This is a genomic window from Streptomyces liliiviolaceus, from assembly GCF_018070025.1.
Classification (GTDB): Bacteria; Actinomycetota; Actinomycetes; order Streptomycetales; family Streptomycetaceae; genus Streptomyces; species Streptomyces liliiviolaceus.
On sequence record NZ_JAGPYQ010000001.1, the window covers coordinates 1,031,850 to 1,085,680 of the forward strand.

At 70.3% G+C, this 53,831-nt stretch carries 60 protein-coding genes (2 of these 60 cut by a window edge); 19 read left to right on the forward strand and 41 right to left on the reverse strand.

What is annotated here, in order from left to right:
- Positions 1-45, forward strand: the 3' portion of a protein-coding gene (locus J8N05_RS04435) for a nucleotidyltransferase family protein (protein ID WP_210881167.1). The gene continues 687 nt to the left of window position 1, outside the view; 45 of the gene's 732 nt are visible here — the last part of the coding sequence; its start codon lies off the left edge, out of view; it ends in the stop codon at positions 43-45.
- A 233-nt stretch (positions 46-278) separates the two neighbouring features.
- Here the strand turns inward: J8N05_RS04435 and J8N05_RS04440 are convergent, their stop codons facing one another.
- The 6 genes from J8N05_RS04440 to J8N05_RS04465 all read right to left on the reverse strand — a co-directional run bounded on the left by J8N05_RS04440 (position 279) and on the right by J8N05_RS04465 (position 6,990).
- On the reverse strand, positions 279-1,946 hold the full coding sequence (locus J8N05_RS04440; protein ID WP_247706143.1) for a DoxX family protein: 1,668 nt from the start codon (positions 1,944-1,946) through the stop codon (positions 279-281).
- A 183-nt stretch (positions 1,947-2,129) separates the two neighbouring features.
- Positions 2,130-3,074 carry a 23S rRNA (guanosine(2251)-2'-O)-methyltransferase RlmB gene (rlmB, locus tag J8N05_RS04445; RefSeq protein WP_210881168.1) on the reverse strand — a complete coding sequence of 315 codons (945 nt, stop codon included), beginning with the start codon at positions 3,072-3,074 and terminating at the stop codon, positions 2,130-2,132.
- Between the two features lie 121 nt (positions 3,075-3,195).
- Entirely contained in the window at positions 3,196-4,596 is a 1,401-nt protein-coding gene (cysS, locus tag J8N05_RS04450; RefSeq protein ID WP_210881169.1) for a cysteine--tRNA ligase, read from the reverse strand.
- 292 nt (positions 4,597-4,888) lie between these two features.
- Positions 4,889-5,395 carry a 2-C-methyl-D-erythritol 2,4-cyclodiphosphate synthase gene (gene ispF / locus J8N05_RS04455; protein WP_210881170.1) on the reverse strand — a complete coding sequence of 169 codons (507 nt, stop codon included), beginning with the start codon at positions 5,393-5,395 and terminating at the stop codon, positions 4,889-4,891.
- The gene (gene ispD, locus J8N05_RS04460; protein ID WP_210881171.1) at positions 5,385-6,137 is read right to left on the reverse strand and encodes a 2-C-methyl-D-erythritol 4-phosphate cytidylyltransferase; all 753 of its coding nucleotides are present in this window, start codon (positions 6,135-6,137) and stop codon (positions 5,385-5,387) included. The genes ispF and ispD overlap by 11 nt, the downstream gene beginning before the upstream one ends.
- Before the next feature lie 370 nt (positions 6,138-6,507).
- On the reverse strand, positions 6,508-6,990 hold the full coding sequence (locus J8N05_RS04465; protein ID WP_003953493.1) for a CarD family transcriptional regulator: 483 nt from the start codon (positions 6,988-6,990) through the stop codon (positions 6,508-6,510).
- 722 nt (positions 6,991-7,712) lie between these two features.
- Here J8N05_RS04465 and J8N05_RS04470 point away from each other — a divergent pair.
- Positions 7,713-8,414, forward strand: a complete 702-nt coding sequence (locus tag J8N05_RS04470; RefSeq protein ID WP_210881172.1) for a copper chaperone PCu(A)C — start codon at positions 7,713-7,715, stop codon at positions 8,412-8,414.
- A 176-nt stretch (positions 8,415-8,590) separates the two neighbouring features.
- Here J8N05_RS04470 and J8N05_RS04475 read toward each other — a convergent pair whose 3' ends face one another.
- The gene (locus tag J8N05_RS04475; RefSeq protein ID WP_107015301.1) at positions 8,591-9,271 is read right to left on the reverse strand and encodes a response regulator transcription factor; all 681 of its coding nucleotides are present in this window, start codon (positions 9,269-9,271) and stop codon (positions 8,591-8,593) included.
- Entirely contained in the window at positions 9,268-10,545 is a 1,278-nt protein-coding gene (locus J8N05_RS04480) for a sensor histidine kinase (protein WP_210881173.1), read from the reverse strand. The genes J8N05_RS04475 and J8N05_RS04480 overlap by 4 nt, the downstream gene beginning before the upstream one ends.
- A 288-nt stretch (positions 10,546-10,833) precedes the next feature.
- Here J8N05_RS04480 and phoU point away from each other — a divergent pair, with 288 nt between their 5' ends.
- Positions 10,834-11,511: a phosphate signaling complex protein PhoU gene (phoU, locus tag J8N05_RS04485; RefSeq protein WP_210881174.1), complete on the forward strand. Its 678-nt coding sequence runs from the start codon at positions 10,834-10,836 to the stop codon at positions 11,509-11,511.
- A gap of 278 nt (positions 11,512-11,789) precedes the next feature.
- Positions 11,790-11,942, forward strand: a complete 153-nt coding sequence (locus tag J8N05_RS04490) for a hypothetical protein (protein WP_188113919.1) — start codon at positions 11,790-11,792, stop codon at positions 11,940-11,942.
- Between the two features lie 95 nt (positions 11,943-12,037).
- On the opposite strand, the gene J8N05_RS04495 is transcribed toward J8N05_RS04490, so the two are convergent.
- Positions 12,038-14,062 (reverse strand): cell wall-binding repeat-containing protein, encoded by a 2,025-nt coding sequence (locus J8N05_RS04495; RefSeq protein WP_210881175.1) that lies wholly within the window; start codon positions 14,060-14,062, stop codon positions 12,038-12,040.
- 170 nt (positions 14,063-14,232) lie between these two features.
- Between J8N05_RS04495 and J8N05_RS04500 the strand changes: the two genes are divergently transcribed.
- Together J8N05_RS04500 and J8N05_RS04505 are read left to right on the forward strand one after the other, a co-directional pair.
- Complete coding sequence (locus J8N05_RS04500) at positions 14,233-14,748, forward strand: HAD domain-containing protein (RefSeq protein WP_247706144.1); 516 nt, start codon at positions 14,233-14,235, stop codon at positions 14,746-14,748.
- Positions 14,749-14,758: 10 nt separating this feature from the next.
- A complete protein-coding gene (locus J8N05_RS04505; RefSeq protein WP_210881177.1) occupies positions 14,759-15,289 on the forward strand; it encodes a P-loop NTPase family protein in 531 nt (176 codons plus the stop codon).
- A 181-nt stretch (positions 15,290-15,470) separates the two neighbouring features.
- Here J8N05_RS04505 and J8N05_RS04510 read toward each other — a convergent pair whose 3' ends face one another.
- The 4 genes from J8N05_RS04510 to J8N05_RS04525 all read right to left on the reverse strand — a co-directional run bounded on the left by J8N05_RS04510 (position 15,471) and on the right by J8N05_RS04525 (position 18,285).
- A complete protein-coding gene (locus tag J8N05_RS04510; protein WP_210881178.1) occupies positions 15,471-15,887 on the reverse strand; it encodes a hypothetical protein in 417 nt (138 codons plus the stop codon).
- A 73-nt stretch (positions 15,888-15,960) separates the two neighbouring features.
- Positions 15,961-16,593 carry a hypothetical protein gene (locus tag J8N05_RS04515; protein ID WP_210881179.1) on the reverse strand — a complete coding sequence of 211 codons (633 nt, stop codon included), beginning with the start codon at positions 16,591-16,593 and terminating at the stop codon, positions 15,961-15,963.
- A 128-nt stretch (positions 16,594-16,721) separates the two neighbouring features.
- Positions 16,722-17,258 (reverse strand): hypothetical protein, encoded by a 537-nt coding sequence (locus J8N05_RS04520; RefSeq protein WP_210881180.1) that lies wholly within the window; start codon positions 17,256-17,258, stop codon positions 16,722-16,724.
- A gap of 265 nt (positions 17,259-17,523) precedes the next feature.
- Positions 17,524-18,285, reverse strand: coding sequence for a phosphoglyceromutase (locus J8N05_RS04525; protein WP_210881181.1), 762 nt, complete (start codon positions 18,283-18,285; stop codon positions 17,524-17,526).
- A 213-nt stretch (positions 18,286-18,498) separates the two neighbouring features.
- Here J8N05_RS04525 and J8N05_RS04530 point away from each other — a divergent pair, with 213 nt between their 5' ends.
- Positions 18,499-19,905, forward strand: coding sequence for an MDR family MFS transporter (locus J8N05_RS04530; protein ID WP_210881182.1), 1,407 nt, complete (start codon positions 18,499-18,501; stop codon positions 19,903-19,905).
- Between the two features lie 32 nt (positions 19,906-19,937).
- Here the strand turns inward: J8N05_RS04530 and J8N05_RS04535 are convergent, their stop codons facing one another.
- A complete protein-coding gene (locus J8N05_RS04535) occupies positions 19,938-20,441 on the reverse strand; it encodes a DUF2000 domain-containing protein (protein WP_247706145.1) in 504 nt (167 codons plus the stop codon).
- Positions 20,442-20,490: 49 nt separating this feature from the next.
- On the opposite strand from J8N05_RS04535, the gene J8N05_RS04540 reads away from it, so the two are divergent.
- On the forward strand, positions 20,491-21,288 hold the full coding sequence (locus J8N05_RS04540; protein ID WP_210881184.1) for a helix-turn-helix transcriptional regulator: 798 nt from the start codon (positions 20,491-20,493) through the stop codon (positions 21,286-21,288).
- A gap of 3 nt (positions 21,289-21,291) precedes the next feature.
- Here J8N05_RS04540 and J8N05_RS04545 read toward each other — a convergent pair whose 3' ends face one another.
- From J8N05_RS04545 to mshA, 3 genes are all read right to left on the reverse strand, one after another.
- Positions 21,292-23,049, reverse strand: coding sequence for a glycosyl hydrolase family 28-related protein (locus tag J8N05_RS04545; protein WP_210881185.1), 1,758 nt, complete (start codon positions 23,047-23,049; stop codon positions 21,292-21,294).
- 134 nt (positions 23,050-23,183) lie between these two features.
- On the reverse strand, positions 23,184-23,693 hold the full coding sequence (locus J8N05_RS04550; protein ID WP_210881186.1) for a type III secretion system chaperone family protein: 510 nt from the start codon (positions 23,691-23,693) through the stop codon (positions 23,184-23,186).
- A complete protein-coding gene (mshA, locus tag J8N05_RS04555) occupies positions 23,686-25,023 on the reverse strand; it encodes a D-inositol-3-phosphate glycosyltransferase (RefSeq protein ID WP_210881187.1) in 1,338 nt (445 codons plus the stop codon). Before mshA ends, J8N05_RS04550 begins: the two co-directional genes overlap by 8 nt.
- A gap of 367 nt (positions 25,024-25,390) precedes the next feature.
- On the opposite strand from mshA, the gene J8N05_RS04560 reads away from it, so the two are divergent.
- The 3 genes from J8N05_RS04560 (at position 25,391) to J8N05_RS04570 (ending at position 29,539) form a co-directional block, all read left to right on the forward strand.
- On the forward strand, positions 25,391-26,200 hold the full coding sequence (locus J8N05_RS04560) for a class I SAM-dependent methyltransferase (RefSeq protein ID WP_210881188.1): 810 nt from the start codon (positions 25,391-25,393) through the stop codon (positions 26,198-26,200).
- Between the two features lie 234 nt (positions 26,201-26,434).
- Complete coding sequence (locus J8N05_RS04565) at positions 26,435-27,532, forward strand: C40 family peptidase (RefSeq protein WP_210881189.1); 1,098 nt, start codon at positions 26,435-26,437, stop codon at positions 27,530-27,532.
- Between the two features lie 516 nt (positions 27,533-28,048).
- Positions 28,049-29,539: a PP2C family protein-serine/threonine phosphatase gene (locus tag J8N05_RS04570; protein ID WP_210881190.1), complete on the forward strand. Its 1,491-nt coding sequence runs from the start codon at positions 28,049-28,051 to the stop codon at positions 29,537-29,539.
- Positions 29,540-29,732: 193 nt separating this feature from the next.
- On the opposite strand, the gene J8N05_RS04575 is transcribed toward J8N05_RS04570, so the two are convergent.
- The 3 genes from J8N05_RS04575 to J8N05_RS04585 all read right to left on the reverse strand — a co-directional run bounded on the left by J8N05_RS04575 (position 29,733) and on the right by J8N05_RS04585 (position 31,554).
- Positions 29,733-30,071 (reverse strand): DUF2516 family protein, encoded by a 339-nt coding sequence (locus J8N05_RS04575; RefSeq protein ID WP_210890017.1) that lies wholly within the window; start codon positions 30,069-30,071, stop codon positions 29,733-29,735.
- 171 nt (positions 30,072-30,242) lie between these two features.
- Positions 30,243-30,836, reverse strand: a complete 594-nt coding sequence (locus tag J8N05_RS04580; protein WP_210881191.1) for a hypothetical protein — start codon at positions 30,834-30,836, stop codon at positions 30,243-30,245.
- Positions 30,837-30,975: 139 nt separating this feature from the next.
- Positions 30,976-31,554: a helix-turn-helix domain-containing protein gene (locus J8N05_RS04585; RefSeq protein ID WP_210881192.1), complete on the reverse strand. Its 579-nt coding sequence runs from the start codon at positions 31,552-31,554 to the stop codon at positions 30,976-30,978.
- A 142-nt stretch (positions 31,555-31,696) separates the two neighbouring features.
- On the opposite strand from J8N05_RS04585, the gene J8N05_RS04590 reads away from it, so the two are divergent.
- Positions 31,697-32,575 (forward strand): GNAT family N-acetyltransferase, encoded by an 879-nt coding sequence (locus tag J8N05_RS04590; protein ID WP_210881193.1) that lies wholly within the window; start codon positions 31,697-31,699, stop codon positions 32,573-32,575.
- 73 nt (positions 32,576-32,648) lie between these two features.
- Here the strand turns inward: J8N05_RS04590 and J8N05_RS04595 are convergent, their stop codons facing one another.
- The 3 genes from J8N05_RS04595 to J8N05_RS04605 form a co-directional block, all read right to left on the reverse strand.
- A complete protein-coding gene (locus tag J8N05_RS04595; protein WP_210881194.1) occupies positions 32,649-33,521 on the reverse strand; it encodes an RNA polymerase sigma-70 factor in 873 nt (290 codons plus the stop codon).
- On the reverse strand, positions 33,518-34,144 hold the full coding sequence (locus J8N05_RS04600; RefSeq protein WP_247706146.1) for a carboxymuconolactone decarboxylase family protein: 627 nt from the start codon (positions 34,142-34,144) through the stop codon (positions 33,518-33,520). The genes J8N05_RS04595 and J8N05_RS04600 overlap by 4 nt, the downstream gene beginning before the upstream one ends.
- A 132-nt stretch (positions 34,145-34,276) precedes the next feature.
- Positions 34,277-34,660, reverse strand: a complete 384-nt coding sequence (locus tag J8N05_RS04605; protein WP_210881195.1) for a hypothetical protein — start codon at positions 34,658-34,660, stop codon at positions 34,277-34,279.
- Positions 34,661-35,226: 566 nt separating this feature from the next.
- On the opposite strand from J8N05_RS04605, the gene J8N05_RS04610 reads away from it, so the two are divergent.
- Positions 35,227-36,117 carry a nitroreductase/quinone reductase family protein gene (locus J8N05_RS04610; RefSeq protein ID WP_210881196.1) on the forward strand — a complete coding sequence of 297 codons (891 nt, stop codon included), beginning with the start codon at positions 35,227-35,229 and terminating at the stop codon, positions 36,115-36,117.
- A gap of 36 nt (positions 36,118-36,153) precedes the next feature.
- Here J8N05_RS04610 and J8N05_RS04615 read toward each other — a convergent pair whose 3' ends face one another.
- The 3 genes from J8N05_RS04615 to J8N05_RS04625 form a co-directional block, all read right to left on the reverse strand.
- On the reverse strand, positions 36,154-38,235 hold the full coding sequence (locus tag J8N05_RS04615; protein WP_210881197.1) for a HelD family protein: 2,082 nt from the start codon (positions 38,233-38,235) through the stop codon (positions 36,154-36,156).
- Between the two features lie 40 nt (positions 38,236-38,275).
- The gene (locus tag J8N05_RS04620) at positions 38,276-38,896 is read right to left on the reverse strand and encodes a TetR/AcrR family transcriptional regulator (RefSeq protein WP_210890018.1); all 621 of its coding nucleotides are present in this window, start codon (positions 38,894-38,896) and stop codon (positions 38,276-38,278) included.
- A gap of 117 nt (positions 38,897-39,013) precedes the next feature.
- A complete protein-coding gene (locus J8N05_RS04625; protein WP_308286792.1) occupies positions 39,014-40,072 on the reverse strand; it encodes a phosphotransferase in 1,059 nt (352 codons plus the stop codon).
- A gap of 224 nt (positions 40,073-40,296) precedes the next feature.
- On the opposite strand from J8N05_RS04625, the gene J8N05_RS04630 reads away from it, so the two are divergent.
- On the forward strand, positions 40,297-40,590 hold the full coding sequence (locus J8N05_RS04630) for a hypothetical protein (RefSeq protein WP_210881199.1): 294 nt from the start codon (positions 40,297-40,299) through the stop codon (positions 40,588-40,590).
- A gap of 29 nt (positions 40,591-40,619) precedes the next feature.
- On the opposite strand, the gene J8N05_RS04635 is transcribed toward J8N05_RS04630, so the two are convergent.
- A complete protein-coding gene (locus tag J8N05_RS04635; RefSeq protein ID WP_247706147.1) occupies positions 40,620-41,537 on the reverse strand; it encodes a winged helix-turn-helix domain-containing protein in 918 nt (305 codons plus the stop codon).
- Between the two features lie 169 nt (positions 41,538-41,706).
- On the opposite strand from J8N05_RS04635, the gene J8N05_RS04640 reads away from it, so the two are divergent.
- Positions 41,707-41,895 carry a hypothetical protein gene (locus J8N05_RS04640; RefSeq protein WP_210881201.1) on the forward strand — a complete coding sequence of 63 codons (189 nt, stop codon included), beginning with the start codon at positions 41,707-41,709 and terminating at the stop codon, positions 41,893-41,895.
- On the opposite strand, the gene J8N05_RS04645 is transcribed toward J8N05_RS04640, so the two are convergent.
- Positions 41,886-42,623 (reverse strand): HAD family hydrolase, encoded by a 738-nt coding sequence (locus J8N05_RS04645; RefSeq protein ID WP_247706148.1) that lies wholly within the window; start codon positions 42,621-42,623, stop codon positions 41,886-41,888. The two genes, J8N05_RS04640 and J8N05_RS04645, sit on opposite strands and share 10 nt — an antisense overlap.
- Positions 42,623-43,501 (reverse strand): winged helix-turn-helix domain-containing protein, encoded by an 879-nt coding sequence (locus tag J8N05_RS04650; protein WP_210881203.1) that lies wholly within the window; start codon positions 43,499-43,501, stop codon positions 42,623-42,625. The genes J8N05_RS04645 and J8N05_RS04650 overlap by 1 nt, the downstream gene beginning before the upstream one ends.
- 265 nt (positions 43,502-43,766) lie before the next feature.
- Between J8N05_RS04650 and J8N05_RS04655 the strand changes: the two genes are divergently transcribed.
- A complete protein-coding gene (locus tag J8N05_RS04655) occupies positions 43,767-43,955 on the forward strand; it encodes a hypothetical protein (protein WP_210881204.1) in 189 nt (62 codons plus the stop codon).
- 55 nt (positions 43,956-44,010) lie between these two features.
- Here the strand turns inward: J8N05_RS04655 and J8N05_RS04660 are convergent, their stop codons facing one another.
- The gene (locus tag J8N05_RS04660; protein WP_383935402.1) at positions 44,011-44,862 is read right to left on the reverse strand and encodes a winged helix-turn-helix domain-containing protein; all 852 of its coding nucleotides are present in this window, start codon (positions 44,860-44,862) and stop codon (positions 44,011-44,013) included.
- 265 nt (positions 44,863-45,127) lie between these two features.
- Between J8N05_RS04660 and J8N05_RS04665 the strand changes: the two genes are divergently transcribed.
- The gene (locus J8N05_RS04665) at positions 45,128-45,313 is read left to right on the forward strand and encodes a hypothetical protein (protein ID WP_210881206.1); all 186 of its coding nucleotides are present in this window, start codon (positions 45,128-45,130) and stop codon (positions 45,311-45,313) included.
- A 191-nt stretch (positions 45,314-45,504) separates the two neighbouring features.
- Here J8N05_RS04665 and J8N05_RS04670 read toward each other — a convergent pair whose 3' ends face one another.
- Positions 45,505-46,770, reverse strand: a complete 1,266-nt coding sequence (locus tag J8N05_RS04670; protein WP_210881207.1) for a GNAT family N-acetyltransferase — start codon at positions 46,768-46,770, stop codon at positions 45,505-45,507.
- 168 nt (positions 46,771-46,938) lie between these two features.
- Positions 46,939-47,601 carry an RsiG family protein gene (locus J8N05_RS04675; RefSeq protein WP_210881208.1) on the reverse strand — a complete coding sequence of 221 codons (663 nt, stop codon included), beginning with the start codon at positions 47,599-47,601 and terminating at the stop codon, positions 46,939-46,941.
- A 204-nt stretch (positions 47,602-47,805) separates the two neighbouring features.
- Here J8N05_RS04675 and dtd point away from each other — a divergent pair, with 204 nt between their 5' ends.
- The gene (gene dtd / locus J8N05_RS04680; RefSeq protein WP_210881209.1) at positions 47,806-48,231 is read left to right on the forward strand and encodes a D-aminoacyl-tRNA deacylase; all 426 of its coding nucleotides are present in this window, start codon (positions 47,806-47,808) and stop codon (positions 48,229-48,231) included.
- A gap of 35 nt (positions 48,232-48,266) precedes the next feature.
- Here the strand turns inward: dtd and ygfZ are convergent, their stop codons facing one another.
- The 4 genes from ygfZ to J8N05_RS04700 are packed head-to-tail and all read right to left on the reverse strand — an operon-like array spanning position 48,267 to position 50,671.
- Complete coding sequence (ygfZ, locus tag J8N05_RS04685; RefSeq protein ID WP_210881210.1) at positions 48,267-49,253, reverse strand: CAF17-like 4Fe-4S cluster assembly/insertion protein YgfZ; 987 nt, start codon at positions 49,251-49,253, stop codon at positions 48,267-48,269.
- A 34-nt stretch (positions 49,254-49,287) separates the two neighbouring features.
- Complete coding sequence (locus J8N05_RS04690; protein ID WP_247706149.1) at positions 49,288-49,809, reverse strand: Fur family transcriptional regulator; 522 nt, start codon at positions 49,807-49,809, stop codon at positions 49,288-49,290.
- Between the two features lie 15 nt (positions 49,810-49,824).
- Entirely contained in the window at positions 49,825-50,400 is a 576-nt protein-coding gene (locus J8N05_RS04695; RefSeq protein ID WP_210881211.1) for an FABP family protein, read from the reverse strand.
- Between the two features lie 25 nt (positions 50,401-50,425).
- Positions 50,426-50,671 (reverse strand): hypothetical protein, encoded by a 246-nt coding sequence (locus tag J8N05_RS04700; RefSeq protein ID WP_210890600.1) that lies wholly within the window; start codon positions 50,669-50,671, stop codon positions 50,426-50,428.
- Between J8N05_RS04700 and J8N05_RS04705 the strand changes: the two genes are divergently transcribed.
- Entirely contained in the window at positions 50,670-51,032 is a 363-nt protein-coding gene (locus tag J8N05_RS04705; RefSeq protein ID WP_210881212.1) for a DsrE family protein, read from the forward strand. The genes J8N05_RS04700 and J8N05_RS04705 overlap by 2 nt on opposite strands.
- 21 nt (positions 51,033-51,053) lie before the next feature.
- Here J8N05_RS04705 and J8N05_RS04710 read toward each other — a convergent pair whose 3' ends face one another.
- The 5 genes from J8N05_RS04710 to J8N05_RS04725 form a co-directional block, all read right to left on the reverse strand.
- Positions 51,054-51,314 carry a DUF3099 domain-containing protein gene (locus J8N05_RS04710; RefSeq protein ID WP_210881213.1) on the reverse strand — a complete coding sequence of 87 codons (261 nt, stop codon included), beginning with the start codon at positions 51,312-51,314 and terminating at the stop codon, positions 51,054-51,056.
- 165 nt (positions 51,315-51,479) lie between these two features.
- Complete coding sequence (locus J8N05_RS04715; protein ID WP_055513194.1) at positions 51,480-51,767, reverse strand: DUF1416 domain-containing protein; 288 nt, start codon at positions 51,765-51,767, stop codon at positions 51,480-51,482.
- Positions 51,768-51,810: 43 nt separating this feature from the next.
- Complete coding sequence (locus J8N05_RS04720) at positions 51,811-52,656, reverse strand: sulfurtransferase (protein ID WP_210881214.1); 846 nt, start codon at positions 52,654-52,656, stop codon at positions 51,811-51,813.
- A gap of 168 nt (positions 52,657-52,824) precedes the next feature.
- Positions 52,825-52,905, reverse strand: a complete 81-nt coding sequence (locus J8N05_RS48105) for an Ms5788A family Cys-rich leader peptide (protein WP_356537092.1) — start codon at positions 52,903-52,905, stop codon at positions 52,825-52,827.
- A 242-nt stretch (positions 52,906-53,147) separates the two neighbouring features.
- Positions 53,148-53,831, reverse strand: the 3' portion of a protein-coding gene (locus tag J8N05_RS04725; RefSeq protein ID WP_210881215.1) for an LmeA family phospholipid-binding protein. Its footprint extends 75 nt past the window's final position; only the last 684 of its 759 coding nucleotides appear in the window; its start codon lies beyond the right edge, outside the window — the gene reads right to left on this strand; the stop codon is at positions 53,148-53,150.

The window sequence follows — 53,831 nt, forward strand, 5'->3', positions numbered from 1 at the left end:
GACCTCACGGAGGCGGCCAAGGAGCTGGCGGCGCTGGGCCGTTGAGCGCGTTCTGATACCTCAGGGGCAGCGATCTGTCTGCGGGCCGGTGGGGGTGGGCCGCGCAGTTCCCCGCGCCCCTCACAAGCGGGGCTGCGCCCCGGCTTTTGCCCCTTCAGGGGCGCGGGGAACTGCGCGACCAGCCCCCACCGGCCCGCAGACACAAGCGAAACACCCGGCCGGTACGCCGATGGGGCCCGCACCAGACTGGTGCGGGCCCCATCGGCGTCCTACGGGCCTCAGCCGAGCAGGCCGCCCACGAGCCCGGACTTGCCGCCGGAGTCTCCGGAGCCACCCGTACCGCCGCCCGTGCCGCCTCCGGAGCCGGTGCCGCCGCCCGTGCCCGTGGCGCCGCCCGTGCCGCCGCCGCCCGAGGAGGACGGTCCGGCGGTGGTGGCGGGCGCCTGCGGGGGCGCCGACTGCTGCGGCGGGGCCTGGTTCGAGCCCTGCGTCTGGCTGGGCTGGCCCGCGGTGGCGCCGGCCGTCTCACGGGCCGTCGCGCCGGGCGAGGTGGCCGCGCCCGACGGGCTCGCCGAGGTCGCGCCCCGGGTGGGCGAGTCGGCCGACGCCGAGGGACTCTGCTGGTCGCGGCGCGCGCCGGGCTCCTTCGGAAGGGCGGAGCCGGGCAGTTCGTTGCGCGGGGCCTCGCCCGGACCGGGGACGACCACGCGGTCGGAGTCGCGGACGGCACCGCCGAGCATCGACCCGATGAGCAGCGTGAGGCCGACGACGATGGCCGCGACGAGCGCCCCGCGCCGCAGGACGCGACGGCGCAGCTCCCAGATCTCGGCACGCGGCCCGAGAGTGCGCCAGGCCTCGCCCGCGAGGCGGCCGTCGATGGAGTAGACGGGGGCGCCCGCGATGATCAGCGGCGACCAGGCGGCCAGGAAGATGATGTCGGGTGCGTCGTAGACGGGAACGGACTTCCAGCTGACGGTGAGCAGCAGCGCCGCCGACAGCAGCGCGCCGACGACCGCCGCGACCCGCTGCCACAGTCCGAGGACGGTGAGGACGCCGACGATCACCTGGAAGAAGGCGATGAGGAGTCCGGCGCCGACGGGGTGCTGGAGCGCGAACTCGCGCAGGGGCTCGGCGAGTTCCCAGGGGTGCAGCGAGTTGAGCCACTTGACCATGGAGCCGCGCTTGCCGCCGTCGAAGTAGACGGGGTCGCACAGCTTGCCCATGCCGGCGTAGATGGAGATGAAGCCGAGGAAGACGCGCATCGGGAGCAGGACGACGCCGAGGTTCATCCGGCGGCCGGGGTAGTAGCCGTGCCGGACGGGGGCGGCTCCGTGCCGCTTGAGCGCCCCGTCGTCCTCGTCCCGGTAGTCGTCGTCCTCGTAGGAGTCGTCCTCGAAGTCGCCCTCCGCGTACGGGGGTTCGTCGAGCTCCTCGTAGGCGCTGCCCGCGCTGCGCAGCTGCTGCGGCAGGAGACGGGTCTCGGGGCCGCGGACGGTCGGGGTCTCGACGGTGGCGTCGATGTCGAACCCGGTGGGTGCGGCGCCGTCGACGCGCGGGATGACCTGGGTCGCGCCGCCCTCGCCGCCGGCCTGTTCCTCGGCGCCGTGCCGGAGGCTCGTGCTCCGCACGGCCTGCAACAACCGGGTGGCGCCCGTGTCGTCGGGGGCGGACTTCCCGCTCCAGACGACGGGCGCGCGGCGGCGGGTGCCTGCGGCGGTTCCGACGACGGGGGTGCGCGCGGTGTCGCCGCCCGAGCTCAAGTTCCGCGCGGCACGCGGGGACTGGGCCCGCGGCGCGGTGTTCAGCTGCACGCGGAAGCTCGCATGATTGACGATGACCTGCGCCGGATCGCTCGGCACCTTCACCATGCTCAGCGCGGGAGCGTCGTCGAATCCCAACGAGCGGTCCCCCGTGGGTGTGCGGGGTGTTCTGGTGTCCACACTCATCTAACCGAGTGACATGTGTTTAGGACACTGCTTTGACCGGCCGGATCTGTCCGGACCCCGTCAAGATCAACCGGGGCCCCGTCAGGCCGCGGACCTGTGCCCCGTAAGGGGCGCGGGGAACTGCGCGACCAGCCCCCACGCACCTTCAGCCGAACGACGACCCGGCGTCAGCCGATCCCCGAATCAGGCCCGCTTGCGCGAGGCCTCGTACAGCACAACTCCCGCAGCCACACCCGCGTTGAGCGACTCCGTCCCGCCCGGCATGGGAATCCGGACGCGGAAGTCACAGGTCTCCCCCACCAGCCGGGACAAGCCCTTCCCCTCGCTGCCGACGACGATGACGACGGGCCCGCCGAGGGCCTCCAGGTCACCGACCTCGGCCTCACCGTCGGCGGCGAGCCCGACCACGACGAGCCCGGCCTTCTTGTACGCCTCCAGCGCCCGCGTCAGATTGGCCGCGCGGGCGACCGGCGTGCGGGCGGCCGCACCGGCGGACGTCTTCCACGCACCGGCGGTCATACCCGCCGCGCGCCGCTCGGGCACGACCACGCCGTGGCCGCCGAACGCGGAGACGGACCGGACGACGGCACCGAGGTTGCGCGGGTCCGTCACCCCGTCGAGGGCGACGATCAGCGGGTCCCTGCCCTCGTCGTACGCGGCGGCCGCGAGGTCCTCCGGGTGCGCGTACTCGTACGGCGGGACCTGGAGGACGAGCCCCTGGTGGTTGAGTCCGTTGGTCATGCGGTCCAGCTCGGGACGCGGGGCCTCCATGAGGTGGATGCCGCCACGGTCCGCGGCGAGCTGCAGCGCTTCGCGCACCCGCTCGTCGTTGTCGATGAACTGCTGGACGTACAGCATCGTCGCGGGTACGCCCTCGCGCAGCGCCTCGACGACGGAGTTGCGGCCGACGACCATCTCGGACGTGCCCTTGCCGCCCCGGCCGCCGCGCGGCGAGGGCTTGCGGACGAGCTGCTTGGCCCTGGCGCCGGCGATGCGGTTCTTCTTGTGGCCCTTGCGCGCCTCGGCGGGCGGGGTGGGGCCCTTGCCTTCGAGGCCCTTGCGCCGCTGGCCGCCACTGCCGACCTGCGCGCCCTTCTTGCCGGACATGCGGCGGTTGTTAGCGGCCATGACCTACCTGTCTGTGTGAAGACGTACGGATGAAGTGAAGACGTACGGACGGACGTACGGGTGTACGTCCATGCAAGTGTGCCGCCCGGAGACCCGGACGGCACAATCGATCAAGAAATGGTCAGCGCGGGCCGAGGGTCCAGCGCGGGCCCTGGGGGCCGTCCTCGATGACGAGCCCGGACTGGTTGAGCTGGTCGCGGATGGCGTCGGCGGTGGCCCAGTCCTTGCGGACGCGGGCGGACTCGCGCTGCTGGAGCACCAGGCGTACGAGCGTGTCGACGACTCCGTGGAGGTCCTCGCTGCGGTCGCTCTCGCCCGCCCAGTGCGGGTCGAGGGGGTCGAGACCGAGGACCGCGAGCATGGCCCTGACCTCGGCGAGCCGGGCGACGGCCGCTTCCTTGTCGTCGGCGGCCAGTGCGGAGTTCCCCTGGCGGACCGTGGTGTGCACGACGGCGAGGGCCTGCGGGACCCCCAGGTCGTCGTCCATCGCCTCGGCGAACGCCGGCGGCACCTCGGCGGCGGGCTCGACCGGCCCCCCGGCCTTCTCCACCACGCGCTGTACGAAGCCCTCGATCCGGGCGAACGCCGACTCGGCCTCGCGCAGTGCCTCTTCGCTGTACTCGATGGTGGAGCGGTAGTGCGGGGTGCCCAGGTAGTAGCGGAGCACGATGGGCCGCCACGCCTTGGTCATCTCGCTGACCAGCACGCTGTTGCCGAGCGACTTCGACATCTTCTCGCCGCTCATGGTCACCCATGAGTTGTGCACCCAGTAGTGCGCGAACTCGTCGCCGAAGCCGACGGCCTGGGCGATCTCGTTCTCGTGGTGCGGGAAGATCAGGTCGATGCCGCCGCCGTGGATGTCGAAGGCGGAGCCCAGGTACTTGTGGGCCATCGCGCTGCACTCCAGGTGCCAGCCGGGCCGGCCGCGACCCCAGGGCGTCTCCCAGGACGGCTCGCCGGGCTTGACGGCCTTCCACATGGCGAAGTCCCGCGGGTCCCGCTTGCCGGTCTCGCCGTCCTCGGCGGGCTGGCGCAGCTCGTCGAGGTCCTGGTTGGAGAGGGAGAGGTAGCCGGGCAGGGACCGTACGTCGAAGTAGACGTTCCCGTCGGCCTCGTACGCGTGACCGCGCTCGATGAGCGTGCGCATCATCTCGACCATCTCGGTGACGTGACCGGTGGCGCGCGGCTCGTAAGTCGGCGGAAGGCAGCCGAGTGCCGTGTAGCCGTCGTTGAAGGCGCGCTCGTTCTCGTAGCCGATCGCCCACCAGGGCCTGTCCTGCTCCGCGGACTTCCTGATGATCTTGTCGTCGATGTCCGTCACGTTGCGGACGAACGTCACGTCGTAGCCGCGGTACTCGAACCAGCGGCGCATGATGTCGAAGTTGAGGCCCGACCGGATGTGGCCGATGTGCGGGGCCGCCTGCACCGTGGCGCCACACAGGTAGATCGAGACACAACCCGGCGTGATCGGGGTGAAATCGCGAATCTGCCGGGCGCTGGTGTCGTACAGGCGAATAGTCACCACACCAGGGTAGTGGGCGGTGACCAGTGCCCCGCGACCCTTATCCCACATGGGACACGTATTCGTGACATCCGTGCCGTGTCGATGACGTTGCAGGGGGTTTCCTCGCCCCGCCGCCCCTACCCGTTCCCGTCAACGACTCGGGGGCCGGCCCCCGAACCCCCGGTCCTCAAACGCCGGACGGGCTGGAAAACCAGCCCGTCCGGCGTTTGAGGACAAAGGGGGGCGAGGGGGCGCAGCCCCCATGCAGTGACGGGACGGGTAGGGGCGGCGGGGGCGAAGAAAAGGCCCGTCACCCCACCCGCGCCACCACCGCCGTCGCCACCGCCATCAGCCCCTCGTCCCGCCCGGCGAACCCGAGCCCGTCCGTCGTGGCCCCGGACACCGACACCGGCGCCCCCACAGCCGCGGAGAGCACCGCCTGCGCCTCGTCCCGACGCTTCCCGATCTTCGGCCGGGGACCGACGACCTGCACGGCGACATTGCCGATGGTGAACCCCGCCGCCCGCACGATCCGCGCCGCCTCCGTCAGCAGCGTCACCCCGGACGCGCCGGACCACTCGGGCCGCCCCGTACCGAAGTGCTGTCCCAGATCGCCCAGCCCGGCCGCGGAGAACAGCGCGTTGCACGCGGCGTGCGCGACGACGTCCGCGTCGGAGTGGCCCGCGAGGCCGGGCCCCTGGCCCTCCCAGAGCAGGCCGGCGCACCACAGCTCACGGCCTTCCTCGAAGGCGTGGATGTCGGTACCGATCCCGACCTGCGGCAGCAAAGGCGCCACCGGGGGCATGTCAGAAGCCATCGTTCAGCCTCCGCCGCGTCAGGACCGCCTCCGCGAGGATCAGATCCAGCGGACGCGTCACCTTGAACGCCTCCTCGTGGCCGGGCACGACCACGACCCGCAGTCCGAGCTGCTCGACCATGCTCGCGTCGTCGGTGACGTTGTCCGTGACCGTCTCGTGGGCCCGTACGAGGGTGTCGCGGTCGAAGCCCTGCGGGGTCTGGACGGCGCGCAGCCGCGCCCGGTCCGGGGTGGCGACGACGGGCTCGGGCTCGCCGACGGTCTCCGTGGGCTCGACCTGCTTGACGGTGTCCGCGAGCGGCAGCGCGGGTACGACGGCCGGCGCCCCGTCGCGTACCGCCTCGATGACGCCGTCGACCGTGTCGACGGGGACGAGGGGGCGGGCCGCGTCGTGCACGAGCACGATGTCGATGCCGGACGGCAGCGCTTCGAGCCCGAGCCGCACGGAGTCCTGGCGGCTTTCGCCCCCGGGCACGACGTGGAACTCGGTCCGCTCGGGCAGTGCGTGCGAGTCGAGCAGCGTCTTGACCTCCGCGGCCCCGTCGGGCGGCGCCACGACGACGACGAGGGAGACGGCACGCGACGCGGCCATGGCCCGGACCGCGTGGATCAGCATGGGGGTGCCGTTCAGCGCGCGAAGCGCTTTGGGAGCGCCCGGGCCGAGGCGTACGCCTCGGCCTGCGGCCGGAATCACGGCCGCGGTACGGGCCCCGGGAGGCGTGGGGCGCGAATCGTCAGACATCGGTTCCTGTCAGGTTTGTATGCTCGGCCGACGTGGGTATGGCCTGGGCGTACCCCGGCCGACGGGCTGGGGGAGTGCCGGGCGCGACGCCTTGACCGGACCCTTCCGTGAAGATGGTCGAGCCAGCTGTCCGGGCCCGGCACTCCAAGTATCGGATCCCTGAATTGTCGAGGGACGTCCGAGTGCTCGGTGTGCGGAGGGTGTGCGCACGGTTTCCCGGTATGGATGTGCCCGGGGTGGAAACAGGCCCGGGTACGAACATGCCGCAGCGCCCGGCGACAGTGAATACGTCATCGGGCACCGCGGCATTTCATTGCGCCGAACCGCTCGTTTCGCTTCTGGTCGAAAAGCGATCAGAGCGTGACGGGCGTCAGGACGCGAGGACCTCGTCGAGCAGGGCCTCGGCCTTGTCCTCGTTCGTGTTCTCCGCGAGGGCGAGCTCGCTCACCAGGATCTGGCGGGCCTTGGCGAGCATGCGCTTCTCGCCGGCGGAGAGTCCACGCTCGCGCTCACGACGCCACAGGTCACGGACTACCTCCGCCACCTTGATGACATCGCCGGAGGCGAGCTTCTCAAGATTTGCCTTGTAACGACGCGACCAGTTAGTGGGCTCCTCGGCGTACGGCGCGCGCAGTACCTCGAAGACCCGGTCCAGCCCGTCCTGACCGACCACATCACGTACGCCGACGAACTCCGCATTGTCCGCTGGCACACGCACTGTCAGGTCGCCCTGGGCGACCTTCAGCACCAAGTAGGTCTTGTCCACGCCTTTGATCTGGCGAGTTTCGATAGCCTCGATCAGCGCGGCCCCGTGATGGGGATAGACCACGGTGTCGCCAACCTTGAACGTCATGTGACAGGTACCCCTTCCGTGGCTATCCAGGGTAACACGGAAACCGCGTGTTCTGAATGGCGTTTTCGCAGGTCAGGGCATATCTCGGGGCTTGACAATCCCAACAGGAACGTGCTGCGGAGGGGTCGCGGACGACGGTATTCGCAGGTCGGAGCGGCTCTTCCGGCGGGGAGAAACGCGCACGTTACAACACCCCCGATCCCCGTCCACGTGCCTGATCGTCCAGATTTGTCGGGTTCCGGGGGCCCATCTTCCGCTACTCCGTTCGGCCGTCGGGGTCACGTACGAGACGAATCCGGAATTGATCACGCGGGCCGGAGATCGGCATCGGATCGGCCGGAGATCGGCGCGGAGATCGACGGAAGATCAACGGAAGATCGACCGAAGATCAATTTCCCGGGCCGCCACGCATTCCTTACGGGAAATCCGCAAGACCGCACCGGAGGCTTGTCGGTGGCTTACCGAGGGTTCTTATGTGAAAGACGGACGAAAGGCGGACGGGTGCGTGGCGGATGAGTCCATGCGGCATGCACGTACACCGGGTGAACGGGAGAGCCGGGGAACGCAGAAGCGGCGTACGGTCGCGGTCGGGGCGCCGTAGGGGCGGGTCGGGTGCGGCGGCGCGGGAACGGCTCGGTAACCTGAGGCCGCTGACTGACCCTTAGGGCGGCTTTACAGAGGAGTCGCCCTGTTCCGCCCACGTTCTAGGAGTTGCCGCCGCCGTGAGCAGCAGCCTTCGACGCGGCAGCCTCGCCGCCGCCGCCATCGCGTTCTCGATCGCCTCGCTCGCCGCGTGCGGTGCCGGCAACAAGGCCCAGACGCTGGAGATCAAGCCGGACAACGCGGCCGTCACCGTCGGCCAGATCAAGATCCAGAACGCCGTCGTCATCACCCAGGCCGAACTGGAGTCGACCGGCCCGGCCGCGGTCTCCGCGACCCTGTTCAACAGCGGCGACAAGCCCCAGACCCTGGAGTCGATCAAGGTCGAGGGCATCGGGCAGCCCGCGGAGCTCAAGCCCGCCAAGGGCTCGGGCAAGCTGACCGTCCCGGCCCACGGCTCCCTGGTCCTCGGCGGCAAGGGCAACGCCTCCGCCGCGCTGGAGAGCAGCCGCGAGGCGTTCGCGGACGGCGACGCGCAGCCGGTCACCTTCACCTTCAGCAAGACCGGCGACGTGAAGCTGGAAGCGTTCGTCGTGCCCGGCCACGGCTACTACGCCGAGTGGGGCCCGAGCGCGGCCCCGGCGGCGCCGAGCACCGAGCCCTCCGCCTCGGAGTCGGAGTCCGGCACGGCCACCGGGTCGCCGACGCCCTCCGGGTCCGCCACCGCGTCCGGCGGGACCGAGGAGACGGGCGAGGCGGGCACGCAGGCCACCGACGCAGCCTCGGCCAGCGCGGACGCCTCGGAGTCGGCAGCGGGCCACTGAGCGGCCCACGGCCACCGTTCTCCCGTACGGGCAGGTCCCGTACGTACGCGTGAGGCATGAGCTGCGCATGACGAAGGGCGGGACCCTCTTCCGGGGGTCCCGCCCTTCGCGGTACCGCAGTACCTACTGCCCTGTGCGGACGTACTGTGCTGTGCGGACGTACTGTCCTGTGCGGTTTACGGCTCGAACTTGTAGCCGAGGCCGCGGACCGTCACCAGGTAGCGCGGCGCGCCGGGGTCCGGCTCGATCTTCGCCCGCAGGCGCTTCACGTGGACGTCCAGCGTCTTGGTGTCGCCCACGTAGTCGGCGCCCCACACCCGGTCGATGAGCTGCATACGCGTCAGGACGCGGCCCGCGTTGCGCAGCAGCATCTCCAGGAGGTCGAACTCCTTGAGCGGGAGGTCGACCTTGGAGCCGGAGACGGTGACCACGTGGCGGTCGACGTCCATCCGCACCGGGCCCGCCTCCAGGGCGGCCACGCTGACCTCCTCCGGCTCGCCGCGGCGGCGCAGGACGGCCCGGATGCGGGCGACCAGCTCACGCGACGAGAAGGGCTTGGTCACATAGTCGTCGGCTCCTATTTCGAGCCCCACGACCTTGTCGATCTCGCTGTCCTTGGCGGTGACCATGATCACCGGAACGTTCGAACGGCTGCGCAGCTGACGGCACACCTCGGTACCCGGCAGACCGGGCAGCATCAGGTCGAGGAGGACGAGGTCGGCGCCGTTGCGCTCGAACTCGTCGAGTCCGTCGGGCCCGGTGGCCGCGATGGCGACCTCGAAACCCTCTTTGCGAAGCATGTAGGACAGAGCGTCGCTGAAGGACTCCTCGTCCTCGACGACGAGCACTCGGGTCACGGGTGGACCTCCGGGGCAGAAAAGGGTTCGTACGGGGATGAGACGGTGGTCGTCCCGTCGGTCTGACCGGTCTCGTCGTCTTCGTCGAGGCCGGGCATCTGATGGCCGCTCGCGCGGTCGCGGGCGGCGCCCGCCTCCGGCAGCCGCAGGGTGAAGGTGGAGCCCTGACCCTCGGAGCTCCACACCGTGACCTCCCCGCTGTGCGAGGCGGCCACGTGCTTGACGATCGCGAGCCCGAGCCCCGTACCGCCGGTTGCGCGGGAACGGGCCGGGTCGACGCGGTAGAAGCGCTCGAAGACGCGCTCCTTGTCCTTCTCGGAGATGCCGATGCCCTGGTCGGTCACGGCGATCTCGATGAGGTCTCCGCCGGGCGCGGTCACCCTGCGCGCGGCTATGCCGACCCGGGTGCGGGCGGGCGAGTAGTTGACGGCGTTCTCCACGAGGTTGCCGAGGGCCGCCGCCAGCTGGCCGCGGTTGCCCCACAGGCGCAGGTCGGCGGTGCCGCCGGCGGCCATGGTGATCTGCTTGGTGCCGGCCTGGTGGCGGCAGCGGTCGATCGCCTCGGCGACCAGCTCGTCGACGCGGACGGGCTCGGCGTCCTCCAGCGGGTCGTCGTTCTGGACCCGGGAGAGGTCGATGAGCTCCTGGACGAGGTTGGTGAGGCGGGTCGCCTCTATCTGCATGCGCCCGGCGAAGCGTTCCACGGCCTCCGGTTCCTCCGAGGCGCCCATGACGGCCTCGGAGAGGAGGGAGAGCGCGCCGACCGGGGTCTTGAGCTCGTGGCTGACATTGGCCACGAAGTCGCGTCGTACGGCTTCGATCCGGCGGGCCTCGGTGAGGTCCTCGACCAGGAGGAGGACGAGCCGGGAGCCGAGCGGGGCCACGCGGGCGGACACGGCGAGTGCCTCGCCCCGGCCGGTGCCGCGCCGGGGAAGGTCCAGCTCGACCTGTCGTATCTCGCCGTCCCTGCGGGTGTCGCGGGCCATCAGGATCATCGGTTCGACGGCCAGTTTCCCGCCGCGCACGAGACCGAGGGCGTACGCGGCCGAGCTGGCCTTGACCACGGCGTCGGACTCGTCGAGCACGACGGCGGAGGAGCGGAGCACGGACAGAACCGTGTCGACGCCCGGCGGCAGGACCGGGTCGGTGTGCAGAGAGGTGCGGGTGGGGCGTTTCTGTTCCCGCTCACTCCAGCGGAACGCCAGCACGGCGATGACACCGGTGAGTACACCGGCGATCGCTGCCGCTGCGGCGACAGCCGCGTTCACGTCCATGGCTCCAGGTTAGGCACGCTGTACGCCCCGGTCACAGCCGTCCAAGGGTGGACTCGAACACTCGTCGCCCAGAGTTCACCCTGGAGACCCTGCTGGTTCACTTCGTACGACCGGGCCGCGCACCCTTCCCACCTGCGGGAAGAGGCCACGTCGCCCAGAATTCACCTGGGTGCCGGTGATGGTTCATTTGAGGGGACGTAAACCGACGCGTTCAGGCCGGAGCGTGGGACCGTGGGGTTCACGAGCCCCAGTGAACCTCCGAAGCAGACGTAGGAAAGGGACATCCAGATGCGGGACGCGTACCACGAGGAACTTGACTCGATCGGCGAGGGCCTGGTCGAGATGGCCCGCCTCGTCGGATCGGCCATCGGTCGCGCCACGACGGCGATCCTCGACTCCGATCTGAAGCTCGCGGAGAGCGTGATCGCGGCCGACCAGAAGGTCGACGATCTCCAGCACGACCTTGAGGCACGGGCGATAACCCTGCTGGCCCGGCAGCAGCCCGTGGCCACGGACCTGCGGATCGTCGTCACCTCGCTCCGTATGTCGGCCGACCTGGAGCGCTCCGGCGACCTCGCCCAGCACGTGGCGAAGCTGGCACGGCTGCGCTTCCCGGAGCGCGCCATTCCGCAGGACCTGCACGCCACGATCCTGGAGATGGGCCAGCTCGCGCAGCGGCTGATGGCGAAGGCGGCCGAGGTCATCGTCACCAAGGACGTCGACCTCGCCCTCCAGCTGGAGCAGGACGACGACGCGATGGACCTCCTCCACCGCACGCTCTTCCAGCACCTCCTGGACGACCGCTGGAAGCACGGCATCGAGACGGCGGTGGACGTGACGCTGCTGGGCCGCTACTACGAGCGCTTCGCGGACCACGCGGTGTCGGTGGCGAACCGTGTGGTGTACCTGGTGACGGGCGAGCACGCCGACGAGCTGCAGACCGCTCCGCAGGTCGAGGGCGCGTAAGGCGTCCAGGGCGGGTGGAGGTGCGGCCGGTGGCTGTGTGGCCTGTGGTTGTGTGGCCTGTGGCTGTGTGACCGGCCGTGGGTCGGGCTGCGGGTCGGCTGGCCGTGGGTCCGGCTGCGGTTCGGTCGGCCGTGGGTCGGGCTGTGGGTGGGCCGGGCCTCGGCCGCGAGGGGGCGCATCGGGTGCGGGCAGGGGCGCGAAAGCCTCAGTGCGCCGTTGATGCGCCCGGCCTCGGGGGAATGCAATGGGAGTAGGCACAAGCCTTCGAGGAGGGACCCATGGCCGATTCCCCCACCACGCCCGACCCGACCCAGGAACGCGAGACGCAGCAGCCAGTCGAGATCAAGAGCCTGCCGCTCTTCGGCGCCTGCGGCTGCGGCTCGGGCTGCGGATGCGGGTGCCAGTCCGGCAATCCCTGTCAGTGCGGCTGAGGCGTCTGCGGCGTCACCCGTGAACGCGGAAGGGCCCCGCTTCAGGTGCGGGGCCCTTCCGTTCGTTCATCGGTTCATGCGCCGGCGGGCGGCGGCTACCGATTGGTGGTGCGCACCGCGTCCAGGTTCGGCTGCGGGGCCGCGGTACCGGTCGCCCGCTGCGCGGTGTCGCTCACCGCGCCGGGGGCTGCCGAGCGCGCGGTCGCCTGCGCCGGGGTGACACCGTCGTAGTACGGCCGGTACTCCACCAGCGAGCTGCCCGCGCTGATCGCGGAGCCCGCCGCGGTCAGCTCGGCCGCGGAGACCGAGCCGGTGCCGCCGAAGGCGATGACGGAGTTGACGCCGGCCGCCTGCTGACGCAGATAGGTGGCGCTCGTCTCCGACAGGGTCGTCTCGTCGGTCCACAGGACCGGGCCGTAGTGGAGCATGCCGGTGCTCGCGGAGACCCCGCCGCGCCAGCTGTCCGTCCAGGCCAGGCCGACCTGGAACGGGGAGCTCCACCAGAACCGCGCCAGCTCGGCCGACGTACCGTCGTGGCCGCTGCCGCTGATCGGGTAGTACGAGTAGGTGTCGGGCCAGTTGGAGAAGGACGTGTGCGTGAGCGCGTACTTCGCCGAGGTGCCGACCGGGACGACCATGGTCCGGTCGGGGTCGATCGAGTTGAGGTACGACTTCACCGACGACGACAGGGTGTTGCCCTGGTTGAGGACGACCGTGCCCTTGCCGCCCGCGCCCAGGGCACCCGCCGCAGCGGAGGCCGCGATCGCCGAGTGGTAGTCGGTGCCGGTGGCGATGAACACGTACTCCGGAGAGCTCGTGACGGCCTTGGCGACCGCCACGGAGGTGGAGTAGCGCGAGGTGCCGGACAGCCGCTTCGGGGTGAAGCCGAGCGAGCTGACCTTGGTCGCGACCGCGCTGGACAGGATGTCCGTGCCGCCGACCAGGTAGACCGTGGCGCCGGGCTTCAGCGCGCGCTTCAGCTCGTTCTGGACACCGGCCGACACCGAGGTCTTCGACGTCATCAGCAGGGGGCCCAGTTTCTGGCCGGCGAGGGTCTGCCCTGTCAGGGCGTAGGACGGGCTGTCCTTGCTGATGAGGACGGCGGTCTTCGCGTCGATCAGACCGGGCTCGCTCTGGCCCGTCGTGTTCCAGGTCCAGCGGGACGCGGCGACGTTCGTGGCGTACGAGTCGGCGCCCCAGACCCGGCCCACGCCCTGGCTGCGCAGCGGCTGCCAGGCGGGGTCGAGGACCGATGACGTACCCGGCGGGAGCGCCACCTTGGTGATGTCGCCGGTGGCGACGTCGACGATGCGCGGAATGGCCACGTCCTCGTCGGTGCCGTTGGTGACGACGATCCGGGTGCCGGTGGGCGACCAGGCCGGGGCGTACGCGGCGTCGGTGAAGGTGAGCTGGCGCTCGCCGGTGCCGTCGGTGTTGACGACGAAGAGCCGGCTCAGGCCGTCCGCCTCACGGACGAAGGCGACCTGGGTGCCGTCGGGCGAGATCGCGGGGTTGGTGCCGGAGTCGGCGAGCTTCGTGAAGCCGCCGGTGGCGTTCTCCCAGAGCCAGATGGCCGAGCCGGTCGGTGATCCGCAGGTGTCGCCGGTGCGGACGAAGGCGACCAGGCCGTTGATCGACGCGCTGGGCTGACGGTCGCAGCCGTCCTCCGCGGTGGAGAACAGCGGCTGGGCGTAACGGGAGCCGTCCGAGGACGCGTACCGGAGGCGACCGCCGCCGGAGTACACGACCGTCTGCCCCGAGCCCAGGAACGTCGGGTGGCCGACGCTGGTCATCGAGCCCTGCTCCTGGATCTTGACCAGGGTGGAACCGGTGTAGCGGCGGGTCTCGACCCGGTTGTCCTTCACGTACGCGACCCGGCTGCCGTCGGGCGACCAGGCAGGCTGGCGGGCCTCGGCGAGGAAGTCGGTGTACGTGCTGCTGCCGGGTTCCTGCGTCTGCATGACGTTACGGGCGCCGTTGACGAACGTCAGCTTGCCGTCGGCGGCCTGCCAGGTGACGGGTTCCACCGCGACCGCGCCGGGCGTGGCGGTCGCCATGCCCGCGGCCACGGCGACGACGGTGCCCAGTGCCGCGAGCACGCGGCGTCTGTGAATCTTCATGTGCCCCCACAAGAATGCCGAAAGATTGCGATCCCGAAGGCGCTGCCGGAAGCGGCGCCAAGGGTGCTGAAAAGGGCTGCCGTTCGCCTCCCCGACGTGGAACGGACACTTCACGTTCTCCACGACAGCTGGGTCACTGTAGCGGCACACATGATCGGAAAGGAACAGCTTTGAACGACCGTTGCGAGGACGGGCGTCCCGTTCTCTTCCTCGACATCGACGGCCCGCTCATCCCGTTCGGCCCGTCGGCCGGCGGAGGCTCCCCTGCTCCCCCTCCTCCGGGGAACCCACTGCTCGGACGGCTCGACCCCACCGTCGGGCCACGCCTCCTGGCGCTGGGATGCGACCTGGTGTGGGCGACGACCTGGTTGGACGACGCGAACGAGGTGGTCGCTCCACGGATCGGGCTGCCGGTACTGCCGGTACTGAGGTGGCCGGACACGTCCGCCGACGAGGGTCCGCGCGGCCTGCACTGGAAGACCCGGCACATCCTCGACCGGGCCGGCCGCCGCCCGTTCATCTGGGTCGACGACGAGATCGGCGCCATGGACCGCCTCTGGGTCGACGCACAGCGCCGGGAGCCGTCGTTGCTTCACCGCGTCGACCCGGGCGTGGGCCTGGTCGACGACGATTTCGCGGTGCTCGCGGAGTGGCTTCGTAGCGTGGGGCACCAGGGAGTGTCCTAGCGTTGAGGCCATGATCGTATGGCTCAACGGCACCCATGGCGCGGGCAAGACGACGACCAGCGCGCTCGTGCGGCAACTGATTCCGGATGCGCGGGTGTTCGACGCGGAGAAGGTCGGCGAGACGCTCATGGACATCACGCCGGGGCTGCCCGGCCCCGGGGCGGACAACTTCCAGCACTGGCCGCCGTGGCGACCGCTCGTCGTCGAGACCGCGCGGCGGGTACTGGACTACGCCGGGGGCGTTCTGGTGATGCCCATGACCGTGCTGGTGGAGCAGTACTGGCGCGAGATCAGCACGGGCCTCGCGCAACACGCCATTCCTGTACGGCACTTCGTGCTCCACGCCGACCAGGACACCCTGCGCGGACGCATCGCGGGCGACACCGTTCTCGGCCCCGACTCCCCGTTCCGCCTCGCACACCTTGAGCCCTACGCGGAGGCGGCCCGCACCTGGCTGCACGCCGAGGCCGAGGTCGTCGACACGACGCACCTCACGCCGGCGGAAGCGGCTGCGCGGATCGCGGAGGCGGTCAAGAACTGAGACGCGCCTGCGTCCTCCGCGCTCCGGCCGCGCTACGGCTGGGCTGGCTTCTGAGCACGGTCCTCGCCGGGATCGTGGTCGTCGGAGGCTGGGCAGCCCGGCAGTACAAGAACACGAACGCCGCTGACCACCAGCACCTCGCCCCCTCCTCCTCCCCCACCCCCGCTGTCTCCGCGGCCTGCTACCAGTCCCGCCAGTCATCCGTGATCTCGGTACGGTCGATGCCTCGCCGCGCCGCCAGGGCAGGGACGTCGATGCCGTGTTCGGTCAGGGTCTGATCGATGTACAGGCACAACTCCTCCCGCTCCTGGGTCTCGTAACCGGCGCCGCCGTGCTCCTCGTTGATGTCGTTCAGCGCCAGAACGACGTGCTTGATCGCTTCGAAGACCCGCTCGCCGTCACTGTCCTCATCACCGTCCTTGCGCAGCCCCCGCACAGCGGACTCGAACGCGCCCAGCGCCTTCTCCGTCGCGGACAGCAGCGATTCGGGGAAGAGCTGGGACATGAAGGCATCGCTCGGGTCACGCGCCCCGGAGGCAAGCTCCCTTGCCTCGCCGTCGACACGCGCCCGCCAGGATGTGGATGGTCTGATGGCCATGCCCAGGACGGTAGCCCCCGGCACTGACACACCCGTTTTCGCACGGCTGTCGAGTCGCACCGAGGGGGTAGTACTACGGCCGACGGCCGGCGCCGAGGGTCGGAACGGGCTGTACGGGGTGGCTGCCACCGGAGCCGTGACGTGCGGCCAGCAGGCGCTTGCGGTGGCTTCTGCGGCGGAGGGCGGTGACGAGAGCGATCGCGGCGCCGACGGCGATTCCGAGCATCGGGAGGAGGAGGGCCAGCAGCAGCCAGGCTCCGAAGGTGACGAACCCTCCGGGGTCCCCGATGGCGTACTGGGACGGCCCCTTGGAGGTGCAGGTGACCGTGTACTCGCCTGCCCGCGACACGTCGATGGCGCGCAGGGGGTTCCAGGTCTCATCGCGGGTGAGGAACACGTCGATCCCCGGATCGGTGAGACGGGGCTCGCCCGGACCGCTGATCCCGCACTTCTGGTCGGCGGACGGTCCCCGCTCCTCGATCCAGATCGCCTTCTCGTGCTCCGGATCGAGCCGCAGCGTGACGGAGTCCCCGTCGGCGAACTGGTTGCCCGTGTCCACCGCGTCGACCACGTTCTTGAACCGGTACACACCGACGACCATGCCCAGCACGATCAGAACGACGGCGATCGCGGCCGCAACCGCATACCAGCGACGTCCGGGGCGAAGCTCGTCCGCCGATATCCGCGGCGACGGGGAGGGCTGCATCGCCACACCTTAGATCGCCTGGGCAAGGGCCGGCCGAGGAGCCGCCGCAGCGGGCGGACTTCGGCGCTCCGACCTCGGCGACGACTCCGCCGCCGCCTGACCCGCCGCAGCGCGGTGGGCGGATGCGCTCAGGGCAGGACGGGCCGCTCAGGAGGCGCGATGTCGGAGGCTGCGGGCCGCGACGGCATGGGCACCCCACATGCCTTCCCCAACGCGTCGAACACGATCCCCGCTCCCTCGGGGACCTCCCCCGCACTCAGCGTCATCTCCCAGCCGTTCTTCACCATGTGCCAGCCCAGGCCACCGTCTTCGGACGGTATCCGCTCCAGGTGTCCCCAGCCCCGTGCTTTCAGCACGGCCAACACCGAGTCCACGGCCGCACGCTTCGGCGCGTCCTCGGTCATCAAGACCCCCACCACGCGGCACGGATTGCCCAGCTTGCTCATGTCGGGGAAACTCAGCCGTCCGTTCCCCGCGTCCTCGACCGCAGACCGGACATCCCCCTGTACGGCATCGACGGTCAGCTCGTCCTCGGCCGCCTTCTCCGCCGTGCGCGCAGTCGTCGTCGCCCGCTCACCTGCTGCGCCGGCGCTGTCACCGCCGCCACAACCTGTCAGCGCCGTCATCACCGCTATCGCGGCCACGGCCACGGCCACCCCACGCATGTGTCCTGCCTTCGCGTTGTTTCGTGTGCCGTGGAGTGTCACACACAAACGACCACACGAACGCCGCAGGTCAGGCGGCAGAAACCCATGACGCATCAGGCCGTGCCGCAGACTCCGCGCTCCGACTCATGCCCGCCCGACAACTCCCGGTCACGCCAAGGGCGGCCGCTCGCCTCGGAAGACGCTGCGGCACCTGCGGCCCCCAGGCCATGAAAATGCCTCCCATCCGCGCCGTATGCGCAGGTGGGAGGCATGATCAGGAAAGCTACTTCTTCTTGCCCTGGTTCTTGACAGCCTCGATCGCCGCCGCGGCCGCCGCCGGGTCCAGGTATGTGCCGCCCGGGGTCACCGGCTTGAAGGACGCGTCCAGTTCGTACGCGAGCGGGATGCCCGTCGGGATGTTCAGGCCCGCGATGTCCGCGTCCGAGACTCCGTCGAGGTGCTTGACGAGGGCGCGCAGCGAGTTGCCGTGGGCCGCGACCAGGACCGTGCGGCCGGCCAGGAGGTCCGGGACGATGCCGTCGTACCAGTAGGGGAGCATGCGGACGACGACGTCCTTCAGGCACTCCGTGCGCGGGCGCAGCTCCGGCGGGATCGTCGCGTAGCGCGGGTCGTCCGACTGCGAGAACTCCGTGCCGTCCTCAAGCGGGGGCGGCGGCGTGTCGTACGAGCGGCGCCACAGCATGAACTGCTCCTCGCCGAACTCCGCGAGGGTCTGCGCCTTGTCCTTGCCCTGCAGTGCGCCGTAGTGCCGCTCGTTCAGGCGCCAGCTGCGGTGGACCGGGATCCAGTGGCGGTCCGCCGATTCGAGGGAGAGCTGCGCCGTGCGGATCGCGCGCTTCTGGAGCGAGGTGTGGACGACGTCGGGCAGCAGGCCGGCGTCCTTGAGCAGCTCACCGCCGCGTACTGCCTCCTTCTCGCCCTTCTCGTTGAGGTTGACGTCCACCCAGCCGGTGAACAGGTTCTTCGCGTTCCATTCGCTCTCGCCGTGGCGGAGGAGGATCAGCTTGTACGGTGCGTCGGCCATGGCCCCGAGCGTAATCGAAGCCCCCGATCGGCCGCTCGCCCGCCCGGCACCCGGACACCCGCACCCGCCCCGCCCCAGCCCACCCCCGATACTTGACGACTTCTGTTAATTGAGTGGCAGCCGCCCGGCCCGCCCTCGTAATTTGTGCTCGCCGTACGCACCACTTACATGAGCCGCGCTCGTCGGAAGCGCTCATCAGACCTGGGAGTCCCCATGCCGTTCACGTCCCTGAGCGTGAGACGTGCCGCCCGCGAGACCCTCTCCGGGCTCCCCCGTGAGTTCTGGTGGCTGTGGACCAGCACGCTCGTCAACCGGCTCGGCGCCTTCGTCGCCACCTTCATGGCCCTGTACCTGACGCTGGACCGCGGCTACTCCGCCTCGTACGCCGGACTCGTCGCCTCGCTCCACGGGCTCGGCGGGGTGATCTCCTCGCTCGGCGCCGGTGTGATGACGGACCGGCTCGGGCGGCGGCCCACGCTGCTCATCGCCCAGTCGTCCACGGCCGTCTCCGTCGCGCTGCTCGGCTTCATGCGGGACCCGGTGGCGATCGCGGCCGTCGCCTTCCTCGTCGGCATGGCCAGCAACGCCTCCCGTCCCGCCGTGCAGGCGATGATGGGCGACATCGTCAGGCCCGAGGACCGGGTGCGGGCCTTCTCGCTCAACTACTGGGCGATCAACCTGGGCTTCGCCGTCTCGTCCACGGCGGCCGGTTTCATCGCGGAGGTCAGTTACCTCGCGGGCTTCCTCGTCGAGGCCGGGATGACGATGGTCTGCGCGATCGTCATCTTCGTGAAGCTGCCCGAGTCGCGGCCCGCGCCGACCGCCAAGACGGCCGACGAGCCCGCGGTCGGTCTGGGGACGGTGCTGCGTGACGGGCGTTTCATGAGCGTCGTCGGGCTGTCCTTCCTCGTCGCGCTCATCTTCCAGCAGGGGTATGTGGGCCTGCCGGTGGCGATGGGGCAGGCCGGATTCACGCCCGCCGACTACGGCCTGGTGATCGCGATCAACGGTGTCCTCATCGTCGTGCTGCAGCTCCCCGTCACCCGTCTCATCCAGCACCAGGACCCGAAACAGCTCCTCGTCGTGTCGTCCCTCCTCGCCGGGTACGGGTTCGGGCTCACCGCCTTCGCGGGCTCGGTCGGCGTCTTCGCGCTCACGATCTGCGTCTGGACCCTCGCCGAGATCGTCAACGCGCCCACCCAGACCGGCCTCGTCGTCCGCCTCTCCCCCGTCCACGGCCGCGGCCGCTACCAGGGCATGTACACGACGTCCTGGTCCGTCGCCGCGCTCGTCGCACCCCTGATGTCCGGTGTCGTCATCGACCGGTACGGGGCCGAGTGGCTCTGGGGCGTGTGCGCGATCGTCGGCACGGTGGCGGGGGTGGGGTACGGGGTGCTCATGCGCGGGCTCCCGGACGAGGAGCCCGTAGCCACCGAATCACCCCGACCTGAGGCCCGGTCCGAGGCTCGACCCGTGGCCCGGTCCAAGGCTCGACCCGAGCCCCTGTCCGAGCCCCTGTCCGAGCCCCTGCCGCTCCCCCAGTCGCCGGTCCAGTCGCCGGTCCAGTTGCCGGCCCAGCCCCGGCCCGCTGCCGAAAAGCCCGAGGTCAGCGCCGGCTAGCGCCCCGTGGCAACGCGCAGCACCGCCGCACCTCAGTGGTGCATCCGCGCCCCCTTCACCACCTTGTCCACCGCGTTGCGGGGGCCGTACACCGCGAGGCCGACCAGGTCGAGGTCCGCGGTGGGTACGGCCCGTACCGCCGCCCGGTTGTCGCGGTCGTTGCCCGTGGTGAACAGGTCCGCGGTGAACAGCGCGCGGGGCAGGGCGCGGGACAGTGCCTTGCCGTGGGCCGCCTTCAGCGTCTCCTTCGTCCCCTCGAAGACGAGGACCGGCTGGCGGAACATGGGCAGGTAGCCGACGCCGTCGGCGTCCTCGTACGGCTCGCCGACCACCTCGGGGACCGCCGGGCCCAGGCCGCTGACCAGGAACGCGGTCACGTTCAGCCGCTGCCACGGCTCCAGGTCCTCGCGCAGCAGGACGGCGATCTTGGTGTCGAAACGGACGGGGGCCGGCGCGGGGTCCGGGGTGTGTCCAGAGGCGTGTTCACGGGCGTGTTCAGGGGCGTGTTCAGGGGTCTGGCTGCTCTCACTGCTCATGCTTCGAGACTGCCGAGCCGCGTACGCACCCGTCTTGTACGTTGTTTGCATGGTGGTCCGGCGTGAGGTCTCCGCCTGGCGCCCCAGCGTGCCGGGTGTCGTGGAGGTCTTCCACGCCCACTTCACGGAGTACGCGTATCCGATGCACGTGCACGACGCGTGGACCCTGCTGCTCGTCGACGCGGGCGCGGTGCGCTACGACCTCGACCGGCACGAGCACGGCACCCCGGACGGCACGGTCTCGCTGCTCCCGCCGCACGTGCCGCACAACGGGTCGCCGATCACCGAGGACGGTTTCCGCAAGCGGGTCCTGTACCTGGATCTCAGCCGTCTCGACGAGACGTACATCGGACCGGCCGTGGACACCCCCGACTTCCTCGATCCGGTGCTGCGCCGGCGGGTCGGGCAGCTGCACACGGCCCTCGCCCGGCCCGGTGACGAGCTGGAGGCGGAGAGCAGGCTGACCCTGATCGGCGAGCGGTTGCGCGGCCATCTGCGGCCCGCGCTCGTCAGGGACGGCCGGGGCGCCGACCACCCGCTCGCACACCGGCTCCGCGAGCTGCTCGACGAACGCCTCCTGGAGGGCGTCACCCTCCAGGAGGCCGCCGGGCTCGTGCACGCGCACCCCGCCCATCTGGTGCGGGCGTTCAGCGGCGCGTACGGGATACCGCCCCACCAGTACCTGATGTCACGCCGGGTGGAGCGGGCCCGGCGGCTGCTGCTGGCGGGCCGGGCACCCGGCGAGGTGGCCGCCGAGACCGGCTTCTACGACCAGTCCCACCTCAGCCGCCACTTCAAGCGGCTGGTCGGAGTGGCACCCGGCCGCTACCGCGACAGCTCGCGCTGAAAGTCACCCCGTGACCCCCACGCGCTGAAGATCACGCTGAGCGTCGTACAGGTTCCGCGGGCGTACCGCGTCCGTCGTCCCGTACAGCTCCAGGCGGGAGTGCAGCGGCCCGGTGAAGTCGGGTACGTCGATCTGGTCGAACTCCGTCACCTCGTTGATGCCGACCGTCGCGCTGTACGGGGCCAGGCCGTCGATCCTCATCAGGCCGGCGCGGCCGTTGGTGACGCGGATGTTCCAGTGGGTGAAGCGGGCGCCGAAGAGGGGGCCCGCGCTCGCGTCCCCGCCGTGGCGGCCGTCGTTGACGACCGTGATGTCGGTACGGACGTTCGCGAAGGGCATCCCGCGGTGCGAGTCGAAGGTGCCCATGCGCATGTCCCCGCGCGACCAGACGTTGTACGAGGACAGCCCCTCCACGTTGATGCCGTGGAGCTGGGTGTTCGCGGGGGCGGGTGTCGTGCGTTCCTCGATGGTGAAGCGGTCGACGAGGTTGTCGTGCGATCCCTCGCGGCAGAAGTACGGGTGGTGCGAGCCGCGTCCCGCGACCCGGGTGTTGCGCAGGGTGCAGGCGGAGGCGGCGACCAGCCCGAAGCCGTTGTCCATGTGGCGTACGACGATGTCGTCGGCCCAGCAGTCGTACGCGCACTGGAAGGTGACGCCGTTGTAGCCCTTGTCCAGCAGATGCGGGGCCTGCGGGGTCTCGACGGCCTCCAGGGTGAGGCCCTCCACCCCGGATCCGGTCAGCGCCTTCACATGGGTGGTCAGACGCGGGTCCCACTCCGGGCGGACGTCGAGCGGAAGGGGCCGCTCCAGGGTGACCTGCCTGCCCCGTAGGCGCGTGATCCGCACGGGCCATTCGTACGGGACGTAGCTGGTCAATTTTGTCTTGTCGTCCCAGACGTAGGCCTCCGGGCCGGCGCCGTCGCCCGCCATGTGCTCCAGGAGGGTGTGGGCGGGGTCGTCCGCGAGGCGGAGGAGGACCAGGTCTCCGGGGGCGAGCCTGCCCGGGTCCGCGACGGTCACCGTCCAGGAGCCCCGGCGGGCCGGTGCGACCGTGGTCAGCGTCCGCCACTCGTCCCGTTTGTTGCCCGTCCAGCCCTCGAAGGGCCACTCCTTGGCCCGGACGGCGTCCGTCAGGGTGGTGAAGCGGTCCGTGGGGCAGAGCCAGACGAGGCCGCCCGCCCAGGACCAGGACGACTTGTCGCCGCCGTAACGCGACCCGTAGGCACCGATCAACTCGGTGAGGTTCCGGGTCGCGCGGAGTGCCGTACGGGTGCTGCCGGCGCCGCGCAGGACGACGTTCGAGTGGCCGATGTGGATCAGGCCGTCGAGGCGGTAGGTGCCGGGCGGGATGAGTACCGTGCCACCGCCGGCCCTTCCGGCAGCGGCGATGGCACGGTTGATCGCGGGTGCGGAGTCGGCCGAACCGTCCGCCGTGGCGCCGTACGCGCGGACATCGGCGACGACGGCGGCGCCTGGGCGGCGGGGGAAGTGCGCCGTCCCGGCGCGTTGGCCGGCTCTGCCGATGTACGGGATCTGCGGGTGCACGTAGGGAGTTCGGGTGAACTCCCGCCAGAGTTCGGGCACCTCCGGACGCGGAGTCGCTGCCGACGCCTGCGCCCCGGCCGCCGTGCCGGTCACGGCGGCCGCCGCCACGGCTGTCGCGCCGCCGAGCAGGGCCCGTCTGGTGAGGGCTCCGGTGAGGCCTCCGGTGAAGGCTCCGGTGAGGGCCCGCTGGGTGTCCTGCGCGCCACGGTCGCTCATGCCCGAACCGCCTTCCAAGGATGGGGATTCCATGGATGTGAACAACGTTCAGATGTGCGTTGGCGGTGAGCATGACATGGCATCCGCACGGCGGGAAAGAGTCGTGCAGCGGTTGATTGGTACGGACTACCGACTCAGCCAGTCGGACGCTGAGTCAGGTGGCTGAACGCGTCCAGATTGCGGGTGGACTCGCCGCGCGACACCCGCCAGGCGTACTCCTTGCGGATCGCGGACGCGAAACCGAGCTCCAGGAGGGTGTTGAAACTGCCGTCGGCGGCCTCCAGGACCGCACCGAGCAGCCGGTCGACCTCGTCGGCGGTGACCGCGGCCAGCGGCAGCTTGCCCGCCACGTAGATGTCACCGAGCGGGTCGACGGCGTACCCCACTCCGTAGAGCTTGAGGTTGCGCTCCAGGAGCCAGCGGTGCACCCCGCCCTCGTTCTCGTCCGGGTGCCGGATGACGAAGGCGTTCAGCGAGAGGGAGTGTCCGCCGACGATCAGCGAGACGGTCGTCGACAGCTTCCTGGTGCCGGGGAGCTTCACCACGAAGTGGCCGGACTCCGGGCTCTCCCACTCCAGTTCGGCGTCCTTGAGGAACTCCTCGACGGTCCCCGCCGCCCGCTCCGCAGCCATCGTGTCAGCCATGGTGGGAGCGTACGTGACGGCGGTGCTCGTTCATCGCCGCCGTGTAGACGTCGGCCGTGGCCGCCGCCGCCGTGTCCCAGCCGAAGGACTGCGCATGCCAGGCGGCCGCCGCGCCCATCCGGTCCGGGAGCGCCCGGTTGTCGGCGAAATCGCGCAGCACGCGCGCGTAGTCGACGGGATCGTGGCCGGAGACGAGAAAGCCCGTCTCCTTGTGGCGGACCGCGACCGGCAGACCGCCCACCGCGGCGGCGAGCACCGGGGTGCCGGCCGCCTGCGCCTCTATGGCGACGAGTCCGAACGACTCGCTGTAGGAGGGCATCACCAGCACGGACGCGGCCCGGAACCAGTCCGCGAGCTGCTCCTGGTCGACCGGCGGCCGGAAGCACACCACGTCGGCGATGCCCAGCCGGGCGGCGAGCTTCTGCAGCCCCTCGGGCTTGGCGAGACCGCTGCCGCTCGGGCCGCCCACCACCGGGACGACGATGTTCGCGCGCAGGTCGGGGCGCTCATCCAGGAGGACGGCGACCGCCCGCAGCAGCACGTCGGGCGCCTTCAGGGGCTGGATGCGGCCCGCGAAGAGCGGTATGAGGGCGTCCTGCGGGAGGCCGAGCCGCGCGCGGGCGGCGGCGCGTCCGTCGGCCGGGCGGAAACGGTCGAGGTTCACGCCCGGGTGGACGACCGCGACCTTGCCCTGCTCGGCCTCGTAGTGCCGGACGAGTTCGTCGGCCTCTTCCGCGGTGTTGGCGATGAGCCGGTCGGCGGCGCGGACGATCTGGGTCTCACCGATGACACGGGCGGCGGGCTCGGGGGTGTCGTCGTCGGCCAGGGCGGCGTTCTTGACCTTCGCCATGGTGTGCATGGCGTGCACGAGGGGGGCACCCCAGCGCTCGGCGGCCAGCCAGCCGACCTGCCCGGAGAGCCAGTAGTGCGAGTGGACGAGGTCGTAGTAGCCGGGACGGTGGCCGGCCCAGGCCTGCATCACCCCGTGCGTGAAGGCGCACAGCTGGGCGGGCAGATCCTCCTTGGCGAGGCCTTCGTAGGGGCCCGCGTCGACATGCCGGACCAGGACGCCGGGCGCCAGCTCCACCTTGGGCGGCAGGGCCCCGGTGGTCGCGCGCGTGAAGATCTCGACCTCGATGTTGATCGCGGCGAGGCGCTGGGCCAGCTCCACGATGTACACGTTCATGCCGCCCGCGTCGCCCGTGCCCGGCTGGTGCAGCGGTGAGGTGTGCACGGAGAGCATCGCCACGCGGCGTGGCCTGCGATGCAGACGAAGCCTCGTCGAGGCCGCCGGCGAGCGGCGCCCGAGCCTGCTCACGTACTGGCTCACGTGGCCTTCCTCCTTCTACGGACGTGCTGCGGGTGCGCTGCGGACGTACTGCGGACGCGCTGCGGGCATGCCTGTGGCGGGGCGTGGAACGCCCTTCAAGTCCTGAACGCCGGAAGAGTCTGCTCCATTTCCTCTTTGCCGAATCATTGCCATGGGTCGCTCAACCGTTCGAGGGGCTGTTGCGTAGACGAGGCGCAAGCGAGCGGTGATGCGCCGGGCGGCCGTCGGCCGGCTCGCGCTCTTTCAGCCCGTCCGGCGTTTGAGGACGAGGCCGTTCAGGCCGACAGCGGGGGCCCGGGGGCGGCAGCCCCCGCGAGGCCCGCACCGACCCGGAGTTCCCACCAGCGCGCCGCTTACCCTTGACCCCATGAACGCCCGCGCAGCGAAACCCGTGGGGACGGTGACGCGCGGGACCACCAACCCGAACCGCCTGCGCCGCATGGACCGCTGGATCGCCGCCACCCACGGCGCCGCACTGCGCCACGCCGACGACCCCGTGGCGGTCGACCTCGGCTACGGCGCGGCCCCGTGGACCGCGGTCGAGCTGCTCCAGCGCCTGCGTACCGCCGCTCCCCGCGCGCGCGTGGTGGGCGTCGAGATCGACCCGGCCCGGGTCGCCGCCGCAAAACCGTACGAACGCGACGGTCTCCGGTTCCGGCACGGCGGCTTCGAGATCCCGCTGCCCGTCCGGCCGACGCTGATCCGCGCGGCGAACGTCCTGCGGCAGTACGAGGAGGCCGAGGTCGCCGCGGTGTGGGCCCGGCTGTGCGCACGCCTGGCGCCGGCGGACGCCGGCTCGCGCGGCGGGCTCCTAGTCGAGGGCACGTGCGACGAGATCGGCCGTCGGCACGTGTGGGTCGCGCTCGGCCCCGAGGGTCCGCGGACCGTCACGTTCGCCACCCGTCTCGGCTCCCTGGAGCGTCCGTCCGACCTCGCCGAACGCCTCCCCAAGGCCCTCATCCACCGCAATGTCCCGGGTGAGCCGGTGCACGCCTTCCTGCGCGACTTCGACCGCGCATGGGCATCGGCGGCGCCGTACGCCTCGTACGGCGCCCGGCAGCGCTGGATCCGGGCGGTCCGCGATCTGACGGCCGACTGGCCGGTCGTGGACGGGGTGGCGCGGTGGCGGCAGGGCGAAGTGACCGTGCGGTGGGACGCGTTGGCGCCGGGCGCGTAGGAACGGGACGCCCCCGGCAGCCCTCTGACGTGGTGGGAACGATCTCGGTGAGTCATTCGTCACATTGGTGGGGAACGCGAAGGAGATCACCACCGAGTGGGCAGTGAGGGGGAAGGAAGGGGCGGAAGGGAAGCGGGAGTTCTTGCCCGCCTCTGTCATATTCCGCGCCGACATGGCACGATCCCCGGGGCGTTCCTAAGTTACTGACGGTAAATCAGTTTTGGGGGTCGGTTCATGGTGACCGGTGTGCGGAGCGTGACCACGACGGCCATGGCCCTGGCCTGCGCGGCAGTCATCCTGGCCGCGCCGGGGGTGGCCTACGCGGCCCCGACGCCGCCGCCCGGCCCGACACCGACCCGGACGCCGAGCCCGAGCGCGAGTCCGACACCCGTGAGCACCGCGGACCTTGAAGCGGTCCGCGTGAAGCTGGAGGGGCTGTACCACGACGCGTCGGTCGCCACGGACGCGTACAACCTCGCCGAGGAGCGGACCGAGAAGCAGTCCACGCAGATCGTCGCGCTCGCCCGCGAGATCGTCGAGGGCAAGGCCCGGCTGGTCGAGCTGAAGAAGCGCGTGGGCGCCGCCGCCCGCGCCCAGTACCGCGTCGGCGGGCTGCCGGACCAGGCCCAGTTGATGCTCAGCGACGACCCGGAGGCCTTCCTGGACGGTGCGGGCCGGATCCGCCAGGGCGCCCAGGCGACCAAGGGCCTGCTCGCCGAGATGCGGCGCACCCAGCAGGACTTGGAGCAGTACGCGCGCGACGCGGCGGCCCAGTGGACGAAGCTTGAGGCCAACCGCGAGGCGAAGGCCGAGGCCAAGAAGAAGATCAAGAAGCAGATCGCCGCCGCCGAGAAGCTTGAGTCCCAGCTGGAGAAGGACGAGAAGGAGCGCCTGGCGAAGCTGGAGCAGCAGGCGGCGTACGAGGCGCAGACGACCTGGCTGGACTCCGGCATCCTCGACGAGATCAGCGGCAAGGCCTCCGCCCAGGGCAAGAAGGCCGTGGAGTACGCGACGGCACAGATCGGCAAGCCGTACGAGTGGGGCGCCGAGGGGCCGAAGACGTTCGACTGCTCCGGGCTCACCTCACAGGCGTGGGCCGCCGCCGGACAGGCGATCCCCCGCACCTCGCAGGAGCAGTGGAAGCAGCTCGACCGCGTCGCCGTCGAGGCCATGCGCCCCGGCGACCTCATCATCTACAACTCCGACGCCAGCCATGTCGCGATGTACATCGGCGACGGCGCGATGATCCACGCACCGCGCCCCGGTCGTACGGTGACGATCGCGGGGGCGGGCTCGATGCCGATACTCGGAGTGGTCCGCCCGGGCAAGTGAGGCCCGGGGTCCGGAGTCCGGGGTCAGGGATCCGGGGTCAGGGATCCGGGGTCAGGGATCCGGGGTCAGGGATCCGTACGGGGGCGCGCGTCCGCCCGACGCGCCGCCCGGCCGCGGGCACGCCGCCCGCCACCTCGGTGCACCCGATGTCCCATGCGTCCCGTGCGGCGACACTTGTCGCTTCTGTGCGGCGCCCCGGTCCGCCCGGCGCCGCTTTCACCGCTGCGGCCTGCCTCGGTGACCTGCCCCAGAGACTTGCCCCAGTGACCTGCCGCACGTGATACGCGGCACGTTCGGAGCCGGCGCTAAACCGGTGGGGCGTGATGTACGTCATCCCGTACAAGCGCACATCCTGCCCAATTGCGGTACAGGATGCGGCATATGACGGCGGCCGTTTTCCGTGCGCGTGGGCTGCCGCCATTCCTATGTGACGGCGCCTGACGCTATGGTCCCCGTCGGTGGATCGAGATCCCTCGACGCACCGTGCCCTCGGGGGGAGGGAAGGAACCCAAGACGATGCCCGTACCCGTACCGCGGCAGAGAGCGATCCCCGCCGTGGAAGGTGGACAGGCTCACGCCGCGTCTCCATCCGGCGGACCGGCACAGGCCGCGCCCGCGCTCGGCGCCCTGTCCGGCCAGGAGCCGTCCTCGACGAGGCACGGCACCTCAGGCGACGCCTCCCACGGCGTCACCGCCGACACCGCCGACAACGACGACGCCCATGACAGCGGTGCCGCGGGCGGCACCGCCCCGCTGACGCTGCTCGTGATCGAGGACGATCCGGCCGGCGCGCTGACCGTGCCCGAACTGCGGGACGCGGCCGGCCGCCAGATCCGGGTCCGTACCGCCCGCAACCTCACCGAGGCCGAGCGGCTGCTCACCGACGACGTCCAGTGCGTCCTGCTCGACCTCACGCTGCGGACGCCCGGCCCCGCGACCACGTCCGAGGGGGCGGCGGAGGCGGAGGCGGACGACGAGCTGGCCACGCTCAGGCATGTGCTGCGGCTCGCGCCCCGGCACGCCGTCCTCGCGCTGACCCCGGCGGAGGACACCGAGCGCGGCGCGGAAGCCGTACGCGTCGGCGCCCAGGACTATCTCTTCCGCGACGAGCTGGACAGCCGGCTGCTGAGCCGCGCGGTCCGCTACGCGGTGGAGCGCAAACGGTCCGACCGGGCCGAACGACGGCTGACCGAGTCCAAGCTGCGCGCGCAGGAGAACGCACGCCTTGAGCGCGGTCTGCTGCCCACACCGCTCCTGGAGGGCTCCTCGCTGCGGTTCGCCGCGCGCTACCGGCCCGGCCGCTCGCGCGCGCTGCTCGGCGGCGACTTCTACGACACGGTCCGCACCCCCGACGGCACCGTCCACGCGATGATCGGCGACGTCTGCGGCCACGGCCCCGACGAGGCCGCGCTCGGGGTGGAGCTGCGGATCGCCTGGCGTGCGCTGACCCTGGCGGGCCTGTGCGGCGACCGGCTGCTGTCGACGCTCCAGCAGGTGCTGGAGCACGAGCGCGACAGCGACGAGATCTTCGCGACGCTCTGCACGGTGGACATCGCGCCGGACGGCCGCCGCGCGGGCCTGTGCCTGGCGGGCCATCCCGCCCCGCTGATCTCGCGTCCGGCCCGCTCCCGGGCCCTGGTGGGCGCCGACGGGGGCGGCGACGCGGGCGCCGACGCCGGAGTGCCTCCCGTCGCCGAGCTGCTGCCGTACGAGAACGGCGGCCCCGCGCTCGGTCTGCTGCCGAACGCGCGGTGGCCGCGCCAGCAGGTGGAGCTGGGCGGCGAGTGGAGTCTGATGCTCTACACGGACGGGCTGATCGAGGGCCGCACCGGCGAGGGCAGGGAGCGGCTCGGCCAGGACGGGATGGTGGACATGGTCCGCCGCCAGCTGGCCGAGGGGCTGCGGGGCGAGGAACTGCTGCGGGCCGCGGTGAACGAGGTGCGGGACCTCAACGGCGGGGAGCTGACGGACGACGTGGCGGTGCTGCTGCTGGACCGCGTGGCGTAAGCCCGCGGTTGCGCTGCCGCTACTCGTGAGCCCTCGCGGCCGGCGGATTCATGGAGCGTGCGGCGCCGTGATGGAGCGTGCGGCGCCGTGGGGGCTGGTCGCGCAGTTCCCCGCGCCCCTGAAAAGCCGGGGCTGCGCCCCGGCTTTTCGCACCGGACCCGCACGCTCAGTACACGCCGCTCCAGGCAACGGCTCAGCGGCCGCCGTTGTACGGCCCGTACGGCCCGTCGCTGCTGCTGCCGCCCCGGCGGCCACCCCGGCCGCCCGAGACCTGCTGGAGCGCGGGTCGGACGTCCACGAAGAAGACGATCGTGGCGACGAGGAACGCGATCTGCAGGAAGAGCATCGGCACCAGCAGGTTCACGGCCACGGCGAGACCGAGCAGGATCAGCCAGAACATCTTGGTCTGCTTGTTCGCGGCGCGGTAGGCGTCGTCGCGGGCCAGCCCGGCCATGACCAGCGCCACCACCGCGAGCACCAGCATGGCGGTGTAGATCAGCCACATGAGGCCGCCGAATGCCGTCAGGAGCACTTTGCCCACCACCCGTGTCTAGTCCGTCGTGCTGTCGCGGTCACCGTACCCGCAGAACGGGCCGGGAACTCCGATAGTGCCCGGAGCGCCCGACCCGTTCTCTTCGCGTACGCGCTCTTTGCGTGCACGCTCCTTCTGTCCGCGTACATGTACGTGTACGCGCCCGCCGTCCTACTTCGCGGGCGGCGTCGACTTCTTGGCCGCGGTGGTCTTGCGGGCGGCCGGGGCCTTCTTCGCGGGCGCCTTCTTGGCCTGGGCGGGCGCGGTCTTGGCCTCGGCGGGCGTCGCGATCGTGCCCTCGGCCGGCTCGGGGTTCGGCTCGACGGCGATCGCCAGCTCCTCGATCTCCTCGGCCGCCTCGCCGCGCCAGGTCTTCACGGTCTGCTCGCCGTGCTCGGCGACCTTCTCGTACGTCTCGCGCGCCTTCACGGCGTACTCGGCGGCGACGCCGACACCGCGCAGGGCGAAGTCCTGAGCCGTCTCACCGATCTTCTTCAGGTCGGTGTCCAGGGTGCTGATGAAGCCGTTCACCCGGGTCTGAAGGGTCTCCTGCGCCTCCTTGGCGCGGGCGGTGGCCTTCTCCTGGACGGCGTTCGGGTCGATACCCCGCACGGCGTCGATACGGGCCGGCGCCTCGGCGCGCAGCTGCTCGACGAGGCCCGGCACCTTCTTGGCCTGCTGGAGGGCCAGGTCGGCCGTACCGGCGGCGAAGTAGAGCGGGGTCGGGTCGCTGAGGGTCTTGCGGAGGTCGTCGGTGATGGCCATGGTGATGGTCCTCCCGGAATCGCTGAAGCGTGGAGCGTGAGGGTGTGGTCTGTCTGTCGCTACTCCGTGGCCGACGGCCGGCCGGCCCGAACGGGACCGTGCCGGGACGTGCCGTGCCCGGTCGTGGTGCCGGGCCCGGTCAGCTCGCGGAGGACTGCTGGTCGTGCTGATCGTGCTGGTCATGCGGGTGTCGCGGGTCGTGCGGGTCGTTCTCTGCGGCATCGCTGCCGTCGGCCGTGCGGGCCCTGTCAACGACGGTGTCCCCGCCATCCGTTACGCGCGTGACGGCGGATACGTCCGACACGTTCGCCATGTCCGACGCGTCCGGCACGCCTTCCGCGTCCGGCACGCCCTCGACCGCCTTGATCTCGAACCCGTTCTCCTTGCGGAAGGACTCGTAGATCTGGAGCAGCACCTGCTTCTGCCGCTCGGTGAGCGTCGGGTCGGCGAGGAGGACCGCACGCGTCTCCACCTCGTCCCGGTCGCGCTCGGCGTCGAGGATCCCGGCGCGGACGTACAACGTCTCGGCGGAGATCCGCAGGGCCTTGGCGACCTGCTGCAACACCTCCGCGCTCGGCTTGCGCAGCCCGCGCTCGATCTGGCTCAGATACGGATTGGACACCCCGGCGGCCTCGGCGAGCTGCCGCAGACTCAGCTGCGCGTTGCGCCGCTGGTCCCGCAGATACTCACCAAGATTGCCGACGTTGAGCGATGCCATGCCCCTACCCTGCACCACCCGCGCTAACTATTGCAAGCACATGCTTGCAAAAGTGCGCCACGCCACTGCCAGACCCTCGACCGCCGGCCCTGACCCTGACCCTGACCCTCTGTTCCAACTCCCGACCCAAGGACTGCCCCGTATGCGACCGGACGACTGGCACCTCACCGAAGATGTGGACGACTTCCTCGCCCGAGCCGGCGGTTTCCTGCGCTCGCGGCCCGGTCTGCACGTCATGCCGCTGACGTGGACCGCGCGACTGCGGGCCCGTGGGGCCGCGGCCTTCGGTGTCGAGCCGCCCCTCTTCGGGGTGCTGGAGCAGGCGGGTGAGGTCCGCGCCGCCTGCTACCGGCTCCCCTCCCGCGCACTGGTCCCCACCCCGCTCACCCCCGAGCAGGCCGACGGCCTCGCCGCCCGCCTGGCCGCGCTCGGGCACTCCCTCCCCGCCGTCAGCGCGGACGACGGCACCGCAGCCCTCTTCGCCGAGGCGTGGCGGCGGCGCACGGGCGCGACACCGACACCCCGTGACACCCGGCTGGGGCTGTACCGCCTCGGCACCCTCACCCCGCCCGATCCGCACCCGGCGGGCCGGAGCCGCCTGCTGGGCGAGCACGACCTCGACGACGTCATGTACTGGTGCGGCGAGTTCGCCAGAGCCACCGGGGAGGACGTCTCCATCGACGCCGACTCCTGGGCCGGCACCCGCTACGCCGACAAGACCTACACACTCTGGGAGACCCCCGACGGCACCCCCGTCTCCGTCGCGGGCATGAACCCGGTGATCGGCGGCCAGGTGCAGGTGGATGTCGTCTACACCCCGTCCCACCTGCGCGGTCACGGGTACGCAGGCGCCGTGACGGCGGAGGTGAGCCGGGCCGCGCTGGCAGCGGGCGCGCGCGAGGTCGTCCTGTTCACGGACCTGGCGAACCCCACCAGCAACGCCCTCTACCAGCGCCTCGGCTACCGCCTGCTCACCAACTGGTCGGCGTACGACTTCGCGAGAGACCACTTGGCCACGTAGCCGCGTAGCCGCGTAGCCAAGTGGCCGAGCGACCGGGTGACCGTGTCACCCCCCTTACACGCCCCCCTCCCCCCTACCTGGCGAGTTCCGCCGGCTCGTCCAGCCGTGTCAGCTTGTGCGGGTTCCTCACGACGTAGATCCGGGTGACCCGCCCGTCCTCCACGACGAGGCTCACCGCGGTCGACTCGCCGCCCGTCTCGATGCGTACCGCGGGCGCGCCGTTGAGCCACACGACCGTCGTCCCGGCCACCGCGGCCACCTGGCTGACGCGCGCGAGCAGCACCGACACCGGTTCGACCCCGTGGACCGGAGCCGTCGCGGCGGGCACGAGACCACCCCCGTCGGCGACCAGCACCACGTCCGGCGCCATGATCTCCATCAGCTCGCGCAACTGCCCGGTCCGCAGCGCGAGCAGGAACCGTTCCACGACGGCCTGTTGCTCCGACGGGCTCACCCGTACCCGCGGGCGCCGCGCGGCCACGTGCTCGCGGGCCCGCCGCGCGACCTGCCGCACCGTGGCCGCCGACTTGCCGATGGCCTCGCCGATCTCGCCGTACGGCATCTCGAAGACCTCGCGGAGCACGAACACCGCCCGTTCAGTGGGCCCGAGCGTCTCCAGGACGGTCAGCATCGCGATCGACACACTCTCCGCGAGTTCGACGTCCTCGGCGACATCGGGGCTGGTCAGCAGCGGTTCCGGCAGCCACTCACCCACGTACTCCTCCCGGCTGCGCGACAGCGTCCGCAGCCGGTTGAGTCCCTGCCGTGTGACGACCCGGACGAGGTACGCCCTCGGGTCACGTATCTGCGACCGGTCGACGTCGGCCCACCGCAGCCAGGACTCCTGGAGTACGTCCTCGGCGTCGGCCGCCGACCCGAGCATCTCGTAGGCCACCGTGAACAGCAGCGCGCGATGGACGACGAACGGATCGGCGTCGCCGGTCATGCCGTCGGCACCGCGCCGGACTCCGCGGGACGCGCGCCCGGCCGTGTGCCCGACTGCCCGTCCGGCCGCCCGTCCGCCCGCGCGGCGAGCGGGATTCCGCACGCGTCGGAGAAGCCCTGCGAGCTGATCCCGTGCGCCGAGTTGTTCCTGGTCGCCAGGTTGGCGAAGGCGACAGACGCGGTCAGTTCGACCAGGGCCGCCTCGCCGAGCTGGTCGAGCAGGCTCGCGTACTGCTCGTCGGTGACGGTCGGCGGGGTGTGCGTCATGGCCTCGGCGTACTCCAGCACGTCCCGTTCCAGCGGGGTGAACACCTCCGACTCCCGCCAGCGCGGCACCTGGCTCGCCTTGGTCAGGTCCAGGTCCTTGTTCAGCGCCTGGAAGTAGTTGATGTCGAGGCACCAACCGCAGCCGACCAGCGCCGCAACCGCCATGTGGGCGAACGTCTTGAGTCCCTCGTCGGCCATGTCCCACTCATTGACCTTGCCGCCCATCTCCGAGGAGTCCCAGGCGACAGCGGGATGGTGCGCGGTCACCGCGAAGGGCTCGGGGACCGCGCCGAACTGCTTGATCAGCTCTTCCTCGACCTCGGCGGGGAGTTCCGCCTTCGTGATGCGTAGTGCCATGGTGTCTTGTCCTCCTCGGACGTCTGCCGCTTCGGTTCGCCGTGCAGCGTGAAGCGTGAGGCATGAAGCGTGAACGGCATGAAGACACCGGCCGGTTCGCGAACGTGACATCGCCACGGCTCCGGCTGTCGCCTACCAGATGATGATCCCGCCGCCGATGTCCGCCGCCCGCCGGGCCGCGGCCACGATGTTGTCCAGGCTGCGGCGCACGTCGACGGCGAAGCTCACGTCGGCGGCGCGGCTCACGTCACTGGCGGGTGCGGTGATCCGCCCCAGCAGCGTACGGACGAGATCGCACTCGGCGAGGAAGGCGGGCACCTCGTCCGGTGCCACGGTGAGGTCCTCGGTGGCGAGCCGCGGAAGGAACCGCGCGCCCAGCGAACGGACCGGCTCCGACCCCCACACCTCGGTGCGCCAGTCCTCCCGGCCCGCCGCGTCGGAGCACCCGGGCGGAACGTCCAGCACCTCGATGCCGCCCTCCGCGCGGGGCACATACACATCGACCGACAGACTCATGGCAAGGAGTCGACCACGGAGGGGTGCCGGCGGTCCACCGTGCACCGGTCACGGCTCGACAAAAGAGCCTTTGCGACAACCGATTCCCTGAAAGCCATTGCTTGAACGCGCGCATTCCCATAGCATTTTCGCCGTGACTGCCGGGTCGGCCATTGGCCAGAAAACAGTAGGGTTCCCGGCCTCCGAGTGAGGCCCGGGCGGGCCAGAGGGCCGCCCTTTCACTTACGTACTCGCACCAGGCGCCGCACGACGTTGCCGCCCAGTGTGCCTTCGCGCGCGTATCCACGCGTCCAGTACCCGCATGCCCGGTACCCGCGCGTCTCGTACCCGCACGCCTGGTACCAGCACGTCTCGTCGCGCGCCCTCACCATCTTCACCGCGCCCGCATGCGCATATGCGCTCTGCGGTGCAGCCCTGCTGTGCTGCCCCGCGCTGCCCGCGCCGCCCTGCGCTCAATTCACCGCGGGTTCCACCGTGCACGGTGTGCAATTCGCCCCGCGGCGATTCCCCATGCCCATTTCCAGCCCCATGCCCTTTTCCGGAATGAATCCAGCAGAGAGAAAAGAATGCCCAACGACTTCAACCAGCAGATCATCGAAGAATTCCGCGCCAACGCCGGGGAGGTCGGCGGCCCCTTCGAGGGTGCCCGGCTGATCCTGCTGACCACCACGGGAGCCCGTTCCGGGGAGCGGCACACCACTCCGGTCGCGTACTTCGCCGACGGGGACGGGGACGTGCTGGTCATCGCCTCGGCCGCGGGTGCTCCGAAGCATCCGGACTGGTTCCACAACCTGGTCGCGCATCCGCAGGTCACCGTGGAGAGCGGGGTGTTCACGTACGAGGCCACCGCCGAGGTCCTGGCGGGCGCCGCGCGTGACGACGCGTTCGCCCGAGCGGTCGAGGCCGACCCCGGCTGGGCCGACTACCAGGCCAGGACCAGCCGGGTGATCCCGGTGGTCGTCCTCCACCAGGTTCCGAGCGACGGTCCGCCGAACGTGAGCGCCTCCTCGATGGGCCAGTACGTGCAGCTGATCCACGACGCCTTCCGGCGCGAACTCGCCCTGATCCGCAAGGAGATCGGCAACGCGGGCCCCACGCTCGGGGCCCAGCTCCGCATCAACTGCCTGACGTTCTGCCAGGGCCTGCACAACCACCACACCGGCGAGGACATCGCCATGTTCCCGTTCCTGGCGGACAGCCACCCGGACCTCGCCCCGGTCCTCGACCGTCTGCGCGAGGAGCACGAGCGGATCGCCGAGCTGACGGCGGAGTTGAAACAGGTCGTCGGCGCGGACCCGACGGACCCGGCCAGCTCGGCGGACCCCGCACACGTACGCGCGGAGGTCGAGCGCCTCACCATCGCGCTGGAGGCGCATCTGACGTACGAGGAGGAGCAGTTGATCCCCGTACTGGACGCGCCGACCGGATCGGCCAGGGCGGCCGGGTCGGCGCACTAGCCCACCGGGCGCCGCCCCTCACCCGCATTGGTCGACTCAATCGAACGGCAGTGGCCGCGCGTGCACGACGTCCAGTCTGGACACGGCCCGCGTCAGCACGACGTACAACCGGCGCAGCCCCCGCCCGTCGCCCTCCGCGATCGCGGCCGGTTCCACGGCCACGACGTGGTCGTATTCGAGCCCTTTCGCGACACCGGCCCCCAACACCGTTACCCGGGCGCCCAGTTGGTTCACCTCGGCGGCCTCGATCCCAGCGGCTCCGAGCGCCTCCCGCACCCGTACGACGTCCGGGTCGGCGGTGACGACCCCGATGGACCCCTCGTACGTGAGCGCGCGGCGGACGCACTCGGCCGTCTCCCGCAGCACGTCCGAGGGGGCCGTCGGGTGGATCCGCAGCTCGCCGTCCGTGCGCAGGGAGCGACCCGGGGGCACCCCCACGTCCAGCCGGGCCAGTACGCGGTTCGCCAGTTCGACCACCGCCCCGGGCACCCGGAACCCGGTGGTCAACGGCACCACCGACGCCTCGGGCTTTCCCAGGTGGGCGAGGAGTTCGCCCCACTCCCGGGCGGCCCACGGCGTGGTCCCCTGGGCGAGGTCGCCGAGGACCGTGACCGACCCGAAGGCGGCTCTCCGGCCGATCGCCCGGCACTCCATCGGCGACAGGTCCTGGGCCTCGTCGACGACCAAGTGGCTGTAGCCGTCAGGGTGTTCGATCAGGCCCGCGACCTCGTCGAGCAGGACCAGATCGGCCGCGGACCAGCGGGCGGACTTCCACGACCGGGGCGGCCGGCCCCACAGGACCGCCTTCTGTTCGTCCGCGTCCAGCACCCCGTCGGCCGCGGCGGCCAGCGCGTCCGGATCGCCGAGCAGTTCCGCGACGACCTCCTCCGGCCGCACCCTGGGCCACACCGAGTCGACGTACGCGCCGATGGACCGCGCCCGGGAGATCCTCTGCAGCCAGGCGTTGGACTGGGGCCCGGCCCGCCGTTCGGCCTGCGCCTGTACGTTCCGCACGACCCGGGTCCGTACGCGCTCACGTCCGACGGCGTACGGCGGCTCCTCGGCCCGTACGCCCGCCACGATCCGCGCGAGCGCACCGGCTGACACCCGCCAGCGGTACGAACCGTCGGGCACGGCGAGATCACCGAGGCCCTCGCCCCCCGCCGGGTCCACCCGGGAGTGGAGGGCGCGCCGCAGCACCCGCGCCATGCGGGCGTCGTGCTTGACGACGGCGGCGCTCTCGTCGTCCTCGCCCCTGACCGGATGCCGGCCGATCTCGTCCCCGATCGTCGACTGCCGCACGCCGGTCTCGCCGAGCGCGGGCAGCACCTCCGCGATGTAGGAGAGGAAGGTGGGGTTCGGCCCGAGGATCAGCAGTCCGCCGCGCCGGATGCGCCGCGGATGGGTGTAGAGCAGGTACGCGGCCCGGTGCAGCCCGACGGCCGTCTTTCCGGTGCCGGGCGCGCCCTGCACGCAGACGGACACGGCGAGATCGGCCCGTACGAGGTCGTCCTGATCCGGCTGGATGGTCGCCGCGATGTCGCGCATCGGGCCGACCCGGGGGCGCTCGATCTCGTTCGTGAGGATGCGGCTCCGCAGGCCGGAGGCTTCCGGACGCGCGTCGCCGAGGTGCTCGTCCTCAAGTCCCGTGAGGTCGGCCGACTCCCCCCGGCTGCCCGGCGCCCAGCCGAACCGCCGCCGTACACCCACACCCTGTGGACGGCGAGCGCTCGCCTGGTAGAAGGCGCGGGAGACGGGGGCGCGCCAGTCGACGACGAGGGGCGGGGCCGCGGGGTGCTCGCTGATGCGGCGGCGCCCGATGTGATAGCCCTGCCCGGCGTGGTCACCGGCCGCGGGGTCCGTCCGGAAGTCCAACCGGCCGAAGAACAGCGGCCCTTCGGGCAGTTCCCGCATCTCCTTCGCACGGCTGCGGAGCGCGTACCCGAGCACTTCGGCGTCGGCGCCGGACGCGGACACGTCCTCTCCGGTGACGACGTGTTCCTGGGCGCCGTCGACCATCGCGGCGAGGGCAGCGCGGCAGAGGTCGTGGTAGCCGCGCTCATGACGGAGGGAGCGGAGGGAGTCGGCGAGGGTGCGTTCGGGGTCGGCTGACGTCATTCGGGCAGCGTACGCGAATAACGCAACCGAGTTACATTCTTTACTCCATCTCGTACGCGGGGAGTCCCGCCGCCAGTCTCGCGAAGGCGGCCTCGGCCGCGACGACGGCGTCCCGGCGCACCTTCGCGATGTCCTCGCCCCCGGCGATCCGCCGCCAGTTGTCCATCGCGAGGATCCGCTGGACGGCGACTGTCTGCCCGGCGGCGAGGCGCGCCTCCAGGTCCCCGCCGAGGGCCGCGGCCAGCGCGGCCTCGGAACGCTCCAGGTACTCGTACAGCCGGGCCACGAGCGACGGGGTCCCGTACAGCAGCCGGTGGAAGGCGAGCACCTGGGGATCGCCGTTGACGCCGGTCACGGGGTCGCTGCGCTCGATCCCGGCCAGGAAGTGCAGCCGCAGGGCGTCCGTCGCGGACTGCCCGGGCGGCCGTTCCCCGACCACCCGCGCGGCCTCGGCCTGATGATCGGCGAACCGATGCAGGACGAGGTCCTCCTTGGAGGAGAAGTACCGGAAGAGGGTCGGTTTGGAGATCTCGGCCGCGGCGGCGACCTCCGCGACGGAGACCCGCTCGAACCCCTTCTCCAGGAAGAGCGAGATGGCGATGTCGGAGACGTCCTGGTACATCCGCAGCTTCTTGCGCTCACGCAGCCCCATGGCGCCCATGGCACCCACGGCGCCTCTCACACCGGACGCACCACTGGCCTCAGCCGCGCCCCACGCACCCGTCTCGCCCATGCCCCGAGCCTACGCAGTTTCCGGACGACCGCCCTCCCCTTCGCGTCAACCGGTTCGGGGATACAGACCCTCTTCACGCTGCCGGTACCACCGGAGGAGGGAGACCGAGATATCGGGCAGGCTCGGCACCTTCTCCAGCCCCAGCGGTTCCGCGGCGGCAGCCAGCACTTTCTGTATCTTGCCGCCCGCCCGGCCGAGGGCACCGGCGTCCGGGTCCGGCCCTGTACCGAGCGACAAAGACATACGGATGACGTCGGTGAAGACCGACTGGGCTCGTTTGTAGTCGAGCAGTTTCGGCAGGTCCTCTTCCCAGCCGGCCGAACTGCCGGGCGCGACGTCCTCGACCGTCCGGTGCCACCTCGCCTTCATCCGATCCTCCTGCGCCCTCGGATACCGCATCAAGTAGAGGTGCGTTGCCAGTTCGTACAAAGGATCACCGACCATCGCCAATTCCCAGTCGATGGTCCAGAGACGACCTCCGGGATCGACGATGAAGTTCTCACGGTGCAGGTCTGCGTGCAGCAGACAGAAAGGACGTTCGGTCAGCCCGGACACATGCTTTCTGAGGCGCTTGAAGGAGTCGCCGTCCACACCGAACGAGGCGAACAGTTCCTCGAAAGCGGGCAGGTTCTCCTGGTAGACACGTTCTTCGGTGAAACAGATGAGCCGCTCCAGGAAGTCCGAGGTGTCGCCCTCCCTCGCGCGGTCCCGGAGTTCGCATCTCCTGTCCGCCACGAGCGCCTCGGATCTGATGCCGGCCAACTGTCTGAACAACCCGACGATCTGATCCAGGACGGAGTGGGGAACGGCGCTGCCCGACCCGCACCGCGAACCCAGCGTCTGCCCCTCGATGAACCGCTGCAGACCGACCGGACCCGCCTGGACGATTTCGGGGATGCCGTCGACGATCCCCTGGAGGGCCCGCAGCAGCTGCTCCTCCGACTCGAAGCAACGACGGTCGAACCACAGCAAGTTGCTTCTCGGCTCACGACACTTCACGCGGACCGCCGATTCAGCCTCCGCTCCGCCGGGCAGCGGAAAGACGTACGTTTCGTGGTGGTAGCCCTGAAGTGGCCCCTCGACCACGTCCGCGTCGCCACTCACCTCAACGGCTCGCCGCCGAGCCAGGGAAGCCGATTCGGGTGACATAGTTCGTTCTCTCGCATGTGCCGCACCGATGGTGAAGGAGGGGAGAGATTACTCTCCCGCGGTTGAGTATCACTCCACGGGCCAGGCTGTCGACCGCATCCATCCCTGCCTGCGATACGGATGTCCGTTCGTGCAGAGACGACTGCCCGGCCTGCGACGACCCTGCAGGGGTATGGAGCATGGTGCTTCGCACGGCCCCGGTGACGATCAGGTGGCCCTCGCACGGCAGACCCGGTGGCAGGCGCGCTCTCGACCGTGCGGCGGAGGACTGCCACGACTCGCACGGGATCCTCCTGCATCTCAGGGACGTACTCGACGGAGCGCCGGAGCATCACGACCGTGAGCCCCTGGCCCAGGCCGACGCCATCGTCACTCGGTACGAATACGCTTCCGTGGATTCCGCCGTTCAGCGTTCGGGCGTCGAGCCCCTGCGGGATGCACTGCGCGATCTCGGAGCGGCCGACGGCAGTTGAAGCACAACGATGCGGACGGTGTGGCCGCGTCACACACCTCGGTCCTGGCCGCCGCCAGGACCCTGGCGGGCAGCGTCGGACGACACACTCCACAGGGAATCGAAATAGCTCTGCATGCTGTCCACGAAGAAGGAGCCCGGGGAGTTCGGATCCTCATCGCTCACGTAGTGCATGAGATGGGCGCCGACGCCTTCGACATCCATGGCCGGCAGCACCTCACCGTCCGCGAGGATGATCGGGCGATCGACCACCCGGTACAGCCCGAACAGCGCCTCCGAGCCGTTGAGCAGATAGAACTTGAAGTTCGGGACCACCGTGGTGTAGCGGATCTGCAGATCGACCTCTGCCACTTTCTTGTGGACGCGCAGCAACTCAAGGATGTTGCGTAGCGAGGTGATGGATCCGAGCGCGATGGCCCGTACGTGCTTCGCCGGACGCGGGTCCGCCGGATCGTCCTTGGCCCGGGGAAAGGGCAGGTCCACTTCCCCGGACGGCACCAGAACGCGCATGGTGATGCGTTGTGGGGCGGGCTCGGATTTGCGGCGCATCCTCTCGTCCTGCACGCGAACGTGGGTGACGAGGGATTCACCGGTCAGCGTGAAGACGTCCAGTCCGACCTCCGGACGGCTGAACGCCTCGGTCATGATCGGGCCGAGCGTGCTGGGGCGAGGTGTTGTGTCCTGCGGCACCGCTGCCGGGTGAATCCGTTGGGTCTTGACCACTCGCGATCCGCTGCCCTGACGGGACTCGATCCGCTTCTCGGCAGCCAGTGCCTTCACCACCCGTTGGACGGTGTCGCGGGAGACCCCGAACTCCTCGGCCAGCGCCCGCTGCGTCGGCAGGACACTGTTCAGGGGGTAGGTCTCGGTGATGATGCGGTTGCGCAGCTCTTCCAGGACGCGTGCGAACTCCTTGCCGCCTCCATCACCGCTCCGCTCTTCGCTCACATGCTGACCGTACCTCTCCGGCCCACGGGCAGACCGGTTTTCAGTCAAGTCCACCAGCCAATCAGCCTGCCGGTTAAGGGATCTCCCGGCAAGGGGAAACCAATCCAATACAACCGGTCCAATTGGACCGCTTGTTGATTGATTCGCTGAAGTGGACGGGGTGGGGAACATGCTCTTCTGCTTGCTACTGGGCATCGGCGTCAAGTTCGCGATCACGCAACTGGTCCAGGCACGGCTCGGTTTCGCGGGTCTGGTCCTGCTGGCCCTTCTGCTGGTGGGGGTACGAGCGGGGTACCCCCGATTGGCCTGGTGGTCGGCCGGGCTCTTCTTCCTGCTGACGCTCCAGCTTCAGGCCTGACCCCGTAGGGCCTGCAGCACCGGTTCCAGCGAACCCACCACGTGCTCGGCTCCGGCGTCCCGCAGCAGTTTCTCCTTGTGGCTGTTACGCGCGTAGCCGAGGAACTGGACACCGGCCCTTTCCGCGGCCTGGTGGTCCGAGGGTGCGTCACCGATCATGAGGGTGGACCGCGGGGCGGCGCCCAGGGCGTTCATGGCCCGATTGAGGCAGTGCGGGTGCGGCTTGAGCTGGTCCAGGTCGTGCGTGCGGCCGTAGATGTTGGGCACGAAGCAGTCGGCCAGACCCCGGCCCTCCAGGTAAGAGGCCGCTGTACGGGGTGAGTTGTTGGTCGCCACGGCCAGCCGCACGCCGATCGCGCTCCAGGTCCGGATCAGCGGGTCCGCGAATTCAGTGGGCCACGCGGAAGGCGCCGCCTTGAGTTCCTGCTGGGTGAGCCGGTCCTCCAGTTCGACCACGAGATCGCTGTGCGGATGACGGCGGTTGACCGCGTACAGGACCGCCATCGGGTCGGGGTGGACGCGCTCCTCCTCGGTGAGGAGTTCACGGAGGCCCTGCTGTTCGAGCCATCTCACGAGGTCCTTGGCCACATCCTCCGCCGAGTGACCTGCGAAGAGCCGACAGATCGGCCCGTCGAAGTCGAACAGGACGAAACGGGCTTGCTCGATCACCGCGTAAAGGTTTTCTGTCTCTGCTGTCACCGGACCAGTCTGCTGCGTATCAGTAGTCACTAGGAGAGTGTCAGGTCCGTGGTGATGGTTTCCCAGAGCCCGTCGAACCACTTCTGCGACTCCTCCACGAACGCGCCGTCTCGCTGGCCCGAGCGTGTGAGGAAGGAGAAGAGGAGGGATTCGGAGCCCAGGGCGTCGTACATCTCCAGGGTCTGGCTCTCGTACGGTTCCTCCCGCCGGGTGAGGACGTAGTAACCGATCAGCGCCTCCTGCCCGTTGAGCAGGTACAGCTTCACCGGCGGGGTGAACGGCAGCGCGCGGAACGTGACCCGTACGTCGATGCCGTGCGAGGAGCGCAGGGCGCGGAGGTTGTGCCGCAGGACGTGGCCCTGGGCGTTGCGCATGTCCAGCCAGCGCTGGTGGACCGGGTCGTCGTCGGCGTCGCTGTCGACGGAGACCGGGAAGGCGAGGGTGATCTCCCGGGACGGCACCAGGATGCGGACGTCGATCGACTCGGGGCGCAGGGTGCCCTCGTGGATCTTGCGGACCGGGTCGCCGATGGCCAGCATCAGGGTCTCCGCCGTGTGGCAGACGACGTCTATCCGCACGCGCGGCGCGGCGAACGCCTCCACCAGCCGCGGCGCGAGCGCGACCATCGTCGGCTGGGGTTCGTCCCGGGTGTGGGTGACCTCGGCGATCCGCGGCGGGCTGCCCTTGCTGACGTTGCTGAGCAGGCCGTCGTCCTGGAGCGCGCGCAGGGCTTGGCGGACCGTGCCGCGCTCCACGCCGAACTCGTCGGCGAGCTCCGCCTGGGTGGGCAGGCGGTCGCCGGCGCGCAGGTCGCCCGCGCGGATGCGGTCCCGCAGGATGTCGGCGATCTCCTGCGGCGAGAGCCTTCTGCTGCCGTTCACTGCCACGTTCTCCTGGGTCACGACCAAACGCTACAACTTTGGCCCATCTATGGGGAGTTGTTTGAAAGTTGTTTTGAGATAGGTACCAACTGGGGATAAGTTAAGCATAGTTGGTTGCCAACTTGGTGAAGATGGCGGAAGTTCCCCTTCCTCTCGCAAGTAGTTGGCAGCTGGGAAGGTTCCGCGCCTCAGCGGCACCGGAGCACGACCCACGCACCACCGCTCACCATCGCACCACAGCACCCTCGCACTTCTCCCGCCCGCCCCCGCAAGACCCGAAGGAGGAACCACCATGCCCGCCATCGCCCTACTCTCCGCCCTCCTCGTCGTCGGATTCGAGCAGTTCGTGGAATGGCAGTACGGCCCCAGCGGCGCCGTCGGACTGCTGCTGCTCACTGTGGGTCTGAAGATGAAAAGTCCCACCTGCAGTTCGATCGGGGCCGTCGTCCTGGCGCTGATGTTCGCGGGACCCGCCCTATGACCTGCGGCGGCCCGCCCGCACGACGAACGGCAGACACCGCGCACTGTGGGAGACCTCAGCCCGTGAGCACCAGCTCCGAGCTGATGGTCTCCCACAGTGCGTTGAACCACAGATGCGACTGCTCCACGAACGTCGTGGCCCGCAGCCCCTCCCCCTGCTCGAAGGCGAACAGCGTCGACTGGGTCCCCTCGGCGTCGTACGTCTCCAGGTACTCACTGTCGATCTCCGCCCCCCGCCGCGACAGCGTGTAGTACGCGAAGAGCGCCTCCGCCTCGTTGAGCAGGTACAACTTCACCGGCGGAGTGAACGGCAGGGCCCTGAACGTGATGTGTACGTCGATGCCGTGCGTCGCCCGCAGCGCCAGCAGGTTGTGCTTCAGGACCTGGCCCTGGGCGTTGCGCTGGGCCAGCCACCGCCGCCGCACCCGCTCCCCGTCCTCCGTCGCGTCCACCGCCGCCGGGAAGGCGAGATCGATGTCGCGGGACGGCAGGAGCACGCGGACGTCGATCCTGGCCGGTTTTAATCGGCCCTCGTGGATGAGGCGCAGCGGTTCGCCCATCGCGAGCGTCAGGGAGACGGCCGTCAGACACAGGGCGTCGATCTCCACATGGGGCGCCGAGAAGGCGGCCGTGATCCGTGAGGCCAGCGCCACCATGGTGGTCCGCGGTGGAGCCGCCGGCCCGGTCAGCGCCTTCTCCACGCTCTCGGCGACGGTCGCCGGACTGCCCTTGGACACGTTGGACAGCAGGTTCTCCGACTGCAGGATGCGCAGCGCCTGCCGTACGGTCCCGCGCTCGACTCCGAACTCGTCGGCCAGCCTGGCCTGGGTGGGCATGCGCTCGCCCGCCCGCAGCTCACCCGACACGATCCGGCTGCGCAGCTCGTCGGCCACCTCGCGGTGTGACATCTGTGGCCGTTGTGCCCTCTTCCGCCCATTGACGGCGACGTGTTCCGGGTCCACGGCCAAACACTACAACTTCGCGCCATCTTTGGGCAGTTATCGTGAAGATGGTTATGAGACGTATCCAAGTGGAGATAACTTTATTGAAGTTGGTCACCAACTTGAGCAACATGGTCAGGCTTCCGGGGGGTTGGCCGCCAGAGTCGCAGCAGGCGATCAGGTGGATCGGTCCCAGCGGGGGTCCGCCTCCCCGTCCCGAAGGAGGGACCGCATGCCGCTCATCGCCATCCTCGTCGCCGCCCTCGCCATCGGCCTGGAGCAGCTGCTCCAGGTGAAGTACGGAGTGATGGGCCTCGTCGCCTTCGTCGCCCTCGCCATCGGCATCAAGGCCAAGAACTCAATGATCGGCGGCATCGGGGCCGTGATCCTCGTGCTGCTGCTCGCCCAGTCCGGCTGACCGGGCCTCACCGCCCGTCAGTCCGGCCGACCGGGTTCCCTTCCGGAGGGGAGCCGGGAGCCCGGTCGGCCCGCACCACCGCACCACCGCACAACAACTGAATCGCTACGGATGACCTGCACGACCGGATCGAGAGTGGAAAGGAAGCAAAAGCAGAAGTCGAAGTAGGAGTATGAGTAGGAGCAAGCAGATCAGAAGATGTCCGGGCACCACGGTCGCCTGGACGTACGCAGCAGGGCGTCGGCCAACGGGCCGGCGCCCGCTCGTTCTTCCCGGACCCGGCCCAGCGCCGCGAGCCGCACCGCGGACTCGCCCCCGAGCCACAGTTCACTCAACTCGGCGATCCCCAGCGTCAGTTCGGCGTCCTCCGTGGTCCGGACACAGCTGACGCCCTCGGGCGAGGCATCCAGCCGGTACCGGCCCCCGGCCGCCCCCTGCCCGTCGGTCACTTCCAGGACGAGGGCGCCGGTCGCCGCGTACGTCCGTGCCTCCAGGGCCGCCACGACGTCCAGGATCCGTACCCACAGCCAGTCGGCCTGCGAGGTGATCGCCGCCGCGCGCGGGTCAGGCAGCAGATGCGGCAGCAGGTCGTCCGGCGCCCGCCACCCCGTCCTGACCCGCGTGACCCAGTCGATCGAGCAGACGTACCGCCACAGGGCGCGTTCCGCGGCCGGCGAGACGGCGATCAGGTCCGTGACCTTCGCGGTCTGCAGCGGCTGCTTCGCGTCTCCCCAGCGGTCGTCCACGGTGTACGAGAGCAGCCCCTCGACCTCGCCGCGCGCATCGCGGTACACCGCGTGGAAGGGCTCGGTCCACGTGACCCGGTCCAGCAGCAGCGCGCCGGTGGCGATCCGCCACCACCGCTCGCTCCGGTCGACCGCGCCCGGCTGCGCCCGCCGGAAGCGCTCGTACAGCTCGGGCCCGGTCTTCCGTACCTCGTCGGCGTCCACCAGGTCGACACGGCCGCCGTCCTCGGGGCCGGCCCGGCGGGGGTCGAGCCCCGTCCGCGGGACGTCGACGGTCCACTCGGCGGCCGTCGTCGCCGCCCCGAACCCGTACCGCCCGTAGATCGGGTACTCCGCGGCGATCAGCGTCGCCACGACGTCGCCCCGCTCCTCGGCGGCGGCCAGTTCCCGGGCCATCATCCGCGTCAGGATGCCCCGCCTGCGGTGCGTGGAGGTCACGGTCACGTTCGTGATGGCGGCGGCCCGTACGGCCGCGCCGCCCACCGCCGTGATCTCCTGCGGGAACGACCGGAAGGTCCCCACGCACCGCTCGCCGTCGAAGGCCCCCAGCGTCCGCTCGGGCACGAGGTAGCCGCCGCGGTCCGCGATCTCGGCCTCCGACACACTCGGCGGCCGGAGAAAACCGGTGTTCAACGCACGGGTCCACTCCGGGACCCCGTCGTCACGGATGGGGCGTACGTCGATGTCCTGGCGCGGGTTCAGCGGGTTCATGCGCTCACGCTAGGCATACGGTCCGAAGGCTGTCGTGCGGATTACGGCGCCGGGGCGTCGGCTCCCCGGTGCCGGTGCCGGTGTCGGTGTGGGTGTCCAGGTGCGTGGAGGTCGGGTGCGGCCGACCCCGTCCGGCACCTCTCGTGCCCGCCCACGCCCGCCCGTCGGCTACATGAGCAGGTCGTCGACCTGGGCCTCGCCCTCGCGGTATCTGCGGGCGATCTCCGCGCTGCAGTCGTCGGCCGTCCGCTGCAACTGCTGCCGCCGCCGCGAGACCTGCTGCTCGTACCGCACGAGCCGCCCCATCGCGGTGCTCAGCTCCAGATCCGTACGCGCCTCCAGGTCGGACAGTTCGACCTCGGAGAGCATCTCGGCGGCCAGCAGCCGGTACTCCTCGCTGTACGGCGTCCCCACGGTCACGTGCCGCGCCGACGAACGGTGTCTGGCGGGCCCGTCGGTGAGGATCTCCGACAGCCGCGCGACGACCGACGCCTCCCCGACGACCGGCACCCCGTGGCCGTCGTCCCGGACCTCCCCGGGGGATTCCGTACGCCGTCCCACCTCGGCCCGCAGGATGTCGATACGCCCCTGCAACAGCCGCCGTACGTAACTCAGATCGGCCTCGTCCCGCTGCGCGTCCCTGCGCAGGCCGCGCAGTTCGGGCAGGCGCAGGACGCCCAGTTCGGGTACGGCGGGCGCGGGCTCCGGCATCGGACTGTCCGTTCGCTGGGTGGGCGGACGCACCGCCTGGATCGACGTCGGCGCCCTTGGCGGCTCCCCCCGGATCAGCGATACGAACCCGGGTGACTGCCCCGTACTCGGTGTGCTCATGTGCCTCAACCGTCCCCTCGACCGGCGCGTGTGAGCATCGTGCCACCCCAAGTGGCCGCTATGTGACCGAGTGCCCCCGATCGGCCCCAGATGGACTGTTAAGGATCAATAAGAAACACCCCGTACGGAGGTCGTGGCGTCGGCGTCGGGGGGCCGTCCGGTGCGCGTGACGGGGCCGGGCGGACGCACGGCATGATGGACCGCATGCGTGCGGTGGTGCAGAGGGTGGACGGCGCGAGCGTCGTCGTGAACGGTGAGACGGTCGGGGAGATCGACGGCGAGGGACTGTGCGTCCTCGTCGGGGTGACCCATGAGGACACGAAGGAGAAAGCGGCCCAACTGGCCCGCAAACTCTGGTCCGTACGGATGCTGGCCGACGAGAAGTCGTGCTCCGACATCGACGCGCCGCTGCTCGTCATCAGCCAGTTCACCCTCTACGGGGACGCCCGCAAGGGCCGGCGCCCCACCTGGAACGCGGCGGCCCCCGGCGATGTGGCCGAGCCCCTCGTGGACGAGGTCGTGGCCCAACTCCGTTCGCTGGGCGCGACGGTGGCCACGGGCAGGTTCGGCGCGCAGATGCGCGTCTCGCTGACGAACGACGGCCCGTTCACCGTACTGATCGACATGTGAAGCCCGGTCGAGCCGTAGCCCTGGGGGCCGCGGGTCTACGGCTCGACCACGACCTCCTGGGCGGCGGCCGTCCCGTCGGCCGTCAGCCGGGCGTCGAGGGACACGTTCCGCTTGACGAGGGCGAGGGCGATCGGGCCCAGCTCGTGATGGCGTACGGACGTCGTGATGAAACCGATCTTGCGGCCCTCCGCGCCCTCGTCCGCGAGACGCAGCTCCGTGCCGTGCGGCGGCAGATGGACCTCGCTGCCGTCCAGGTGCAGGAAGACGAGCCTGCGCGGCGGCTTGCCCAGGTTCTGGACGCGGGCGACGGTCTCCTGGCCGCGGTAGCAGCCCTTCTGCAGATGCACCGCGCTGCCGATCCAGCCCAGCTCGTGCGGGATGGTGCGGTGGTCGGTCTCGAAACCGAGCCGCGGCCGGTGCTGCTCGACGCGCAGGGCCTCGTAGGCGAGCAGCCCGACGGCGGGCCCGTGCTTGACGCCGTCCTCGCCCGCGCCCCCGGCGAACGACTCAAGATCCGCGCGCGGCAGGAACAGATCCCGCCCGTACGAGGTCTCGCGCACGACGACACCCTCGGGGACCTCGGCGATGGAACCGGCGGGCAGATGCACGACCGCGAGATCGCCGGTGCGGTCGGCGACCTCGACCCGGTAGAAGAACTTCATCGACTCCAGGTACGCGAGCAGCGCGTCCTGCGTGCCGGGCTCGACGTGCGCCCAGGTCGTCGTGCCGTCGTCGACGAGATACAGCGCGTGCTCGACGTGGCCGTTCGCGGAGAGGATCAGCGCCTCGGTGGCCTGGCCGGCCGGGAGGTCGCTGACGTGCTGGGTGAGCAGCAGATGCAGCCAGCTCAGCCGGTCCGAACCGGTGACGGCGACCACCCCGCGGTGCGAGAGGTCCACGAAACCGGTGCCGTCGGCGAGGGCACGCTGCTCGCGGAACAGGTCGCCGTAATGGGCGGCTACGCCTTCGTCCGCTCCCTCGGCGGGGACGGCACCGGGCAGGGACAGCAGAGGGCTCTTCATATCCACACAGCCTACGACCGCGCGGTGGCCTTATTTATTTCCCGGCGGTCCCGGTGCCAGTACCCGTGCCTGTACCCGTACCCGTGCCGGACTTCGCCGCGCACTCCTCGCAGCGGCCGAAGATCGCGAAGTGCTTCATGTCGGTGACGAACCCGAAGGTCTCGCGCAGCTTGGCCGTGAAGTCGGCGGCGACCTCGATGTCCGCCTCGATGACGTTCGTGCAGTCGCGGCAGACCAGATGGATGTGATGGTGCCGGTCCGCGAGGTGGTACGTGGGCGCACCGTGCCCCAGATGCGCGTGCGAGACCAGCTTGAGCTCCTCCAGGAGCTCAAGGGTGCGGTACACCGTGGAGATGTTGACGCCCGACGCCGTCTTGCGCACTTCCACGAGGATGTCGTCGGGAGTCGCGTGCTCCAGGGTGTCCACCGCTTCGAGCACGAGCTGCCGCTGAGGCGTGAGCCGATAGCCACGCTGCCGCAGATCGCTCTTCCAGTCGGCGCCCGCACCCGTCGTGCCCGCGCCCGTGCCTTCGGTGCTGCTTCCAGTGCTCACCACACCGGAAGTCTAGGACTACTTGAAGAAAGCGATGCCGTCGTCCGGCATGTCGTCCGGGAGGGCCTTCGCCCAGCGTTCGACGTCGTCGGGGCTGACGACCTTCTTGAGCTGCGCCGACATGTACGGGCGGAGCGGGACCTCGGGGGTCTGCTTCTCGCCGACCCACATGAGGTCGCTCTTCACGTAGCCGTACAGGCGCTTGCCGCCGTTGTACGGGCCCGAGGCGGCCGTGCGCGCCACCGCGTCCGTGACCAGGTCGATCTGCGGCTGCTTGGCGGCCAGGTCGCCGTACCAGATCTCCACCACACCGTCGTCGCGGACCATCACGACCTCGACCTTGCGGTCCTTGTCGATGCGCCAGAAGCCCGACTCGGACTCCAGCGGGCGCACCTTGTTGCCCTCGGAGTCGAGGACCCAGGTGTGCGAGTGGTATTCGAGGAAGTCCCGGCCGTCGTGGGTGAAGCTGACCTCCTGGCCGAAGTTGCACTTCTCGGCGCCGGGGAAGTCGTGAACGCCCGCGCCGGTCCACTCACCGAGCAGGAAGACGAGGGGGACGAGGTCCTTGTGCAGGTCGGACGGGATCTCGATCATGAGGTCGGCAGTTCCTTGATGGGGGTCAGCGCTGGCCCTGGTACAGCTTCTTCACGGCGAGCCCGGTGAAGGCGAGAACGCCGACACAGACCAGGATCAGCAGGACTTCGAAGAAGTACTCAAGCACGTGGTGCTCCTCGGGTGACGCGGTGGTGGGCAGTACAGAGCCGGTCCCCACTCTAGACGGGCGGGGACCGGCGCTCTCGCCGAGGGCCGCCGGTCGGCCCATCGCGCCCATCAGGCCCAGCACGCACCTTACGATTCGGCTCATGGCGAAGAAGCTCGTGATCAAGGTGACGGCGGGGGCCGACGCCCCCGAACGCTGCTCGCAGGCCTTCACGGTGGCGGCGGTCGCCGTGGCCAGCGGGGTGGACGTCTCGCTCTGGCTCACCGGGGAGTCCGCGTGGTTCGCGCTGCCCGGCCGCGCCGCCGAGTTCGAGCTCCCGCACGCGGCCCCGCTGCCCGATCTGCTCGACTCGATCGTGGCCGGCGGCCGTCTCACCCTCTGCACACAGTGCGCGGCACGCCGGGACATCACCGAGAAGGACGTCATCGACGGCGTACGGATCGCGGGCGCGCAGGTCTTCGTGCAGGAGGCCCTGGCGGACGACACCCAGGCGCTCGTCTACTGAGAGCCCGAACCCTCGGGGTTCCTACCGTCGGCGCTTCTTGCCGTCCAGTTCGTCCCACCACTCGTCGGACTTGTCGTCGCCCGACGGGTCGTCCCACCAGCGGTCGTCGGGGCCCCGCCGGTTGGCCGTCATCGCGGCGAGCGGCGGGATGACCATCGCCACGACGCACATGCCGACGGCCACGGGGACCGACCAGAGCCGGACGACTCCCCAGGCCAGGACGAACAGCCCGATGCACGTCCCCATCATGGCGAAGTAGACGTGCCGCCTTCGCGCGTACATACGTCCAGCGTAGACCGGTTCCGGACAACCGGGACAAGCCGAAGGGCCACACCCCGTACCGGAAAGCGTCCAACCCCCGGGGGTGCGGCCCTTCGGCCGTTCATACGGTGCGAACCGCCGGACGGTTCAATTACGGACCATCCACGTGCGGACGGTCCTCATGGTTCAGACGGCGATGGCCACTTCCGCCAGGCCGCCCGTCTGGGCGACGACCGTGCGGTCGGCCGTGCCGCCCGGAACGAGGGCGCGAACGGTCCAGGTGCCCTCGGCCGCGTAGAACCGGAACTGTCCGGTCGCCGAGGTCGGAACCTCGGCGGTGAACTCGCCCGTCGAGTCCAGCAGGCGGACATAGCCCACCACCGGCTCGCCGTCCTTGGTCACGTGACCCTGAATGGTGGTCTCACCGGGCTTGATCGTCGAGGCGTCGGGGCCGCCGGCCTTCGCTCCACACATGTTTCGTTTCCGTCCTTGAGGCCTTAAGGCTTGGGCTTGGGGGTTACTTGTTGGCGCCGAGCTCGATCGGGACGCCGACCAGGGAGCCGTACTCGGTCCACGAGCCGTCGTAGTTCTTGACGTTCTCGACGCCGAGCAGCTCGTGGAGCACGAACCAGGTGAGCGCGGAACGCTCACCGATGCGGCAGTACGCGATCGTGTCCTTGGCGAGGTCGACCTGCTCGTCGGCGTAGAGCTCCTTGAGCTCGTCGTCCGACTTGAAGGTGCCGTCGTCGTTGGCGTTCTTCGACCACGGGATGTTGCGGGCGGACGGGACGTGGCCCGGACGCTGCGACTGCTCCTGCGGCAGGTGGGCCGGCGCGAGCAGCTTGCCGCTGAACTCGTCGGGCGAGCGCACGTCGACCAGGTTCTGCGAGCCGATCGCGGAGACCACGTCGTCGCGGAAGGCGCGGATCGCGGTGTTCTGCGGCTTGGCCTTGTAGTCGGTCGTGGCGCGCTCGGGGACCTGCGAGCCGTCGACGAGGTCGCGGGAGTCGAGCTCCCACTTCTTGCGGCCGCCGTCGAGGAGCTTCACGTTGTCGTGGCCGTAGAGCTTGAAGTACCAGTAGGCGTAGGACGCGAACCAGTTGTTGTTGCCGCCGTAGAGGACGACCAGGGTGTCGTTCGCGATGCCCTTGCCGGACAGGAGCTTCTCGAAGCCCTCCTGGTCGACGAAGTCACGGCGGACCGGGTCCTGGAGGTCCTTGGTCCAGTCGATCCGGATGGCGTTCCTGATGTGGTTCTTCTCGTACGCGGACGTGTCCTCGTCGACCTCGACGACGGCCACGTTCGGGTCGTCCAGGTGCTCCTGGACCCAGTCGGCGTCTACCAGGACGTCACTGCGGCTCATGCTCGTTCTCCTCCGGGGCAGTTACGGCGGGGCTGTGCGGCGGTGAGGGGTGCGGCCGCGGTACGCGCTCGGGGTCGGACCGCTCGGGCGGATGTACGCGGCGCGGGGGCGGCCCCGACGGCAGAGGTCGAAGGGCGGCCCGGCTCGCGGAAGGACGAACGCTTCCGCTCAGAAGGTGCGACAGAGCATGGCGGCGACGCGGCACAGGTCCACTGCCCGCCGCTTCGTGAGGTCCGCCTGTTGCGTCATGCCGTCGATCGTAGGGACGGAAAGCCGGACATGTCACCGGCGTGTCGCATGCTGAGACGCGATCGTCCGCGATGTGGGATGCGAGGGGCGCGCGACCTGCCCTCGCACGCCCTCTGGGCCTCCGAGGCCTGCCCTGCCGGTGTCCCGCCGCCCCCGGATCTGCTGTGCGGACGGGTCCGTCTCGCCCTTCGGACGGTGGACGGCGCTCCCCGCGGCGCGGGTACGGCGGCCGTCCTGCCCTCCTACCCGACGAGGCTGACGTCCGAACCCTTGACGTCGATGTCGACGCCCTTGGGGGCCGCCTCGACCTTGTCGAGCTTGATGCCGCCCGGCAGGCCGTCGATCTTCTGCTGGAAGTCGGTGATCAGCCGGACCTTGTCCTCGGCGAGCTGGACGCCCAGGTTGGGGAGGGAGTCCGCGTTCACCACGACCTTGTCGCCCTTGACGCTGACCGAGCTGAGCACGGAGACCGGGCGGGGCAGCTTCGTGCCGAGCACGGTGGCCTCCACCTCGACCTTGATCTTGCCGTTGCCGCCGTCGGAGAGGCCGACCACCTGGGCGGTGACGCCGGTCGCCACGTCCACGGGCTCTGCCTTGGCCGCCTTGAGGAGCTCCGCGTACGAGATCGTGGCCGTGCCGGTGGCGCTGGCCGCCTTCGCGGAGCTGTAGTCGCCGGAGAACGCGACGCCGCGCATCTGGGCGGTGAGGTTGTCGATGCGGATCTTGGCGGGGACGTCGGCGTCCGTGCCGTTCGTCGCGCCGCTCGTGTCCGCCTCGTAGTCCTTGATGCCGACCTGCACCTCGTCCAGTTCGCCGCCGACGACCTGGGTGAGGAAGGGGAAGCCCTTGATCGAGACGTCCGGGGTGCTGGACAGGCCCTCGTTGGTCTTCAGGCGGTCCGCCGCCTCGTCCTCGGCGAAGCCGAC

Bases quoted from the DNA above. Each gene is read 5' to 3' on its own strand.
- J8N05_RS04440 (WP_247706143.1), bottom strand. From the start codon at position 1,946: ATGAGTGTGGACACCAGAACACCCCGCACACCCACGGGGGACCGCTCG.
- rlmB (WP_210881168.1), bottom strand. From the start codon at position 3,074: ATGGCCGCTAACAACCGCCGCATGTCCGGCAAGAAGGGCGCGCAGGTC.
- ispF (WP_210881170.1), bottom strand. From the start codon at position 5,395: ATGGCTTCTGACATGCCCCCGGTGGCGCCTTTGCTGCCGCAGGTCGGG.
- ispD (WP_210881171.1), bottom strand. From the start codon at position 6,137: ATGTCTGACGATTCGCGCCCCACGCCTCCCGGGGCCCGTACCGCGGCC.
- J8N05_RS04465 (WP_003953493.1), bottom strand. From the start codon at position 6,990: ATGACGTTCAAGGTTGGCGACACCGTGGTCTATCCCCATCACGGGGCC.
- J8N05_RS04480 (WP_210881173.1), bottom strand. From the start codon at position 10,545: ATGGACGTGAACGCGGCTGTCGCCGCAGCGGCAGCGATCGCCGGTGTA.
- phoU (WP_210881174.1), top strand. From the start codon at position 10,834: ATGCGGGACGCGTACCACGAGGAACTTGACTCGATCGGCGAGGGCCTG.
- J8N05_RS04490 (WP_188113919.1), top strand. From the start codon at position 11,790: ATGGCCGATTCCCCCACCACGCCCGACCCGACCCAGGAACGCGAGACG.
- J8N05_RS04495 (WP_210881175.1), bottom strand. From the start codon at position 14,062: ATGAAGATTCACAGACGCCGCGTGCTCGCGGCACTGGGCACCGTCGTC.
- J8N05_RS04505 (WP_210881177.1), top strand. From the start codon at position 14,759: ATGATCGTATGGCTCAACGGCACCCATGGCGCGGGCAAGACGACGACC.
- J8N05_RS04510 (WP_210881178.1), bottom strand. From the start codon at position 15,887: ATGGCCATCAGACCATCCACATCCTGGCGGGCGCGTGTCGACGGCGAG.
- J8N05_RS04515 (WP_210881179.1), bottom strand. From the start codon at position 16,593: ATGCAGCCCTCCCCGTCGCCGCGGATATCGGCGGACGAGCTTCGCCCC.
- J8N05_RS04520 (WP_210881180.1), bottom strand. From the start codon at position 17,258: ATGCGTGGGGTGGCCGTGGCCGTGGCCGCGATAGCGGTGATGACGGCG.
- J8N05_RS04525 (WP_210881181.1), bottom strand. From the start codon at position 18,285: ATGGCCGACGCACCGTACAAGCTGATCCTCCTCCGCCACGGCGAGAGC.
- J8N05_RS04530 (WP_210881182.1), top strand. From the start codon at position 18,499: ATGCCGTTCACGTCCCTGAGCGTGAGACGTGCCGCCCGCGAGACCCTC.
- J8N05_RS04535 (WP_247706145.1), bottom strand. From the start codon at position 20,441: ATGAGCAGTGAGAGCAGCCAGACCCCTGAACACGCCCCTGAACACGCC.
- J8N05_RS04540 (WP_210881184.1), top strand. From the start codon at position 20,491: ATGGTGGTCCGGCGTGAGGTCTCCGCCTGGCGCCCCAGCGTGCCGGGT.
- J8N05_RS04545 (WP_210881185.1), bottom strand. From the start codon at position 23,049: ATGAGCGACCGTGGCGCGCAGGACACCCAGCGGGCCCTCACCGGAGCC.
- J8N05_RS04550 (WP_210881186.1), bottom strand. From the start codon at position 23,693: ATGGCTGACACGATGGCTGCGGAGCGGGCGGCGGGGACCGTCGAGGAG.
- J8N05_RS04560 (WP_210881188.1), top strand. From the start codon at position 25,391: ATGAACGCCCGCGCAGCGAAACCCGTGGGGACGGTGACGCGCGGGACC.
- J8N05_RS04565 (WP_210881189.1), top strand. From the start codon at position 26,435: ATGGTGACCGGTGTGCGGAGCGTGACCACGACGGCCATGGCCCTGGCC.
- J8N05_RS04570 (WP_210881190.1), top strand. From the start codon at position 28,049: ATGCCCGTACCCGTACCGCGGCAGAGAGCGATCCCCGCCGTGGAAGGT.
- J8N05_RS04580 (WP_210881191.1), bottom strand. From the start codon at position 30,836: ATGGCCATCACCGACGACCTCCGCAAGACCCTCAGCGACCCGACCCCG.
- J8N05_RS04585 (WP_210881192.1), bottom strand. From the start codon at position 31,554: ATGGCATCGCTCAACGTCGGCAATCTTGGTGAGTATCTGCGGGACCAG.
- J8N05_RS04590 (WP_210881193.1), top strand. From the start codon at position 31,697: ATGCGACCGGACGACTGGCACCTCACCGAAGATGTGGACGACTTCCTC.
- J8N05_RS04595 (WP_210881194.1), bottom strand. From the start codon at position 33,521: ATGACCGGCGACGCCGATCCGTTCGTCGTCCATCGCGCGCTGCTGTTC.
- J8N05_RS04600 (WP_247706146.1), bottom strand. From the start codon at position 34,144: ATGGCACTACGCATCACGAAGGCGGAACTCCCCGCCGAGGTCGAGGAA.
- J8N05_RS04605 (WP_210881195.1), bottom strand. From the start codon at position 34,660: ATGAGTCTGTCGGTCGATGTGTATGTGCCCCGCGCGGAGGGCGGCATC.
- J8N05_RS04610 (WP_210881196.1), top strand. From the start codon at position 35,227: ATGCCCAACGACTTCAACCAGCAGATCATCGAAGAATTCCGCGCCAAC.
- J8N05_RS04615 (WP_210881197.1), bottom strand. From the start codon at position 38,235: ATGACGTCAGCCGACCCCGAACGCACCCTCGCCGACTCCCTCCGCTCC.
- J8N05_RS04620 (WP_210890018.1), bottom strand. From the start codon at position 38,896: ATGGGCGCCATGGGGCTGCGTGAGCGCAAGAAGCTGCGGATGTACCAG.
- J8N05_RS04630 (WP_210881199.1), top strand. From the start codon at position 40,297: ATGGTGCTTCGCACGGCCCCGGTGACGATCAGGTGGCCCTCGCACGGC.
- J8N05_RS04640 (WP_210881201.1), top strand. From the start codon at position 41,707: ATGCTCTTCTGCTTGCTACTGGGCATCGGCGTCAAGTTCGCGATCACG.
- J8N05_RS04655 (WP_210881204.1), top strand. From the start codon at position 43,767: ATGCCCGCCATCGCCCTACTCTCCGCCCTCCTCGTCGTCGGATTCGAG.
- J8N05_RS04660 (WP_383935402.1), bottom strand. From the start codon at position 44,862: ATGTCACACCGCGAGGTGGCCGACGAGCTGCGCAGCCGGATCGTGTCG.
- J8N05_RS04665 (WP_210881206.1), top strand. From the start codon at position 45,128: ATGCCGCTCATCGCCATCCTCGTCGCCGCCCTCGCCATCGGCCTGGAG.
- J8N05_RS04670 (WP_210881207.1), bottom strand. From the start codon at position 46,770: ATGAACCCGCTGAACCCGCGCCAGGACATCGACGTACGCCCCATCCGT.
- J8N05_RS04675 (WP_210881208.1), bottom strand. From the start codon at position 47,601: ATGAGCACACCGAGTACGGGGCAGTCACCCGGGTTCGTATCGCTGATC.
- dtd (WP_210881209.1), top strand. From the start codon at position 47,806: ATGCGTGCGGTGGTGCAGAGGGTGGACGGCGCGAGCGTCGTCGTGAAC.
- ygfZ (WP_210881210.1), bottom strand. From the start codon at position 49,253: ATGAAGAGCCCTCTGCTGTCCCTGCCCGGTGCCGTCCCCGCCGAGGGA.
- J8N05_RS04695 (WP_210881211.1), bottom strand. From the start codon at position 50,400: ATGATCGAGATCCCGTCCGACCTGCACAAGGACCTCGTCCCCCTCGTC.
- J8N05_RS04705 (WP_210881212.1), top strand. From the start codon at position 50,670: ATGGCGAAGAAGCTCGTGATCAAGGTGACGGCGGGGGCCGACGCCCCC.
- J8N05_RS04700 (WP_210890600.1), bottom strand. From the start codon at position 50,671: ATGAGCCGAATCGTAAGGTGCGTGCTGGGCCTGATGGGCGCGATGGGC.
- J8N05_RS04710 (WP_210881213.1), bottom strand. From the start codon at position 51,314: ATGTACGCGCGAAGGCGGCACGTCTACTTCGCCATGATGGGGACGTGC.
- J8N05_RS04715 (WP_055513194.1), bottom strand. From the start codon at position 51,767: ATGTGTGGAGCGAAGGCCGGCGGCCCCGACGCCTCGACGATCAAGCCC.
- J8N05_RS04720 (WP_210881214.1), bottom strand. From the start codon at position 52,656: ATGAGCCGCAGTGACGTCCTGGTAGACGCCGACTGGGTCCAGGAGCAC.
- J8N05_RS48105 (WP_356537092.1), bottom strand. From the start codon at position 52,905: ATGACGCAACAGGCGGACCTCACGAAGCGGCGGGCAGTGGACCTGTGC.